Raw genomic sequence first — 54,501 nt, 5'->3', positions numbered from 1 at the left:
CTGTTCGAGCTCGGCCAGCGCGTCAGCCGTCCCCGAACACTGCGCGAGGCGGCCTTCCCCTGCCTGGAGGACCTGGCCGGCACCACTAAGGAGACCGTGCACTGCGCGATCCGCGACGGCCACGAGGTCGTCTACATCGAGAAGATCGGCGGCTACCGGCCCGCCTCGCGGCCGTCCAGAACCGGGGGGCGGCTGCCGCTGCACTGCACCGCGACCGGTAAGGTCCTGCTGGCCTTCGCCACCCAGGACGTCATCGACGAGGTTCTCAGCGCTCCCATGCACCGCTTCACCCCGCACACGATCACCTCACCGCGCCGGCTCCGCGCCGAGCTGGCCGAGATCCGCGCCTCCCACGTGGCGGTCGAGTCGCAGGAGTGCCGGATCGGTTACCTGTCGGTGGCCGCCCCGGTCTTCGGCGGCGACGGCCTGTTGGCCGGCGCGATCTCGGTGGCGGCGCCGACCTCCCGTGCCTCCCGGACGCGGCTGACGGCCGCCGTGCGCACCACGGCGGCCACCGTCACGCGCAGGCTGACCGAGATCCAGACCCAGGCCCGCATCGCCTGACAGGAGCGTGAATGATCGTCGTCACCGGCCCGACGGGAAACGTCGGGGCCGAGCTCGTCCGCCTGCTACGCGAGCAGGACGAGCTCGCCTACCGGATCGCCGCGCACCATCCGGCCCGCTTCCCGGACCTGCCGGCGGTCCGGTTCGACTACGACGACCCGGCGACGTTCGACGCCGTCCTCGACGGGGTGAGCACGCTGTTCCTGCTGTTCCCACTCCCCCACCCGCGCACGGTGCGGACGCGGATGATCCCGTTCGTGGACGCGGCGGTCCGGGCCGGCTGCCGGCACATCGTGTACGTGAGCGTGCCCGGCGCCGACCGCGTCAAGGTGGTGCCGCACCACGCCGTCGAACGCCACATCGAGTCCACCGGCGTAGACCACACGTTCCTGCGCTGTGGCTTCTTCATGCAGAACCTGTGCCGGAAGGTCTCCACACACGGCGTGGACATCATGGACCGCGACGAGCTGTTCATTCCGGCGGGCAGGGGCCGTACCACGTTCCTCGACTCCCGCGACGTGGCCGCGCTCGTGCTGGACATCCTGCGCGATCCCGGACCGCACCGCAACCGCGCCCACACGCTCACCGGGCCCGAGTCCCTCACCCTCGACGACGCGGCCCAGCTGCTCGGCCAGGCGCTGGAGCGGCCACTGGCCTACACCAGGCCGTCGCTGCCGCGCTTTTGGATCCGCCTGGCCAGGCGGGGCGTCACCTGGGACACACTGCTGTTCATGAGCATCGTCTACACGCTCACCCGGACCGGCAGGAACGAGCCGATGACCGGCGAGCTGCCCGCCCTGCTCGGCCGCCCCGCCACCCGGTTCGCGCAGTGGGCCAGCGACTACCGGCCGCGCTTCGAGCGGCGGGACTGGACCTGAGCCCGGCGTTTCACTGACCGGACCCGTTCCGTTGGCCCACCGCGCTGAGCTGCCAATCATCGAGGGTGTGAAGCAACACGACAACCCCGGCAGGCGTGACTGGAAGACCTGGCCGCACTACGACGCGGCCGCCTGCGGTTTCCGGGGCTACTGGTATCCGGTCACCTGGTCCAGCCACCTCACCGGCACACCCGCCGCGTTCCAGATCTGCGGCGAGAAGATCACGCTCATCCGTGATCGCGGCAGCGCCTACGCCCTGCATGACCGCTGCCCGCACCGCGGCATCCCGCTGTCGATGGGCAGCCGGCAGTTCCCCGGCACGCTGAGCTGCGCCTACCATGGCTGGACCTTCGACCTGGCCGACGGCGTCCTCAAGGCCGTCATCACCGACGGCCCGGACTCACGGATCTGCGGCAAGGTACGGGTGCGCACCTACCCAGTGGAGGAGCGCCTGGGCATGGTGTGGGTGTACATGCCGATCGGCGCCGAGCAGCCGCACCCGATCGATGAGCAGCTGCCCGAGGAACTGGTGGCCCACGCGTTCGTCATGGGCGGCCGAATCGATCCGCGCCCCGGCAACTGGCGCTTCGCCTGCGAGAACGGCTACGACGAGGGCCATGCCAAATACCTCCACCGCACCTCGATGTGGCGGCTGTTCAAGGCCATGCCGGTGTGGAACCTGACCCGCATCGAACGCCGGGACCGCTGGATCTACCGGGTACAGGAGGAGCAGTTCTGGTCGGCCGATTTCCCCGGGCTGGGCACGTGGAGCAACCGGCGCTGGTGGAAGCTCAGGCCGGCGAAGACCAAGGCATCCAACATCGGCAACACCGGCGCCACCAGCAAGGTCGACCCCGTCATCGCCGCGCAGGAGTTCCCCGGTTTCGCGTCGGTGTCGATGCCGGGCGTACTGCGCATCGTCTATCCGAAGTTCATCCATTACGAGTTCTACGTCCCGGTGGACGCCGGCAGCCACCGCTACGTGGGCGTCATGGTCAACTTCGCCGAGGGCCTGGCCGCGCTCCGCTTCTACGCCAAGTACCTGGGCCTCATCCGGTGGCTGTTCCACGGCCAGTTCTCCGCCCAGGACGCGCGCATGGTAGAGGCCACCGACGCCCCACCCGAACGGCTCTACCGGCCAGACGTCTCCCTCACCTCGTGGCGGGCCCTCGCCGAGGAGGAGTACACCCGCAAACTGGAAGCCGCCTCATGAGAACCCTGCTTGCCGCGATCGCCGCGGCTGTGCTCGCGCCCCTGGTCTGGCGGCGGCTGCGCCGCGTCAGCCATACCCAGGTACACCGGATCAACCCGCGATGAACATCTCCCTGCCCGACACCGCCGCGCTGCGCAAGCTGACCGCCGAACTGGTGGCCAAGCTGGTGGCCGTGCCCAGCCCCACCGGGGACGAGCGGCCGCTGGCCGAGCTCATCGCCTGCCGGATCGGCGGCACCGTCCAGCCGCTCGACGACCGTCAGGCCAACGCCGTCGCCCGACTGCGCGGCGACGGCACCGGCCCCGACCTCATGCTGTACGCGCCGCTCGACACGCTCACGGCCGGCGACGAGAGCGACCTGCCGTGGGCGGGCCCCCGGCTGGAGCCGCATCTGCTGGCCGAGCCCGTTGTCGACGGCGACCTCGTCACCGGGCTGGGCGCGGGCAACCCCAAGGGGCACGCCGCCTGTGTGATGGCGGCTTTCCTGGCGATCCGCGACGCGGGCGTGCCACTCAAGGGCGACCTCATCGCCGCCTTCGGCGCGGGGGGCATGCCCACCAACGCCCTGCCCGGGACGCGACGGCACACAGGCCAGGGCGTCGGTTGCTCGTTCCTCCTGGAACAGGGCGTCTTTCCCGACTACGCGGTCATCGCCAAACCCGGCTGGACGGTGTCCTACGAAGAGGTCGGCCTGGCCTGGTTCGAGGTCACCGCGCACGGCCACCACACCTACGCCGGCAGCCGCCACAAACTCCCCTACAGCAACCCCATCGCCACCGTCGCCGAGCTCGTCCTGGCCGTGGAGCAGTGGGCCGCCGACTATACCGCGCGACACGCCTCCGGCCTGGTCGAGCCGCAGGTGATCGTCGGCGCCATCGAGGGCGGCTGGATGCGCATGCCGTCGGTGACGCCCGCCACCTGCCGATTCCGCGTGGACGTGCGGCTGTCACCGCGCGACACACCCGCCGAGATCAAGCGCGAGTTCCTGGCCCTGATTCAAGGGCTGGGCGCGGACGCCGAGATGGTGCTGGCCATCCCCGGCACCACCACCGACCCCGCCTCGCCTGTGGTGCGCGCCGCGATCCAGGCCTTCGAGGAGGCCGGCGGCGTGCCCTACCGACCCGAAGGCGGCATGAGCGGGGCCACCGACGCCAACATCCTGCGCTCGCGCGGCGTTCCGACGGTCCGGGTCGGCATGCCCAAGGTCGCCGGGATCACCGACTTCGCCCTCGGCATGAACACCGTCGACGCCCGCCAGATGGCCCGCCTGTCCCGGCTGCTGGTCACGATCGCCCTGGAGTTGAACCGATGATCGTCCTTGGTGTGGGCGCCTCCCACAGCACGCTGATGAACACCCACTGGGAGCAGACCGCGGCCGTCGAGGAGGCCAAGCGATTCCGCGACGGCCTGGCCGAAGCGCGCCGACAGATCACCGCCGCCCGCCCGGACACGGTCGTCATCGTCGGCTCGAACCACTTCCGCGGCTTCTGGCTCGATCTGATCCCGGCCTTCACCATCGGGGTGGGCGAGTGCGTGGCCAGCGGCGAATCGGGCACCCCATCGGGGCCCCAGCAGGTGGATGTAGAGCTGGCCCGACAGCTGACGGACCGGCTGGTGGAGTGTGGGTTCGACCCGGCGTTCTCCGCCCGGCTGCAGATCGACCACGGCCAGTCGCACGCCATCCAGTACCTGCTCGACGGCCTCGACGTGCCCATCGTGCCGCTCGTGGTGAACGTCTTCGCCCCGCCGCTGCCCACATTGCGCCGCTGCGCCCAACTCGGCGACGCGCTACGCGAAGCCCTCACCGATCATCCCCGCAGGATCGCGGTGATCGCCTCGGGCGGGCTGTCGCACCGGCTGCCCTGGCCCGACTGGCGCGATCCGCGCGGGGACGACGAGGAGTTCATGGTTTCGGCGTGGCTGGACGGCCGCACCAACTGGCGCTCCTACGACGAGCGCCGCCGGGCGATCGTCAGAGCCGCCGAACCCGCCATCGCCCCAGACTTCGACCGAGAGTTCCTGGCTCTCCTGGAACAGGGCAGGGCGGCCGAACTTTGCACCCTGTCCAGCGACGAACTCCAGGCGCGGGCCGGTAACGGCGCCCATGAGATCCGCTGCTGGCTCATCATGGCCGCCGCGCTCGCGCACGCCCCGTCCCACACGATCAGCTACGACCCCGTCCCCGACTGGCTGACCGGCATGGCCGTCGCCGTCCTGTCCCCTTGAGGAGCGCGCTGTGACCATCTGGATGGACCTGGCCGAGATCGAGCACCAGGTCACGTTCGTGGACGCGGACGGCATCCCCACCCGCTCGCTCCAGGCGGGACCCGGCGACGGCATGCCGGTGATCTTCCTGCACGGCACCAGCGGCCACCTGGAGGCGTTCGTCCGCAACCTCCCGGCCCACGCCGCGGCCGGGTACCGCTGCCATGCCATCGACATGCTCGGCCACGGCTACACCGGTAAACCGGACGTCCCATACGAGATCCCCCGCTACGTCGGCCACCTGCGCGACTACCTGGACGCGTGCGGAATTCAGCGCGCACACCTGATCGGCGAGTCGCTGGGCGGCTGGGTAGCCTCCTGGCTCGCCTCCGAAGAGCCCGAGCGAGTGGCGAGCCTGCAACTGCTGGCCGCAGGCGGCACCAAGGCCAACCCGCAGGTCATGGAGCGCATCCGCACCTCCACCCTGAAAGCGGTGCGCACCGACGACCCCGCGCTCACCCGCGACCGGCTGCACCTGCTCATGCACGACCCGCAACGCGACGTCAGCGAGGAACTGGTCGCCATCAGGCACCGCATCTACCACCGGCCCGACTTCGTCGCCAACGTCCACAACCTGTTATGCCTGCAGGACATGCAGACGCGGCAGCGCAACCTGCTCACCACCGACCGGCTGGCCCAGCTGACCATGCCGACGCTGATCGTGTGGGGCCGCCAAAACCCGTTCGGCGACGTGCCGGAGGCGCGCGCCATGCACGAGGCGATCCCCGGCTCCCGGTTGGAACTGTTCGACGCGTGTGGGCACTGGCCGCAGCACGAGCGGCACGAGTTGTACAACCCGCTGTCGCTGGCCTTCCTGGAGAGCTGCAAATGATCCGGTTCGGGTACGCCGACACGCCCGGCGGCCAGATTCACTACGCCTCCTGCGGGTCGGGCGAACCGGTAGTGCTGCTGCACCAGACGCCCCGCTCCTGGGATGAGTACCGGGAGGTGCTCCCGCTGCTGGGCCGCACCCGCCGGGCGATCGCGATGGACACGCCCGGCTTCGGCAACTCCGCCCGTCCGGCCGTGCACTCCATCGAGGCGTACGCGGCCGGGGTGCTCGGCCTGATGGACGCCCTCGACCTGGCCGAGGCCGCCGTCGTGGGCCACCATACGGGCGGCGTGGTGGCGGCCGAGGTGGCGGCGAGCGCGCCGGGCCGAGTGAGCCGACTGGTGCTGTCGTCCACGCCGATGATCGACTACGAGGCCCGGCTGCGCCGCCTGGGCCGCCCGTCCGTCGATGCGGTACAGGAACGCTCCGACGGCTCCCACCTGACGGAGCTGTGGAACGGGCGGGCGCCGTTCTACCCGCCGCACCTGCTGACCCGCTTCGTGCGCGACGCGCTGGCCGTGCTGCCGCAGGTGGAGAGCGGGCACGAGGCGGTCACCGCCTACCGCATGGAGCAGCGGGTCGGCCTGATCCGCTGCCCGGTGCTGTGCGTGGGGGCGAGTGAGGACCCCTTCGCCTTCCCCGAACTGGAACGGCTGGCCGCGCGACTGCCGCGCAGCACCCAGCGGGTGATCAAGGGCGGCATGGTACCGCTGGAGCACAAGGCGGCCGATTTCGCCGCGATTGTGGAGGAGTTCCTGTGTTCGTGAAGGCCGGCGACGTCACCTTCCACCTCACCGAGCTGGGCGGCGGGGAGCCGGTGTTCTTTCTGCATGGCGGCGGGCCCGGGTGCAGCGCGTGGACTGACTTCGCTCCGGTGGCCCCGCTGTTCGCCGCCGGCTGGCGGTGCCTGCTGGTCGACCTGCTCCAATACGGCAAGAGCGACAAGTGCGTCATCACCGGCCCCATGTGGGATTTCCACGCGGCCCGGATCGTCGCCCTGATGGACGCCCTGGGCGTGCCGCGGGCTGACTTCGTCTGCAACTCGTGGGGCGGCACGATCGCGCTCAACCTGGCGGCACGCTATCCGGAACGGGTCCGTGCGCTGGTGGTCACCGGTTCGATGCCCGTCTTTCATGGCCCGCTCGCGCCGCTGCCGGAGGGGGCCCGGCGGGGCCGCAACGCGCGCGACGCCTACTACGGCGGTGACGGTCCATCGTGGCAGAAGATGCGCGATCTGATGGCCCGCCTGGAGTGGTACGACGGCCAGGCCATCCCGGACGAGACCGTGACCTTGCGCTACCGGCAGTCGCTCGACCCGGCGGAGATGGCGCTCGCCGCCCGCTCCGACGAGCCGCGCGGCCAGTGGCAGGAGCTGACGGCCGAGCTGGCCCGTATCCAGGCGCCCGTGCTGTTCGCCTGGGGCATGTACGACGCGTTCCTCACGCCCGACTACCCGCTGATGCTGGCCAGGATGGTGCCGCGCGGGCAGCTGTACGTGATGGACCGGGCCGGCCACCACCTGCAGGAGGAACGCCCGCACGACTTCCACGCCGTCGTGGCTGGCTTCCTTCGCCAGCACGCCTGAAAGGGGGGACGGCGCGGCCGTCCCCCCTGGCACGGTCAGGCGATCTCGAGGGTCAGCTTGAAGACGTTCGGGTAGACGATCTGCTGGATCGTCAGCGTGCCGTGCGGCAGGGTCAGGCAGAGGGTCTGCGGCTCGTAGCGCTCCAGGCCGCTCTCGTTGATCTCGCCGAGCGCGATCCTGGTGCCAGAGGGCGTGACGAGCTTGTCGTAGCAGGCTCCGTAGTAGTCGGCGCCCACCTTGCGGGTGGTGACGCACGTGGTGGTGATGGATCCGACGGCGGGACCGCCCTGGGTGGCGGCCAGGGTGCCCTTCGACGTCAGGACGCTGCCTGGCCCGCGCGGGTCGCATGTCGGGTTCTGCGGGCCGGGGGTGCAGGCCGGGATGAACGAGACGTCGCCTTCGGCGACTGTCTCGTAGTAGACCTCCGTCGATGACGCGGCGAACGCCGGGCCCGCCGGGGCCAGGCCGAACAGGGCCAGCGTGGCGGCCAGAGCGATCAGGAACCTGCGCATGCGCTACCTCCAGGGGGTGTGGCGGTGAAGACCGCCGCTCAGCGCATAACAGCAACGCGCGGTGATCGCGCCAAGCGTCCCGTTCCGCTGTGCGGACCGCGTCCTGCTGCCCGGAACGCCGGCGTCAGCGGCCGTTTCACTGGGCGGGACGCCGCGCTGGCCCGCCACCGCTGAGCAGGGCGAAGGTCAGGGTGTGACATACGAGGACATCGCCTGCGCGCTCGCGGCCGCCGAGCGCGACCGCGAGCCGATCCCGCCGCTCAGCGGGCTGGACCTGGACGGCGCCTACACCGTCCAGAAGCTCAACGTCGACCGGCGCACCGCCGCCGGCGCGCACGTGACCGGATACAAGGTCGGTCTGACCTCCCGGGCCATGCAGCAGATGCTGGGCGTCGACCAGCCCGACTTCGGCCACCTGCTCGACATCATGCGCGTCGAGGACAGCACCGACGCCGGCCGCTACATCGCGCCGCGGGCCGAGGTCGAGGTGGCGTTCGTGCTGGCGGCCGACCTGCGCGGGCCGGGCGTGCGGGCCGACGACGTGCTCGCGGCGACCGCGGCCGTACGGCCCGCCATCGAGATCATCGACAGCCGCATCACCGACTGGCGCATCACGCTGGCCGACACCGTCGCCGACAACGCCAGCAGCGCCGGTTACGTGCTGGGCGAGCCGCACCCCCCCGAAGTGGACCTGGCCGCCCTGCGGGCGCGCACCTGGCTGAACGGCGAGCTCGCCGAGAGCGGCGCCGGCGCGGACGTCCTCGGCCATCCGGCCGAGGCGGTGGCCTGGCTGGCCAACACACTGGGCGCCAGGGGCGTGACGCTGCGGGCGGGCCAGGTGATCCTGCCCGGCGCGTGCGCGCGGGCCGTCGCGGTGGCCAAGGGGGACCGCGTCGAAGCCGACTTCGACGTGATCGGCCGGGTGGCGGTGGAATTCACGTGAGAACGCCGGTCGCCATCGTCGGGTCGGGCAACATCGGCACCGACCTGATGTACAAGCTGCTGCGCTCGGACCGGCTCCAGCCGCGCTGGATGGCCGGGATCGACCCGGCAAGCGAGGGCCTGCGCCGCGCCACCGCCGCAGGCCTGTCCACCAGCGCCGACGGCGTGGACTGGGTGCTGAAGCAGGGCGCCGAGGTCGTATTCGAGGCAACCTCAGCGCAGGTGCACGTCCGCAACGCCCCGCGCTACGCCGAGGCCGGCATCCGCGTGGTCGACCTCACGCCGGCCGCGCGCGGCCCGTACGTGGTCCCGCCGGTGAACCTGGACGAGCACGCCGCCGCCCCGAACATCAACATGGTGACCTGCGGCGGCCAGGCGACGATCCCCATCGTGCACGCCGTCTGCCGAGTCACGCCCGTCGAGTACGCGGAGATCGTCGCCAGCATCGCCTCCGCCTCGGCCGGGCCGGGCACCCGACAGAACATCGACGAGTTCACCCGCACCACCGCCCGCGCCATCGAAAGCGTCGGCGGCGCCGCCCGCGGCAAGGCAATCATCGTCCTGAACCCGGCCGAGCCACCGGTCCTGATGCGCGACACCGTCTACTGCTCCCTGCCGCCCGACGCCTCCCGGGCCGAGATCAGCGCCTCGATCCACGCGATGGTCAAGCAGGTGCGGCAGTACGTGCCCGGCTACCGGCTGCTGGCCGACCCGCAGTTCGACGAGGAGAAGGTCACCGTGATGCTGGAGATCGAGGGCGCCGGCGACTTCCTGCCGCCCTACGCCGGCAACCTGGACATCATGACGGCCGCTGCCGTCCGCGCCGGGGAGCTGATCGCATGACGTTCAGCGACGACCTCGACATCCGCATCACCGACTCGACCCTGCGCGACGGCAGCCACGCCGTGGGCCACCGCTTCACCGAGGACCAGGTCCGCCGCGTCGTCCGAGAGCTTGACGCGGCCGGAGTGCCCGTCATCGAGGTCTCCCACGGCGACGGCCTCGGCGGCTCCTCCTACGTCTACGGCAGATCCGCCACCGACGAGCTGCGGCTGGTCGCCGCGGCGGTGGAGGAGGCCGGGCAGGCGAAGATCGCCGCGCTGATGTTGCCGGGCGTCGGCACCGTGGACGACATCCGCGCCGTCCACGACGCCGGCGCCGCCGTCATCCGCATCGCCACCCACTGCAGCGAGGCCGACATCTCCCAGCAGCACTTCGGCCTGGCCCGCGCGATGGGGATGGAGACCGTCGGGTTCCTCATGCTGGCCCACCGGCTCAGCCCCGAAGCACTCGCCCGCCAGGCCCGGATCATGGCGGACGCCGGCTGCCAGTGCGTGTACGTCACCGACTCCGCCGGCGCGCTCATCCTCGATGAGGTGTCCGACCGGGTGCAGGCGCTGCTGGCGGAGGTGGGCGGTGACGCGCAGGTCGGCTTCCACGGCCACCAAAACCTGTCCCTGGCCGTGGCCAACACCGCCTCCGCCTTCCGCGCGGGCGCTGTACAGGTCGACGGCTGCACGCGCGGGCTCGGCGCGGGCGCGGGCAACACCCCCACCGAGGCGCTTGTGGCCGTCTGCGACCGGCTCGGCCTGCGCACCGGCGTCGACGCCTTCTCCATGATGCGGGTGGCCGAGGAGGTCGTCCGGCCGATCATGGACGCCGAGTGCGTGACCGACCGGCTGTCGCTGGCCATGGGCTACGGCGGCGTCTACAGCTCCTTCATGCGGCACGCCGCCCAGGCCGCCACCCGCTACGGCGTGGACCCGGCCGAGATCCTCCTCGAATGCGGCCGGCGCAAACTCGTCGGCGGCCAGGAAGACCAGATCACCTCAATCGCGCTGGAGCTCGCCCATGACCGGTAAACCCTTCGCCTCCTCCGCCGACCTGGCCGACAAGCCCAAGACCCTGGAGGTAATCGCCGACGGCGTCTACGCGCTGAGCGCCGAGGGCGACCCGAACGTGGGAGCGGTCGAGGGCGAGGACTTCGTCGTCTGCCTGGAGGCTCTCGCCACCCCCGTCGCCGCGCGCGAGTGGCTGGACCTGCTGCGCGAGCACACCGACAAGCCGGTGCGCTACCTGGTGTTGTCGCACTACCACGCGGTACGGACGCTAGGCGCTTCCGCGTTCGGCGCCGACGTCATCCTCGCTCACATCAACACCCGCAACCTGATCGCCGAACGCGGCAAGCAAGACTGGCTGTCGGAGTACGGGCGCATGCCCCGCCTGTTCAAGGAGCCCGCCTCGATCCCAGGCCTGACCTGGCCGACCCTCACCTTCTCCGACCGGGCCGTCATCCACCTGGGCGGCGACCGGGGAGAACTCGTCCTGCGCCACGTCGGCCGCGGCCACACCGAGGGCGACGTGGTGGCCTGGCTTCCCCGGCAACGCGTGCTGTTCGCCGGCGACCTCGTCGAGGCGCAGGCGGCCCTCTACACCGGTGATGCCTTCCACCTCGAGTGGGCCTCGGCCACCCTCGACGAGGTCGCCGCACTCGGCGCCGAGACACTGGTCGGCGGCAGGGGCGCGGTCGCCCATGGCAGGCGCGCGGCGGACGCCGCCATCGCCCAGACCCGCGACTTCCTCACCACGATGATCGGCCACGTGAAGGCCGTGCGGAAGTCAGGCGGCTCGCTCAAGCAGGCGTTCGACGCCGTCCACGCGGACCTGGAGCCGCGCTACGGCCACTGGCCGATCTTCGAGCACTGCCTACCGTTCAACGTCTCGCGGCTGTGGGACGAGCTGTCGGGCGTCGAGCGGCCGGTCATCTGGACCTCGGAAAGGGACCGAGAGGTATGGAACCGACTCCAGTCGTGATCGTCGGCGCCGGTCCGGTCGGCTTGGCCACCGCGCTGCTGCTGGCCCGCCGGCGGGTGCCGTCCATCGTCTTGGACGCGCAGCCGCGCCGCGACCCGTCCGGCTCCAAGGCCATCTGCTTCCAGCGCGACGTCCTGGACATCCTCGACCGCATCGGTTGCGCCGAGCCGATGGTCGCCGAGGGCGTCACCTGGACGACCGGCCGCACCTTCTACCGCGAGCACGAGCTGTTCACCGTCACCTTCCCCGACCCAGGCCGCAGCGCATTTCCGCCATGGATCAACATCTCCCAGGCCCGAGTCGAGGAGCTGCTGGCGGCCCGCGCGGCCGCCGAACCGCTGATCGACATGCGCTTCGGCCACCCGGTCATCGGCTACCGCCAAGACGCCGGCGGCGTCGAGGTCGACGCCGCCACCTCCGATGGACGCGTGACCGTGCGCGGCAGCCACCTGGTGGGCGCCGACGGCTCGCGCAGCACCGTCCGTCAGCTCGCCGGCATCGACTTCCCTGGCCGCTCCTACGACGACCTGTTCCTCATCTGCGACATAAAGGCCGACCTGCCCTTCCCCAGCGAGCGCCGCTTCTTGTTCGACCCGCCGTGGAACCCCGGCCGGCAGGTCCTGGTCCACCAGTGCCCGGACTCCGTGTGGCGCATCGACTGGCAGGTCCCGCCGTCGTTCGACCCAGCCGTCGCCGACGTGGACGCCATGGTGCGCCGGATCACCGGCCACCAGCCGTACGAGATCGTGTGGCAGTCGCTCTACCGCTTCCACGAACGGGTCGCCTCCGCCTTCCGGCGCGGCCGGGTGTTCCTGGCCGGCGACGCCGCCCACCTGTACGCGCCGTTCGGCGCCCGCGGCCTCAACTCCGGCATCCAGGACGCCGAGAACCTGACCTGGAAGCTCGCCCTCGGCGGCGACCGCCTGCTGGACAGCTACGCCGTCGAACGCCGCGCCGCGGCGCTGGAAAACCTGCGGGTCACCGGCGCCACGATGGAGTTCCTGGTCCCGCAGACCGACGCCCAGCGGGAGCGGCGCCGTACGGTCCTGGAACGCGCGGTGACCGACCCCGCCGCCCGCCGACTCATCGACTCAGGCAAACTGGCCGAACCGTACCGTTACGCCGACTCACCCCTCACCACCCCCGGCGACGCCACGGCGGGTACCCTCTGCCCGGACGCCCCGGTCGTCGTCGACGGCCGCCGCACCCGCCTGCGCCGCCTCCTCGGCCACGACTTCATCGCGCTCACCGCCGGCCCCCTCGACCGTGCGAGCATCCCCTGCCAGGGTTACGACCTGCACGCCATCGACGCCGACGGCGTCATCACCCGGGCGCTGGCCGCCCCCCCGGGCAGCCTTGCCCTGATCCGCCCGGACGGCCACCTGGCCGCCCTCCTTCCAAAGCCCTCCCCCCTGGCCATACGCGCCGCGCTCGAACGAGCGACCGGCTGCGATCCTTTAGGATGACGATCGTGACCGATTCAGCGAAACCGGCCGTTACCAGGCGGCATCCGCCCAATCTCCTCATGCGTCTGGTCAACCCCGTCATGCGGGCTCAGCTCCGCCGCGGCAAGGGCGGCCCCAGCCAGCATTTGATGCTGCTGCACTTCACCGGTCGCAAATCGGGCAAGCAATTCGACCTCCCCGTCGCCCAGCAGCGCATCGGCGACCAACTGTGCGTCTTCACCAACAGCAGCTGGCGGATAAACTTCCGCGGCGGCACCCACATCGAGGTCACCCTCCAGGGCCGGCGTCTGCCCATGCACGCCACCCTCGACGAGGACGCCGACATGGTGGCGGCCGAGTACGCCAAAATGATCGCGTCCGTCGGCCACAAGAACGCCCGCCGCCTCGGCATCACCATCAACGTGGACCGCGCCCCGACCCACGCCGAGCTTGCGGATGCGGTTGCGCGCCACGGTTTGTCGATCATTCGCTTGACCTCCACGACGTAGCACGTTAGGTGTGCGGCGAGACGATCACTATCCTGTACCGCGTCAAAACTGGCGCGTATGGCCTGAGCTGCGGGTCCCCGGCCGCTATTCAGCCCGGTGATACTCGTTAATCGCTCCACCGAGAACCTTGCGGCGTTCGATCCGGCCTTCGATCGGCACCACCGCCTGTTCGTCTTGATCGGGTGGTCGTTGCCCGCGCGCCTGGTGAGGTCGGTGGCGGTTGTAGTGATCGATGTACTCGTCCAGGACCGTGCGCGAGTGGCGTTCACCGTAGATCAGCATGCGGTGGGAGACCTCGGCTCGGACCGTGCGGATCCACCGCTCGGCATAGCAGTTCGCCCTCGGGGTCCGCGGCGGCGTCTTCAACACCGTGATGCTCACCGCGGCGAAGATCTCGTCGAAGACGGCGGTGAACTTGGCGTCTCGATCGCGGATGAGGAAGCGGAACGACGCCGCTCGCTCGCCAAAGTCGATCAGGAGATTACGGGCCTGCTGAGCCGTTCACGCACTGGTCGGATGGGAGGTCACACCCAGGATGTGCACGCGCCGTGTACTGACCTCTATCACGAACAACACCCGTCGCAGCCCAGCACCTCGGGTCCGGCACTCGCATCGCACACGAGGCGAGCCACCCGTGCAGATCACAGCGGCGTCAAGACCATGAAAATCTCGTCTCGGTCGTCACCCGGCGCCAGACGGAGGGCGCCGGGGTGGCGGCCGATCTCTTTGAAGCCCAAACCACCATAGAAGTGCTCCAGCCCCATGCCGGATCGTGCGGCAAGGTGAAGGTGTTCCAGAGCCATATCCTCACGGGCGACCCGGCGGGCGTGGTTCATCAGGGCAGACCCGATGCCGCAGCCTCGGAAGGCGGGGTGCGACTGGACGTGGTGCAGGGTGCCCCAGTGCGCGACGAGCGGGTGGGGATCGCGACGGACGTTCAGCCAGCCCGCCAGGACGCCACCGACCGTGGCCAGGACCAAGCGGCTGCGGTCGGGACGCAGACCTGCGATGAGTTGCTCGGCGGCCAGGGCGACCTCCTCGACGGTCACGGGCGGGAACGGGAACCCCACGGCCCCACCGGCATTGCTGACCTCAACCCAGCAGTCGATCAGCTCGCGCGACAGGTCGGTGTCGATCTCGTCCTGGTGGCAGAGCTGACGCAACTCGGGGGCATTCCTGCTAGTCATGGCCCGGATTGTCGCAAATGGTCCCGACAAGACGTCCATGCAGTGATGCCCTCAGGCCAGCAGACCCAGGGTTTCGGGCGCTTCCCAGGCCGTCAGCTGCCGCTCGGGGTCGGTTTCCTGCTGCGCGAACTGATGACGATCCCGGTGAGCCCTTGGGCGTGGGTGCGTTCGAGCGTGGTCACGATAGGGCTCCTGGCCGGTCGTGGGGCGGGTGCGGTGTGTACGGAGACCATGGCCTGACATAGTCGCGTAGATCACCGTAGGTTTGGTGATCGTGGACAAGTTGGCGCTTTTCGACCTGGACAACACGCTCGTGGATCGGCTGGACGCGTTCCGCCGGTGGGTGGCGGAGTTTGCTGACCAGCGGCGGCTGGGCGAGCAAGATGCCGCCTGGATGGTCGAGCTGGATGCCGACGGGTCGCTGCCGATGGATGAGTTCTTCGCCGCGGTGCGGAAGCGGTTCGGGCTTCCCGCGCCGGCGGAGGTGCTGCTGACGGCGTTCCGAGCGCGGATGCCGGAACTGGTCGTCTGCCCGCCCGAGGTGCTGGCCGGGCTGGGACGGCTGCGGGAGGCCGGTTGGCGGATAGGGCTCGTGACCAACGGGCAGGTCGACAACCAGACCGGCAAGATCGCTCGCCGCCCAAGCCCGCACGGCCCGCGACGGAACCGAGGCCGACGCGTCCATGGACGTCTTCAACGCCATGGCCGAGATCCGCATGGCCGCCTCGCGGGCGCTGGCTCGCCGTCTGCGGGGCGGGCATGGGCGCCACGATGGTGCTCGGCCCCTCTCTCCGACAGGCCATCGTCCCGGCCCACCTGATGGGCCGCGTCGAGACCGCACTGCGCAGCGCGCGCCCGCAAGCCGACCCGGCCGACCAGGACCCCGCCAAAGAGATCGCTGTGCAAACCACATCCAGGTGACGGTCATCGCTTGCAGGTCACAACACCTCCACCCGCATCGGAACGGTGAAGGCCGTTGCCCCGCCGGGCAATGGCCTTCACGCACTCATCTCCCCTCCGCCGAGAGACAAGATCGAAAATCACGACGGAAAGCTTTCAAAGAATCACGCCGTCAAGAATCCAAGTCACACAACGACCCCTCCTGACACCACCACCCACAACCGAATGTGCCCTTCACAGTGCTCGCGGCGACATCTGTCACGCGGGTTCGGTGCGGCCCCGCCGCCCCGGTGGGCGGAGGGGCCGGGACCTGCTGGGAACCGATCTATCCGTGCACCGGGTAGTTGGCGCGGAACACGTTGTGCGGGTCACGGGCCCGCTTGATCTCCCGCAGTCGCGCGAGCGCGCTGCCGGAGAAGGACTTCGCCGCCGTGTCACCGGGGGACAGCACGGTGTACGGCTTGCGGCCGCTGATGTAGGCCTCCAGGTCAGCCACGACCTCGGCCTGCTTGGCGCGCGTCGCGTCGGCCGCGTGCGGCAGGCCGAGACCCAGCAGGCCGAGCAGGTACGGCTCAGCCACCGCGCCGCTCGCACCGGCCCCGCCGCCCGGCTCGGCGAGCGCCCCGCCCAGGTGCCTGATCTGCACGTTGATGAGCGGTTCGACCGGCTTGGCCAGCAGGAGCTCCACCGCGTCCGCGTCCAGGCCGGTGAGCAGCTCCGCACGAGCGATGGACGGGGCCGGATCGGTGGGCTCGGCGGCGATGGCGCCCAGGGCGGCAACCGGGACGACGCCGCGGCTGTCGGAGATCGCGCCCTCGATCTTGTCGAGGCGCGCCAGCAGGTCCTCCCCCTGAGCCGCCTCACCCAGGTAGGCCAGATCCAGCGTCACCATCGGCGCCGCGCCGGGTGGCTGGAGCCGGTTGATCCAGACGCTGAGTTCACGCGGCGCCTCAGCGGTGATCTCCAGGAACGCGTCGTACACCTCCCTGGTCCGGTGCTCCGGCCAGATCACCCGCCCGCCGTACAGGACTGGCGCGGGGTACAGCTCGAGTTCGAGGGCGGTCACCACCGCGAAGTCCCCGCCACCGCCACGCAGCGCCCAGAACAGCTCGGGATCGGACTCGGCGCTCACCCGGCCCGGCTCGCCATCGGCGTCCACGATGTCGATGGCCCGCACGCTGTCGGAGGCGAAGCCGTACTTGCGGCTGAACCAGCCGACCCCACCGCCCAGGGTGTAGCCGGTCACGCTGACCCCCGGCGCGCTGCCGGACAGGCCCGTCAGACCCAGCGGACCGGCCGCCGCCAGCACCTGCCCCCACTTCACGCCCGCGCCCACCCGGACCACGCGCTCCTCCGCGCGTACCCCTTGAGGACACCGCGCAAATCGTTGATCGTCATTGTCGTCTCCCTTTTTTCGAGTTCTCAGAAAATGCGAAGGAATACCGTGCACCCCTTGGGCGTGCAGACGTCAGGCGGGCTGCGCGGTGGGTGCTGGGGCGGTGGCCTTGCGGGCGTTGCTGGTCTCGCGGAGGATCAGCAACCCCGTGACCGCGATCAGCGCCGAGGTCAGGCCGTGGATGCCGAACGCGGCGGCCGTGGAGCCGTGGTGGGCCAGGACGTTGACCATGTCGCCGAACGGGGCGACGGCGACCATCAGCAGGACCCAGCCCAGGGCGCGGCGGTGGCCCGTCACCAGCAGGGCGCCCATGGCCAGGCCCATCGCGATTTCGCGGCTGCCCTTCACGAGAGGGAAGCCGCTGTCGCCAGAGGGCCAGTTCGGCAGGCCCGGGAAGGACGCCTCGAGGGGCAGGACGAAGGACAACCCGAGGTAGAGGGTGAACAGGACGACGGCGGTGGCCAGGACGGTGTTGAGCTTCTTCAGCGACATGGTTGTTCTCCTTTGTTGTTCAGACTGGGCAGGGTTCAGCCGCGGACACGGCGGATGTGGCGGGCGTAGCGGGGGCGGCCGATGACGTGCCAGATGACGCGGACTGGGGTGGCGAGGCCGCTGAGGACGATGGCGCGCTCGGCCGGGTTCGCGTCTTCCAGGACGGCGCCGAAGAGCGTGAGCAGGGTGAGCTTGGGAGTGCTGTTCACCAGGTGGTCGCCCAGGGAGGCCCACTCCCGTTGTGTGATGTGCTTGGCCGCGAGCGGGAGGAGGGTGGCCTCCTCGTCGTCGAGGTGTTCCAGCAGGACCGCGCGGTGCTCGGAGAGGGCGGCCACGAGGGTGTCGCGTTCGTCGGCGCCCGCGGTGGCCTCCCAGGCGGGGACCGTGGCGTCCAGCCTGGTCAGGGTGGCCGCGATGCGTTCGTGCTGGGCCTGCATGCGCAGGACGATGTCGGCCTCTAGGTCCACCCGGGAAAGCAGCGGCGGCCACAGCAGCTCGTCCTCGCCCTCGTGATGGTTGTGCAGGCCCAGCCGGTATACGCGGAAGTGGTCGGCGATCACCTTGGCGCGAGCGGTGTCACCCGGGATGACGGCCGCGACGAGCTCCATCAGCAGCCGTGACTCACGGCGGAGCACGCGGTGGACGATCTCCATGTCCTGGGTGTTGACGCTCATCTGTCCTGCCCTCGGTCGGTGCGATGTGTTCAGGCTGCTCCCGGGTATTTGGAGGGGGCTTGGAGCCGATTTGGAACGTCCACATACGATGTGCAGATCATGGTCTTCATCCGGGTGCTGGGCGCGTTCGCAGCGGAGGTAGACGGTGCGGCCGTTCACCTCGGAGGGCCGCGGCAGCGGGGCGTGCTGGCGTTACTGGTGGCGGCGCGTGGGCAGGTCGTGCCGGTCGACCGGATGATCGAGGATCTGTGGCGCCGGGAGCCGCCCGCGCGGGCGCTGATGTCCCTGCAGGCGTATGTGTCCAACCTGCGTCGGTTGCTGGAGCCCGGACGTCCGCCGCGCACGCCGGCCCGGCTGCTGGTGAGCGCGGCGCCGGGTTATGCGCTGCGGCTGCCACCGGAGGCGGTGGACGCGTGGCGGTTCGAGGGACTGCTGGGCCGAGCGCGTACGGACACCGACCTACGCGCCGCGCAGGCTCGGTTCGCCGAGGCGCTGGGGCTGTGGCAGGGACCGGCGTTCGCCGAGGTCGCTGACGAGCCGTGGGCCGCCGCCGAGACGGCCCGGCTGAACGAGCTACGCCTGGTCGCCACCGAGCTGCACGTCGCGGCTGGTCTGCGCATCGGCGACCCCGCCGCGGTGGTTCCCGAGGCCGAGCGGCTCACCCGCGACGAGCCCCTCCGCGAGGAAGGCTGGCGGCTGCACGCCCTGGCACTGTGGAGCAGCGGCCGCCAAGCCGACGCGCTGGCGACGCTCCGCCGCGCCCGCGGCATCCTCGCCGAGGAGCTCGGGCTCGACCCTGGCCCGGACCTGACGGCGTTGGAGGAGGCGATCCTCACCCAGCGCACAGACGTCCTACGCGCGACCGTGCCCCCGCCCCCGCTGACCGCCCCGCTGCCGCAGGTGGCCCCTCCCCCGGGGGCGGCTCCGATCGTCGAGGCGCCGTTCGTCGGACGCGAGGCACAGCTGTCGGCACTGGTCACGGCCGCCACCGGGGCCGCCACCGACGGAGCCCGTATCGCCCTTGTCACCGGCGAGGCCGGGCTCGGCAAGTCGGCGCTGCTGGAACACCTCGGCAGGCGGCTCGAACGTGACGGGTGGCTGGTCGCCGTCGGCCGCTGCCCCGAGGTCGACAGCGCGCCGCCCGCGTGGGCCTGGACTGAGGCGCTGAGAGCCGCCGCCGCGACCACGTCTCCGGGCGAGTTCGCGGACGACCTCGCGCCGCTGCTCACCGACACCGGACCGGCGGACGACGACGCCACCGCCGGACGGTTCCGGCTGCGCCAAGCCGTGTGGAAGTGGCTTGCGGCGGTCGCCACGGAACGGCCGGTCGCCGTCGTGCTGGACGACCTGCACTGGGCGGACGCCGCCACGCTGGAACTGCTCGGCGGCGGCCTCGGCATACGGGCCCCGATCCTGGTCGTCGCCGCGTACCGCGCAGACGAGAGCGGGCACCTCACCGAAACGCTGGCCTCCCTCGCGCGCGCCACGCCCCTCCGCCTAGCGCTGCCGGGGCTGAACGACGAGGCCGTCGCGGAGCTCGTACGGGCCGAATGCGAGGCCGACGAGGAGACCATCGCAGGGATCGCCGAGCGCACCGGCGGCAACCCGTTCTACGTGCGCGAAAGCGCCCGGCTGCTGAACGGCGAAGGCGCGCTGGTCGCCCTCTCCGAGGTCCCCGAAGGCGTACGGGACGTCCTGCGCCGACGGCTCGCGCGCCTGCCCGAGGGAGGCGTGTCCGTCCTCCGGCTGGCCGCGGTCGCAGGCCAGGAAAGCTCAGTGGACGTCCTCGTCAAGGCCGCCGACACCGACGAGGACGGGGTGATGGACGCCTTGGACGCGGGCGTCATCGCCGGGCTCCTCGACGAGCCCGGCCCAGGCCTCATCCGCTTCGTCCACGCCCTCGTCAGGGACACGCTCATCGCCGACGTCAGCAGATTGCGTGCTACCCGGATGCATGCCCGGATCGCCGCCGCTCTTGAAGGAACCGACGACATCGCGGCGCTGGCCCACCACTACGCGCGCGCCGGCTCACCGAAGGCCGTCGGCTACTGTGTCCAGGCCGCCGAGCGTGCCGAGGCCCGCTACGCCCACGACGTGGCGGCCGACCTCCTCACCGACGCCGTCACCAACTCGACCGGACCGGACGAACGCGTCGAACTGCTCGGCAGGCTGCTGCGCGCGCAGATCCGGGCGGGAGCCGTCGCAGCCGCCCGCGAGACACGCCGTGAAGCTGTGGAGTACGCAGAGTCCCTGGGCCGCGACGACCTGATGATCACCGCATTCACCGCGTGGACAGAGCCGACCGCCTGGCAGGCCCGTACGTACGGCACGGTGGACCGGCCCATCGTCGACCGCCTGAGCCGCCTGCTGAAGCGTGACCTGACCCCTTCGGTGCGGTCCCGGCTCCTGACGGCGTACGCGCACGAACTGGTCGGCGAGGACGACCCGACCGTTTTGGAGGCAGCGCAGGAGGCACTCGACCTCGCCACCGAACCCCGGTTGCGGGCCGCGGCACTCGAGATCCTGGCCGAAGTCCACGGCGACGCCGAGCTCTGCCGGGAGCTCGTGGAGATCGGCACCGAGCACGACCTGCCGGTCTACCGCGTCACCGGGCTGCTCAACCATGCCGGCGTCGCCGCCGCCGCCAACGACCCGGTGACCATGCACCAGGTGATCACGGAGGCCCTGGAACTCGCGCATACCTACCGAATGCGCGAGGCGATCGCCGTCACCGAGATCACGCTGGCGAGCCTGGCGCTCATCGAAGGCCGCTTTGCCGACGCCGAACTCCTCTACATCAAGGCCGACGAGGGCATGCGGCGCATCGGATCGGTGCATACGGGCTTTCTCCAACTCGCCCTGGCCACGATCTGGCTGAACGACGGCACGCTCGGTGCGCACCTGGACGACGTTCGCGCCCTCCACGCCGTGCTCGGCCCCATGGTCTCCGACCTGCTCGCGCTCGCCCTCCACGCCAACGGCCTGGACGCCGAAGCTCGCGAGGTCCGCGCGTCACCCAGCCCGATCCGCCCCGACTTCTTCTTCACCTTCCTCACCACGTTGCGCGCGATGGCCATCATCGCCTTGAACGACCGCGATGCCGCCGAGGAGATCTACGCGACGCTGCTTCCGCATCGCAACGGCCCCCCGGCGGGCGCCGCGAGCCTGTCGTTGGCGCTGCGCCCGGTCGCCCACATCCTCGGTGAACTGGCCGTCTTCCTCGGCCGCACCGACGAGGCCGCCGCCCACTTCACCCAGGCCGCCACCATCGCCGACCACTGGAACGCACCCCACTGGGCCGTCGAGGCCCGGTTGCGAACGACCACCTAGCCTCTGCCCACGGCGCCGCACATCTGTGACACAGGTCTTGGGGCCGTGTCCGCCCAGACCGCCGTGACCGGGCCTCAGTATCCGGTCGCCGCGCTGACGCCCGAGCAGTACGCCGCGGTGATGGAGCGCTGGACGACCGCGGCCGCCGCCACCTGGAACCGGCACCTGTCCGCCCTGGTCTTTTTCACCACCTGGGCCCAGCGCCAGGACCTGCTGGCCACCAACCCCGCCCGGCGGCTGGAGCGCCGCAAGAGCGCCCGCCGCGGCGACCGCGCCATCCCGGCCACCCGGCTGGACATGCTGTTCACCGACCCCGCGCACGCCCTGCGGGAACGCCTGCTGTGGCGGCTCCTGTACGACACGGCCGCCCGCGCCGAGGAGACCCTCACCCTTAACGTCGAGGACCTCGACCTGGAGTTCCGCCGCGCCCGTGTCGTCTCCAAGGGCGACGCCATCGCATACGTGCACTGGGCCACCCCCACCGCCCGGCTGCTGCCCCACCTGCTGGCCGACCGCACCACCGGGCCGCTGTTCCTGGCCGACCGGCGCGCTCCTTCCTCCGGCCCGCGCACGCCCGCGGCCGCCGACATCGACCCGACCACCGGACGGGGGCGGCTGTCCTACCCACGCGCCGAATACCTGTTCAAGACCGCCTCAACCCAACTCGACCCGCACCGGCAGGGCTGGACCCTGCACCAGCTTCGTCATTCGGCGCTGCAGCATCTGGCCCAAGCCGGACGCACCGCGCCCGAACTCCAGGCCAAGAGCCGCCACCAGCACCTGGCCAGCCTCGGCCGCTACGTACAACTCGGCGAAGAGACCTCCGCCCGCATCACCGCCGACGCCGACCCCATCCGGCGGCGCCGGGTGTGGCCGGCATGCTGAGCGGTCGGCCGCCCTGGTGCGGTGCGGTCAGCGTGCTCGACCTCCGTCCACGGCGGTGTGAGGTCGGTGGGCTCGAAGCGGGGCACCACGTGGAGGTGGAAGTGGAAGACGCTCTGCCAGGCCGTCTCGCCGCTGGCGTGCCAGAGATTCACGCCAGGTGTCGGCGTACAACTAACGTGCATAGGCAAGTACATGTAGACGTGCAAGGGTGGATACGTCATCTGAGCCCGTTGTGGCAGGCCTGGGCCATCCGCTCAGAGATGGCGCGAGGCAGGGCCGCCGTCAACGGCGCCTTCGCGGCAGGGTGCCGGAGGACGGCTGTCGCCCTTGGTGCAGACGATTCCGTTAGCCCCGGTCGGCGGTTACGCCGCCCAGTCGCCGTACGGGAGACAACCATGGGTCGGTGATCCGCAACCTTCGGCCGTACCAGCGGAGGGATGGCCGTACCTAACGTGCCAGACATGGGTTTGCTACGACACGTGTTCGCCAGAGGTACAGCTTGCCTGAGCGCCATGGCTTTGCTGCTCGTCCAGGGATGCGGCGCGGCGGAGGCCCGGAAGGGGCCGGCGACGGTCCCGGGTCCGGAGGTCGTGCTGGACAGCGGGGTGATCCGAGGGGTCGACGACGGAGATGTCCTGAGGTATCGGGGCATCCGCTATGCGCGCCCGCCGGTCGGCGAGTTGCGCTGGCGGCCGCCCCAGCCGGTGGCCAGGTGGCCGGGCGTCGTGCCCGCGACGGCGTCCGGCCCTGCCTGCCCGCAGGACAACGGCAATCCGAAGGAGCGCAGCGACGCCGAAGATTGTCTGACGCTCGACGTCACCGTCCCCAAGAAGGCCGGCCCCACGAAGGCGGGTGGGAAGCGCAGGCCCGTGCTGGTCTGGCTGCACGGCGGCGGGTTCGTCGCGGGCAGGGGCGCCGACTACGACCCGCGCCGCCTGGCTACGCAGGGGGACGTCGTGGTGGTCACGGTGGAGTTCCGGTTGGGCGTGCTCGGCTATCTGGCGCTGCCGGGGATGGCCGGCGGGGGCACGTTCGGGCTGCAGGATCAGCAGGCAGCGCTGCGCTGGGTGCAGCGCAACGCGGCGGCGTTCGGCGGCGACGCGGTCAACGTGACGCTGTTCGGCGAGTCGGGCGGCGGCGTCGCCACGTGCGGTCACCTCACCGCCCCCGGCAGCAGGGGCCTGTTCGCCAAGGCGATCATCCAGAGCGGCTCCTGCGGGACCGTCCTGCTGCCGATGCCGGGAGCGCCGCGGACCCCGTTCTGGCGCTCGATGAAGGACAGCCACGCCGCCACGCGGACAGCCGCGACGCGACTTGGCTGCCCGGCCGGGCGGGACGCCGGAAAGATCCTCACATGTCTGCGTGGCAAGCCGGTCAAGGATCTGCTACCGCAGACCGCGCTGTTCCAGGCGGCAGCGTACGGCGGCGCCACCCTGCCCACTTCTCCTGAGCGGGCGCTGCGTGCGGGCGACTTCGCCCGGGTGCCGGTGCTGTCCGGGCACACGAGCAAGGAGGCGTTGCTGTTTGCCGGGACCCTCGGCCTGGCCGGCACGCCGATCACCGATGAGAACCTGCCCGCCCTTCTGCGCGAGGGCTTCGGAAGCAGGGCGGACGACATCGCGCGCCGCTATCGGCGCGAGGACTTCGCGACCGCGAGCGAGGCCTGGGCGGCTCCTTACACCGATGCCGTCTTCGCCTGCCCCCATGCCGAGGACCGCGATGCCCTGGCCAAGCGGGCGAAGGTGTACGCCTACGTGTTCGGCGACGACACCGTCCCGCCGTTCATCCCGTCCCCGCCTGGGTTCCCCGCCGGCGCCGGGCACGCCTCCGAGCTGCTGTACCTGTTCGACGTGAAGGACAAGCCGATCAGCCTGGACGGCAAGCGGGTCCCGCTCACCGCCCTCCAGCAGTCCGTGGCCCGGGATATGGTGGCCGCCTGGACATCGTTCGCGCGGACCGGCACGCCGTCGGTGAGCGGGAAGTCGTGGCCGCGCTGGGCGCCGAAGGCGGCCAGCAGGCAGGTGGCTCACCTGATCACCGAGCGGCCGGGGAGCACCGCCACGACGCCGGTGCCCGCGTGCGAGCGCCTCAACGGACCGTGACCACCACCACACTGCAGCCGGGCGAGGCCAGGAGGACGGCCAGGAGGACTATGGTCTTCCTGGCCGTCGCCATGGCCGCGTTCGCGTTCCTCGACGTCGCCATCTACCTCAACGTGCAGCGCAGCAGCGGCCCGCTGGGGCCGGCCGCCGGGCTGGTGTTCAGCCTGGCGGTGGCCGCCTGCCTGCCGGCGCTCGCCCGCTTCCCCCGGGCGGTCGCGGGGGTCACGACCACCGCGACGGCCGTGGCGGCCCTTGGCGACACGCTGGTTGCGGGGATGTTCACCCCGGTGGATCCGGCGACGCCGGTCACCGCGCCGCTGTGCACGCCGGTGATCGTGTGGTTCCTGGCCCACACGCTGCCGCGCCGTGCAGTGCTGGCGTACGCGGCGTTCCTGGCGGTGGCCGCCACCCGGCCGTGGATGCCGTCCTGGGAGACCGTGTACGCCGGGATCACCACCGTCATCCTGCCCGCCGTGCTCGGCCTGTACGTCCGGGCGCGCCGCGAGCTGGTGCGATCGCTGCGCGAACGAGCCGAGAGCGCCGAACGCGAGCAGCACCTGCTGGCCGAGCGGGCCAGGGCGGCGGAACGGCAGCGGCTGGCCGGCGAGATGCACGACATCGTCACTCACCACGTCACCGAGATCGTGCTGGCCGCCGGCGCGCTGAAGGTGTCCACGACAGACCGCGCCGCCCAGGCCGCCGCCGAGCAGATTCGCCGCACCGGCTCACGTGCCTTGACCGAGCTGCGCGACCTGATCGGTATCCTGCGCAACGACCCCGACCCCCACCACGACTACACGCACGAGCACGAGCGGGGCGAGCCGCCGCATGTCATGCTCGCCCCTACCGACGTGAGCGCCCTGGTGGACGCGGCAATCTCGGCGGGCAACCCGACCACCCTGCACGTCACCGGCGAGCCGAGGGCGCTGCCCCCGGCCATCGCCCGGGGCGCGTACCGGGTGCTGCAAGAGGCGCTCACCAACGCCATGAAGCACGCGCAGGGAGCCCGCGTGGACATCGAGCTGACCTACGACCACGGCGCCCTGACGGTGACGGTGACCAACGCCGTTCCACCGTGCTCCGGCGACACCATCCTGGCCGCCAGCGGCTCAGGAACGGGCCTCGACGGTCTGCGGCGCCGTGTCGTGCTGCTCGGCGGCTCCTTCGAGGCGAGCCCGGCCCCGTGCGGCGGTTTCCGCGTGTCGGCTGTGCTGCCCGCCTCCATCCCCACCGGCGAGGACCCCCAGCACCACGAACGGCGGGAAATCGGATGATCAGAGTGCTCGTGGCCGACGACGACCCCATGGTCCGCCACCACCTCCGCACGATACTCTCCGCGGGCGAGGAGGTGGAGGTGGTCGCGGAGGCAGAGGACGGCGCCGACGCTGTCGAAGCCGTCCTGCGCACCTCTCCCGACGTGGTGCTGATGGACATCAGGATGCCGGGCGTGGACGGGATCACCGCCATAGCCGAGATCGCCAAGATGAGCACGCCGCCAGCGGTGGTCGCCCTGACCACCTTCGACTCCGACGCCCATGTGCTGCGGGCGCTGGCGGCCGGGGCAAGCGGCTTCCTGGTCAAGTCGACCCCGCCGGAGGATCTGCTCGACCTCGTCAAGGTGGCGGCCCAGGGGCACACCGTGCTGTCCCCGGCCGCCGCCCGCCACCTCATCTCACGCTCCGCCGGGACCGACGACCACACCAGAGCCGCGCAGGAGAAGGCCGAAGCGCTGAGCGACCGCGAGCGCGACGTGCTCGGCTGCCTCGGCGAGGGGCTGACCAACGGCGAGATCGCGGCGCGACTGTTCCTGTCGGAAACCACGATCAAGAGCTACGTCTCCCGGCTGCTCGACAAACTCGGCCTGGCCAACCGCACGCAGGCGGGCCTGCTCGCCCATCAGGCCCGCCTCGTCCCCGACGACGAGCAGGACGAAACGTCGTAAGGGCCAGGCGAGACTTCCTGGAGACAGCTCGGAAGGATGTCCTGACGGCCAGGAGCACCGCTGACCTTGGGCAACGGGAATCGTTGGTAGCCGATGCACGCGATATCACCCTGGACAGCGCCCCTGGCCCGTGCGTTGGTCAGCCGTCGGGTGAGCCCCCGGGCGAATAGCGTGACGCTTGTACTTCTGCTCGTACATGGCTCGATCGTCATCTAGGGTTGGAGGATCCTTCCAGCAGGTCAGAGGACGATGATCTCTTCTTTCACGTAGGCCAAGTTGACCGGACGCAGCCCGGACCCAAGAAGAACCGAGCGTGCGGAGAGCGCCTCGAGGTCGTGAAGGGCGCGTCGCAGTACTTCGACCTCTGGCGTTTAAGTGATCTTGCTGGTGGGGGGCCACGGTGGCGCGATTGTGGTTAACCCTTGATTGGTGCGGCCGCCCTGGCGGCCAGTTCGATCTTCGCGCAGTAGGCTGCACGGGCTTCCTCGTCGATAGGCTTCTCGTGTTCGGCGCGCAACCCGGTCCGGCCGTCGAGGCCCTCGCGCAGGATATCGGCGTGCCCGGCATGCCGGATGGACTCGCCGAGGACATGGACCATGATGCCGAACAGGTTCGTGTCGGCATAAGGCTCCGGCCACCACGGCACGTGGCCGGGGGCGTCGAGGGGAAGCTCGTTGATCGTCGCGTCGGAGTGTTCCCACGTGCGCCGATAGAACCCGATGATCTGATCGCGGGTCTCGTCCGCGGTCGCCCACAGATCGCTGCCGTTGGAGTCCTGCCACCGGGGCAGCGGTTCCGGGGAAGGGCGGTCGAAGACCTCGCCGAAGTACCTGGCCTCGACGCTGGCCACGTGTTTGACCAGGCCGAGGAGGTTGGTCCCGGTCGCTGTCAAAGGTCGGCGGGCGTCGTATTCGGACAAGCCGTCGAGTTTCCAGAGCAGCGCCTTGCGGTCCCGCCGCAGTCTCCCGTGCAGGTTGTCTTTCGCGAAATCGTCGATCATGGGTCACGATTCTGTCAGGCTGCGCCGGTGGGCTCAGGTTGCGAGCTGCCTGGCGTCGGCTCCGCCGACTATCGCTCACTGGACGGACCTACTGCGTACCGCGATCTCGATCCGGGAGAACCGGCTGTCCTCAGTGACCCTGCTGCGCCGCCTGGGCAACCACTCTCGCAAGAACCGGCTCTACCGAGCCTTTCGCGAGCTCGGCCGCGCGGTCAGGACGATCACGCTCTTGCGGTATTTGTCGGATCCAGACCTTCGCAAGCAGATCACCCAGGTCACCAACCGAAACGAGTCCTTCCGCAACTTCGCCCCGCTTGGCCTCCTGACTGTTCCGCCCGGACGCCCCTCCGCGTCCGCGCTCAGCCACAGGCCGGTGAACACGGCGCAGGCCAGCGTCACGGCACCCGCCGCGAGGAAGGCGCTGTTGAGGCCGGATTCGAAGGAGGCTCCGCCGGACTCCCGCGTGTGGACGATCGCGCCGAGCACCGCCACGCCGAGCACCGCACCGATCTGCCGGGTGGTGCTGCTGACGCCCGAGGCGAGGCCGCCCTCCTGCGGGCTGACCGCCTGGATGGCGGCCCCGGTCAGCGGCGACATGGTGAGAGCGAACCCGACGCCGGCGACCGCCAGCCGCCACCACACGTTCCCGTAGCCGGTATCGGCGTGGACGAAGCCCAGCGCCAGCAGCCCCAGCCCGGCCAGCGCCAGGCCGATGCTGACGACGACACGGAAGCCGTACCTGGCCGCGAACCGGCCCGCGTACGGGCTGACGATCACCATGGCCAGCGAGACGGGCAGGGTCCGCAGCCCGGCGACCAGGATCGAAGTGCCCTGGACGTAGACGAAGAACTGGGAGAAGAAGAACGACGACCCCATCAGCGCGAACCCGACCACGACCATCGCCGTGTTGGACACCGTGAACAGCCGCTGACGAAACAGCCGCAGCGGCAGCATCGGCGTCGACACACGACCCTCGACCACGACGAACGCGGCCAGGAGCACCAGCCCGGCGGCGAAGCTGCCCAGGATCACCGGCGAGGTCCAGCCTCGGGAACCGCCCTCGATCAGGCCGTAGGTCACAGCGCCCACGCCGGCGACGGACAGGACCGTGCCGGGGACGTCGATCGGCGGCGCGCTCGGGTTGCGGGACTCCCCCAGCACACGCAGCCCGGCCAGCAGCAGGACCGCCCCGATGGGCACGTTGACCAGGAAGATGGCGGGCCAGCCGAAGGACTCCACCAGGATCCCGCCCGCCAGCGGTCCGGCGGCCAGGCCGATGCCGCTGAACCCGGCCCACAACCCGATCGCTCTGACGCGCTCTCTCGGGGCGGGATACGCGGCGGCGAGCAGCGCCAGTGAGGCGGGGCTCAGCGCCGCGGCCCCGACGCCCTGCAGCACCCGCCCGGCGATCAGCCAGCCGATCGAGGGCGCGAGCGAACACACCACCGACGCGGCCGTGAACACCACCACCCCGGCCAGGAACACCCGCCTGCGGCCGAAGCGGTCGGCGAAGACGCCGCCCGACAGCAGCAGCATGGCCACCAGCAGCACGTAGGCGTCGACGATCCACTGCAGGCCGGTCAGCCCGGTGTGGAGCCGCTGCTGCATGTCGGGCAGGGCGGCGCCGACGATCGTGTTGTCGAGCAGCACCATGAACTGACCTGCGCAGGTCAGGGTGAGCAACGCTTTCACGTACATCTCTCCTAAAAGCAGTTAATGACTGCGTTAACATAGACCCTCATAAGCTCTAACGCAAGTCTCGACTGCGTTAAGGTGGGGGTATGGATGAGCAGGGGCGGGCCAGGCGGCCCGGCGGGCGCAGCGCCCGGGTCCGCGCGGCAGTGCACCAGGCCGTTACCGAGCTGGTCAGGGAGCGCGGCTACGGAAACTTCACCGTCGGCGACATCGCGGCCCGCGCGGGCGTGGCCGACACCAGCCTCTACCGCCGGTGGGGCAACCTCCAAGCCCTGCTCAGCGATGTGCTGCTGACCCGGCTCAACGCGCAGTCGCCGATGCCTGACACCGGCAGCCTGGCCGGCGACCTGCGGACCCACGCCGCCAACGTGGCCCGCGAGGTCACCGGACCCGACGGCCTGGCGCTGGTGCGGCTGACCATCGCGCTGTCAGGCGAGGGTCAGCAGGGCCTTCAGGCGCGCGACGAACTCCTGGCCGAACGCACCAGGCAGTTGCAGGCCATGCTCGACCGCGCCCGCGACCGCGGCGAGGGCCCGCCTGACGTACTGGAGGTGCTGGACCACCTCCTGGCGCCGATCTACATGCGCGTCCTGTTCGGCGCGGGCCCGCTCACCCCTGACTACCTCGACGGGTTGGTCGACCGGTTGCTCGCCTGATCCAGTCCGTCGCGCTGTGGAACAGCCGCTACCTGTCGACCGCCGTCGGCGAGCGCGCTTCGTATCCCGGTTATCTGACAACTCGGCGGATGGGGTCCCGGTAGCAATCGCGGATAATCCAACGAACCCATCTCTGACCTGTGCTGATGATGCAAGAGGGTGCGATGGCCCTGAGCGGTTTGTCGGTCAGTGGATCGCTTGATCGCGGCGTCGGCGACCTTGTCGTCCAGCAGCGCGTACAGCTGGGTGGTCTCGGCGGAGGCGTGGCCGAGGCGGCGGCGGACGGCCTCGATGGAGCCCCCAGCGTTGATGAGTTCGGTGGCGTGGGCGTGGCGCAGCTGGTGGATGTCGATCTCGACACGTGCGGCGGCTTACGCGGCCGCCAGGCGCAGATCACGGCCAGGACCTTGGTGACGTCGGCCGCCGCGGCGGGGCGGGGCAGCGTCTTGGGCACCTTGACGGTGTCGATCCGGCGGCGGTCAGCGCGCCGATCTCCTCACCGTGGTGGGCGGCGAAGGCGATCAGGTCGCCTCGGTAGGCGCGCCGGGTGTGCGGGGAGGCGCCTGCGTTGGCCAGGTCAGTGAGGAAGTCGTTCAGGTGCGCCACGAGCGGGTGGGCGCGGCCGAGCTGCTTGACGATGACCGAATCCATCCTGCCGCCCTTCCGCGATCCCGCGAGTTCGGGCTCGGTGAGTGGCACACGTTTGACGAAGACCGCGGTGCCGCCGATCTCGAGCCGGGCGGACGCTCCGCCGATGCCGATGCCGCTTTCCTGGACAGCCGTAAAGGGCGGCGACATCGCCACCAACCGGCGCGAGGAGCTGGAGATGAGCGTCTTGTGCCTGCGCATCCTGCAGGCCGCGCTCGTGTACATCAACACGCTGATGCTGCAGGACGTCCTCGCCGATCGCGAGTGGGCCAAGCTACTCAAACCCGCCGACCGCCGCGGACTGACCCCCTGTTCTGGCAGCACGTCCCCCTACGGCGAGGAACGGCTGGACGTCGCCAAGCGTCTGCCGTTGGGCGGAGGCCCGGGCGCTGTGCAGCCGGGGGGACCGGAGTAGTTCACGATCGCCGTTGCCCCATGCGCGCGGACACCGCCGTGATCACGCCGAGATGAACGGCTCCGTCAGATGCGGCGTCGCCAGATGCAGCGTGGTGGCGGTTTCGCGGTCGAGCATGCGCTTCCTTGAGTGCCTGGCCGCCTCAGGGTCGATCTCGTGCGAGTAGGCGAGCTCGGGGTGGAGCAGTTGGAGCGCGTGCACCAGGAGGTCGCCGGTGACGAGCGCCAGCTCGCGCCCGTCGCCGACCAGCACGCTCTGGTGCCCGGGCGTGTGACCGGGCGTGGCGACCGTGCGCCCGGCGCGTAGCTGCGTGTCCCCGTCGAGGAGCCGGAGCCGACCGGCCGCCACGAGAGGATCGGTGAGGGTCTCGCGTAGCTGCGGGTTGAGCGCGTCGAGGGCGTCGAACTCGGCCCGCTGGAGCAGGTATTCGGCGTTCGGGAAGTAAGGGCGACGACCGCTGGTCGCGCTGCCGGGCGCAGGGGCGCCGCCCACCGCGCCGCCCGCTGATGGGACGGCCGCCTCGGTCACGACCGCCCATCCGACGTGGTCGGTGTGCAGATGCGTGAGCACCACGGTGTCGACCTCGGCCGGGTCGATGCCCGCGGCGGCGAGCGATTCGGGGAGCGTACCGGGCACGGGCGCCCACGAGCGGGCCGGGCTGTCCGCCGGGCCGATCCCGGCGTCCACGATGGTGAGGCCCTTGTCGCTGCGGATCGCGTACGCGCGGAACTGGAGCCGCCAGCGGCCCTCGGCGTCGACCGCGCCCGGGTCGTAGCGGTCGGCCTCTGCCCACTGAGCGGCCGTGGCCTCGGGGAAGGCCTCGGCGCGCGGGGAGAAGAACGGGCCCTCGCCGTCGGCGAGGGCAATGATCTCGGTCGAGCCGATCCGGAGGCGGGGAACGCTGAGGGACATGGCCGTGATCCTTCCATGCCTTGCACACGGGGTGGTGACTCGCCCCCACCGCCGGCTCTTGAACGTGCTGCGCTCGCGGGGTCCGGTCTGTGCGAGTAGGTGATCGGGGGCAGCACTGTGCCTCCTACGCCGGGACCGGCTTGTCGGGATCGAGGCGGCGGTAGATGGTCGCGCGGCTGACGCCGAGCCGGTCGGCGATCTGAGGTAGTGAAACATAGTTTCAAAACGCGGATTTTGAGACATGATCGCGAGAGTGAACGTCGAGAACAGTGCAGCAATCGGGGGTTGAGGAACATCGGAACGAAAACCGGCGCTAAGCCTTGATCGGTCCTGGAAGCGGCCCCGTTATCTGTGGGTAAGGGGGGAGCGTGCCGACCGTCGTTCAGTTGCCCGCGGGGAAGGCGCTCACCGTCCGCGGCGCCGCCGACTCCTTCCTCGACGCGCTCGCCAACCCGAACACCGTCCGCAACTACGCGATCGGGGTCGGCAAGATCGCCGACCGCCTCGGCGAGGCCCGCCCGCTGGCGGTGGTGGCCGACGACGAGATCGGCGAGGCCCTGGAAGTGCTGTGGGGCAGCTCGGCGGTGAACACCTGGAACGCCCGCCGGGCGTCCGTGCTGTCCTGGCTCGAGTGGTGCACCGAGCGCGGCTACGAGGCGCCGGCGGTCCCCTGGGCCAAGCGGCTCACCCCGCCGGATTCGTAGACCCCGGCCCGCTCGAAGATGGCGATCGACCGGCTGATCGCCCGACGCGAGGTGCACCTGCGGGAGAAGTGCTTCTACCGGATGCTGTACGAGACCGTCGCGGGGGCGGAGGAGATCCTGCCGCTGAACATCGAGGACCCGACTTCGCCGGCCGTCGCGCGCTGGTGAAAGCCAAGGGCGCGCAGGCCAAGACCCGCCGACGCGGCGTGGCACGTGAGGACTTCGTGCTGGAGCCGGTGTACTGGGACGCCGGCACCGCCCGGCTGCTGCCACGGTTGCTCAGAGGCCGTACCCGCGGGCCCGTCTTCGTCACCCACCGCCGCCCCGGTCCCGGCAAGGTGCTCAGCAGCCGGACGTGTGCCCGGACACCGGGCCGGCCCGGCTGTCGTACGGTCAGGCCCGCGCTGCTGGACGAGCACACCGCCGTCCACGGCCCGGGTACAGGCTGGGACCTGCACGAGTTCCGGCACTCGGGACTCACCCACCTCGGCGAGCACGGCGTCAGCCTTCCGATGCTGATGGCGAAGTCGAGGCACAATAAGGCGGAAAACGCCCGGCGGTACTTCAAGCCGTCCGCCGAGGTGACGAGTCTGCTCGCGCCCGGAGACAGCCGCCGCTGAACCAGGTCTGGGCGATCGCTTGGTGGCTCGCGGCCCCGAGGCAGGCTGAGCTACAGCGGCCGGCCCGGCCGGGTGAGCGCGGCCCGGATTGCCAGCCACTCCGGACGGATGCCTGGATGGCTGCGGAGCGTTTCGCGCGCCGCAGCGCCGGCCTCGCCGCCTTCGGCAACGGTCATCTCCAGACAGCGCCGGTGGAGCTTGCCCTAGAGCGGTCATCTACGAACGGAGGGAAGATCACACGCCACGCCGTCAGACGCCTGACCAGTTTACGGCAGATCAGTCCGTCGCTTCGCGGACGTCCTTTCCCTGCTCGGCGAACGCCTTGAAGTCCTGCATGTGCTGTTGCGACTGCTTGCGGAAGGCGCCGGGCATCAGAAGTCCCACCAGCTTCATCAGAAAGCCGCTGAACCGGTATTCGTTCTCGCTCTCCCAGAGCGTCGTTTCCGGGCCGGCTTCGGTCAGCCGGTCGCGCACGGCGCTCCACATGCCCTCGCCGACGATCTCGCGGTCGAAGTGAAAGACGCTCGTTTTCGGGATCTCGCGCAAATCTGCCGGTTCCCGGCGTGTAATGGTCTCGGTGCCCTCGATCTTCCGCTGGCCCATCTGCATCACGACCCGCGACTTGGTGCCGAGCTGCCCGTGCTCCCCGCTCAGCGGCTCGTGCAGCACCATGCCTCGCAGCCATTTCGGCAGGTGTGCCGGGTCGGCGAGCAGCTGGCCCACCTTCTCCCGCGGCAGGGCGATCTCGATGGAGACGGTGTATTTCATGGGGCGCATCATTCTTTTCCTTCTAGGTGTGGGACAACGTGCTTTTGTACTGCTCGTCGTACTCCTCGGCTGAGGGCACTGCATTCTGTGTCCGTAAAGTAAGGGGCGGACGTGTGGTCTGCGGTTGGGTGCCAGAGGATGCGTTCACTGTGCGATCTCGGTACGCATTGATGAGCTTACGCAGTGTGGGGGCGGCTCTCCGCCTGGCGATTCGTAATTCTCATCGTGGGTGCGAGCGCCGAGGGCGCCGGTCAGCCCACCGCAGTAGGAATGTCAGGCCGGGTCGGGTGCGTAGAACTTGGTGGTGGCCTCGACTGCGGCCGCGACGTGCTCCGGTTCGCCACCGGCGGCCAATTGAGCCTTGCCCCAGGCTGCGGCGTCTTAATATTGCTCAAGGCCCGGGAAGTCGCCGAGGTCTCCGTCAGGGTCTTCGATCTTGGCCTGGCGGTAGTGGCTGAGCACGGTCTTGGAGGTGCGGATGGTCACCTCGAGGCCGTCGGCGACTTCGCGCACGTCCTCCCGGGTGAGGGCGACGAGCTCGCTGCGCCGGCCCATCAGGGCCAGGCCGAGCACGAGCAGCAGCCGGTCGCGGCGCCTGATCGCCGTGTTCAGGTCGCGGGCGCTGACCATGGCGCGCCGAGCCAGGCGGGCGGACTCGGTTTCGGGCGTCCCGTGTGCCCGGCCAGGCGGTGCATGGTGCGCACGGCGGCGGCCTGCTCGATGCTGCTCGATGCTGGCCGGCCTCGCACAGCTTCGAGGTGCATTCAGCCAGGGTGTGCGTGGTGGCGGGCGGCGCGATGCGGCCGTGCTCGAGACACCAGGTGCTGAAGGCAGCCCATTGTCGGGCGTAAATTCCTGGAAGCGCGAAAATCGGCGGACGCTCCCCCGCTACCGGTTCTGGCCGCGTCTCCCGCCCGCTCCATACCCGTACGGCGCCGTGATCCTGACCCGCGATAAGCGGGGCGTGTCGGATCACGGGCCGGACGAGAAGGGGCCGTCGTATGGCTTGACCTGCGCGAGAATGCGGTAGAAGGTGCGGGTCTCCATCCACCATTCCCGGTCGATGAAACGGCCTGTGATGCGGCCCATCAGGCAGAAATAGCTGTGCAGATCCTCGTCGTACGTGTCGTGTCCGCCGAGTTCCAGTCCTTCCGTCAGAGGCTGGTATTCGGGTAGGTCAACGGGTTCACCCGGCTCCTGCGGCGGAGTGACGTCGCCGAGCACCTCACCGTCGTAATGAAGGTACAGCGGCTCGAGCCCCGGGCCCACTTCCCCTGTGTAGTTGATTTCGAATACCCGCCGCTTTCCGAGATTGGGGATCGAGGGAAGGTGCGCGAACAGGTCGAAAACGAAGAGGTGGGTCCAGCCGGGGGCGTGTGGGCCGATCCAGATCCCCATCTGCGGGTGGCCGCTGTATACCTTCTCCAGGGTGTCCAGGCCGCACTCCACGTGTGACTCCGGATCGACCCCGAACAGCAGAGCCAGTTCCTCCGGATCGGCACCCTCGACCCAGAGGGCGTGAAATGCGTTCTCCAACCCTGTCCGTACTCGGCCAACAGGGCCCACTGGTTCTCCGCCGGGAGGTCCTCCTGAAATCAGGTGCCACCGTATGTCCTCCTCTCGTGACGACGGGGTTGCACGGCACCGGGCCGTGCAACCCCGTCCTCATCTGCTAATCGTCAGTCGACAGTCTTAACCCAGAATGGACTGTCGCTGGTCTTGGTGAGAGTGTTGACCGGATCGTAGTTGAGCAGCCGGTAGTAACCGTAGAACATCTGCAACGCGGTGCCGTGCAGTCTGTTGTGGCTGTAGCGAACTGCCTGGACCGAGTAGTTGAGCATGTCCTTGGCCGCCCCGTCCTGGGTGGAGGCGAAAGGATACTCGTCGCACTGCGTCTCACGCGCACCCCAGCCGTGCTCCTCGTACACGCCATCGGTGTAGTACTTGCAGGAGTTGGCCTTTGTCTGCAACGAATAATTGCTGTCCGCCTCTACCTTGAACGGGAATCCCGAGAACCGCCCGATTCTTTCGGTCGCCGCCCTTCGGTCCCCTCCACAGCGTCGAGCCCTGGATGGTGATGGGCGCCGCCGCGTAGTTGCCCGAGATGGTCTTGGACAGTTCGTTGCCCAGTAGCCACCTGATCGGCGGGCGGGCCTTCACCCGGTTGTCTGCCGTTCGTAGACGAGCGGGGGTAGCCCGTCGGCGGCGCTGTGCCGGCGGCGGATGTTGTCGAAGTCGGCAATCCAGGTGGCGATCTTCAGGCGGGCTTCGGCCCGCGTTGCGAAGCGGTGCCGGTGGACGTATTCGACCTTGAGGGTGGAGTTGAACGATTCGGCGGCGTGTCATGCCACAGGCTCACCGACGTAGGCCTGCGGTATGACCCTGGCTGCGGGTTGCGTGCGCGACCTGGTCGACGGCTATGTCGCCGGCTACAACCGCTACCTGCGCGACACCGGGGTGACGGAGTTGCCCGATCCCACCTGCCGCGGCAAGGACTGGGTCGGCCCCATGGCCCGGCACTCGGGTCCGTGTCACCAGGGGCAAAGTAGAGCGTTACCGCAGGCCACGATGGGTGACGCGCGCGTCCGGAACGCTTCAACCTGCTCATCCAGCGTCTTGACCAGCTGGCTGTGGCGGCTCGCTCGAAGCTCTCCCGACAGGGCGGGTCGCTCCGACAGCACTGAGCCGGGCCGGCTCGGGGTTACGAACGACGGCGTGCCCGGGTTCTCCCTTTCAGGCGCCCGCGCCGCCATCCACCGGCACGATCGCGCCGGTTACCATCGATGCCCGGTCGCTGAGCAGCCACGCTGCCACCTCGGCGACCTCGTGGGGCTCGGCCATCCGGCCGAGCGGGATCGATGCGTTGATGTGCTCGACGATGCCGGGGGTCGCCGCCTCCCACGCGTCAATCATCTCCGTGGCGGTGCCGCCGGGAGTGATGCCGTTAACCCGGATGCCGTCACGGGCCCAGCTCACCGCGGCGGTCTCGGTGATGCTGTTGAGCGCACGCTTCATAGCGCCGTATGCGGGGAGGGCGGGGTTCGCGCGGCGGCTGCCGATGCTCGAGGTGTTGACGATCGCCCCGCCGCCGTTACGTCGCATGAGTGCGGCCTCGGCGGTCATGGCGGTCCAGTGGGCGCGGAAGTTCACGGCGAACTGCTCGTCGATGTCCTCGTCGCTCGTGGTGTGGAGCGGGCCGGGCTGCTGGATCACCGCGCCGTTGTTGAACGCGCCGTCGAGCCGTCCGTGCAGCTCCTCGACGTGGTCGAGGGCCGCGCGGATGCTCGCCCGGTCGGCGAGGTCCAGGGGGACGGCGTCGGCGACGCCGCCGTCGGCGCGGATCTCGGTGGCGATCCGCTGCAGGGCGTCGGTGCTGCGGGCGGCGAGCACGACGGCGGCACCCTCGCGGGCGAAGAGCCGGGCCGCGGCCGCCCCGATGCCCCGGCTGGCGCCGGTGATGAACACCACCTTGCCGGTGAGCAGGCCGATGGGTGCGATGTCGAAGTTGTTCGTCATGACGCCAGTGTCAGGCCGGTCACCAGGCCGGATGCAGGCACAGACGGTACCAGGCTCCATCGACGCACAACGTGCACACTGGGGGTATGGACCAACAGGAACTCGGGGCGTTCCTCCGCAGCCGTCGTGAGCGATTCCGGCCACAGGACGTCGGCCTGCCCCCCGGCCCGCGACGCCGGACACCGGGTCTTCGCCGCGAGGAGGTCGCGGTCCTCGCGCACATCTCCACGGAGTACTACGTCCGGCTCGAGCAGGGCAGGGCGCCGCGCCCGTCGGCCGAGGTCCTCGCCGGGATCGCCGGCGCGCTGCGGCTCACCGACGCCGAGTCCGACCACCTCCACGTCCTGGCGGGCACGGCGCCGAGCCGTACCGGACTGCATCGGCGCGACGTCCGCCCGAGCATCCTCGCGCTCATCGAGCGGTTGCCGCAGACGGCCGCTTTCGTGACATCGGCCGCGTTCGAGGTGCTCGCGTGGAACGGCCTCGCGGCCGCGCTCATGGAGGACTTCGCCGAGCTCGCCCCCAAGGACCGCAATCTCGCGCGCCGGGCATTCCTCGCATCGCCGGGTGCCGATGCGACGCTGTACGGCGTCTCCGACGCCGCGGAGTTCCGGCACCACGTCGTCATGGGGCTCCGGTCCACCCTCGCTCGGTACCCGTATGACCCCGCTGTGACCGAACTCGTCGACGAGCTCCGCGACGCCAGCCCCGACTTCGCCCGGCTCTGGGAGCGGCACGACGTGCACGCTGCGCCGACGCTCACGAAGACGTTCCGTCACCCGGTCGTCAGGGAGATCACCGTCGACTGCGACTCGCTCACGCTCACCGACCGCGACCAGCACCTCGTTCTCTACAGCGCACCGCCAGGATCCCCTGGCGCCGAAGCCCTGGCTCTTCTGAACGTCCTTGGAACCGAGTACGTCAAGGCGAGCAGGTCACTCTGACGGAGCCGGACACGACGGATGCCCCTCTTCACCTACTCGGCGAGATCTACTGCGTGACCTTGCTACGCGGGCTCGACCCGGCCGAGGTGCTGCGCCGGTTCGGCGCCCGCACGAGCACGGAGATGAGCTTCGCCGACCTCGAGCTGGCGGTCTCCGACTTCACGATGGCGACCGAGGGCGGTGACGGGGGTGGCTATGTCGGAGTGGTCGCCACCGGCGACGGGTGCGCGGCGGTGGAACCGTCCGGCTGGTCGGCGACGGACGACCCGACACTGGCGCGGCTGTCGGCCGACACCGACGTGGTGTCTGTCTTACGACATGACTACGCTTGCAACTACTTCCACCACGCCGCCGACGGCATCGTGATCACGGCTTGACGAAGCTGGTGCAGGGTCCAGCCCGGCCGGTGCGGGTCGAGTTGGGTTGAGGCGGTCTTGAACAGGTATTCGGCGCGTGGGTAGGACAGCCGCCCCCGTCCGGTGGTCGGGTCGATGTCGGCGGCCGCGGGCGTGCGCGGGCCGGAGGAAGGAGCGCGCCGGTCGGCCAGGAACAGCGGCCCGGTGGTGCGGTCGGCCAGCAGGCGGGGCAGCAGCCGGGCGGTGGGGGTGGCCCAGTGCACGTATGCGATGGCGTCGCCCTTGGAGACGACACGGGCGCGGCGGAACTCCAGGTCGAGGTCCTCGACGTTGAGGGTGAGGGTGCCGCGGTGCGGTTCGATCAGCGGCCAGGTCGTTCGCCGCAGCTTGGTGTCACGCAGGGCGGGAAACCAAGCTGGGTCCACTCGGCCAATTCCGCCGCGCTGAGGGGATCATCGCTGGGCGTGATGCCCTCAGCGATCGCCGGAGCCAGGTACCTGGCCACGGTGTTACGTGCCACGTCCAGGCGGTTGGCGATCTCTCTGACGGAACGGCCGGCGTGCCAATGCATCAGGATCTCTGCGATGTCGACCACGTGGAATGCCTTCCGCGCCATGATCGCCCCCTTCGGCGAGCCCTTGATGGACTACCAAAAGGATCATGGACTGGACGGACCAAGTCCAGACGACACACACGCGTCGTGACCTGGCTCACGTAGGCGATTGAGGTTCCCCGATCCGGCTCAAGTCGGCAAAGTCGATCATGCTCTTCGGCTCAATAAGGTGATCGCCGACACCCAAGGCCTCGGAAGGGCCATGGCATCAGCGGAAGGCCGCGGCGTTGCGCTTGGCCCAGTCGGCGAAGGTGGCGGGAGCACGGCCGAGGATCTTTTCGACGTCGGGGCTGACGGTCTGTTCGCGGACGGTGGGGGTGCCGAGAATGTCGAGGGTGGTGTCGGCCACCGGGGCGGGCATGAACGTGAGCATCTGGGCGCGGGCCTCTTCCCGGGTCTGGTCGAGGAAGGTGACCGGCTCACCGATGGCGTCCCCAATGGCGGCCGCGCGCTGGCGTGGGGTGGCCGACATGGGGCCGGTCAGCTCGTAAATCGCCTTCGTGTGGCCCGGCTGCGTCAGGGTTGCGGCGGCCACGGCGGCGATGTCGTCGGGGTCGATGACGGGGAGGCCGATCTGGCCGAAGGGCGCGGCGATCGTGCGGGTCGCCTTGATGGAGGAGGTCCAGGCGTAGGCGTTGGAGGCGAAGCCGCCGGGGCGCAGGATGGTCCAGTCGGTGCCGGATGCCATGACGGCCTGCTCGAAGGCGGCGAAGGCCTGTCCGTGGGACAAGGAGTCCGGGCGGGTGGCCACTCCCTGAGAAGAGAGTAGGACGATCTTCCCGTAGTCCGCGAACGGAGCGACGACCTGAGCGGGGTCGCCGGCCATCATCAGGTCCCCGCCGACGAGCAGAAAGACCGCATCCGCCGCAGCGGGCAGGCCGGTGGAGGGCTGGGAGAGGTCGGCGGCGACCGCGCGGATGCCGAGCGGCACGTCGCGTTCGGTGATGCGGCGGGAGGCTGCGGTCACCTCGTGGCCCTGCTCGGCGAGGGTGCGGACGAGCGTGCGGCCGACATTGCCGGTGGCTCCGGTGACAACGATCACGACAATTTCCTTTGTTAGTTAGTTATCTAACTGACTTACTTGCTTGAAATGAACCTAGCACAGATGGAAGTGCGCTCGTTAGTCAGGCGACTGACTCGAACGCCCGAGCCCGGGCGGCCCACACTGGACGCCTGCGTCTACGCGCCACCCGCCCACCAGGAGGATTGCCACCGGTGATGGGCCGGTGATCCCGACGACCAGAACAACAACCCGCACAGTGACGGCATGAACCCCTCCGTCGCTCGACCCGCGCCTTGGAGGGTTACGGTTCGAACAGGGCGGGATAAGTCCGGCGCGATAACGCTCTAGAGGTCGTTCCGCCAGGTCGCGGTGCTCGATAGGGACCTTATGTCAACCCGCCCAGGAGCTCCCGGTTACTCACAGCTACTTTGCGTCTGGTGGCACGGACCCGAGCGCCAGGCCACTACGGCCGTCGGCGTGGTGTCATCGCGGAGTTGGGCGCCCTGTTGGACGATCGTCCGCTGCGGTCCCGGGACGGGGTAGGCGGTTACCGTGCGCCGCACCATGCCAGCGTCGATGTGCTGCTGCGGCTGTGCCGAGAGGCCGACCAGCATCGCCTGCACTACCGGCCGAAGCAGGCCAGTACGTCGTGCTGATCCTCGATCACGGCGTGTACGGCAAGCTCGCCTACGCGCTGGCCGTGCTGGAGGAGCATCCCCCGCTCGGTATCGCGGTCGACCGGCTGTGGGAGGTGCTGCTGGCCGTGGTGCGGCCGTGGTTCCTGCATCCGCATCAGGCGTTCCTTCTGGATGTGCCGTGGCCACTGGCCCGCGAGCGTGCCGTCGGCCGCGGCTACGGCGGCGGGGATGCCGCGTCGGTGGAGCGGCTGATGTTCCTGCCGGGGTTCGATGCCGCCTATCGGCGTCTGGCGGCCGCCCTGAACTGCTCGGCAGCGCCAGCCCCGGAAGGAGCCGGAGCGGCCGGAGCTGCCCCGGTCGGGGGCATCACCACGGTGGCGGCGGGGCTGCGCCCCTTGGACGACGTAGCCGCGGAGATCGAGCGCCATCTGCTGACCAGCCTGTCCGCCCTGCCCACCCTGTCCACCGAGGAAGGAGCTTTCGCACGATGACGGACATCCTGCTGCTGTCGGCCGGTCTGGACAGCTTCCCCGCCTGGTACTACCTGAACCGGCCGCACGCACTGTATTGCGATCTTGGGCACCGCTACCGCGATCAGGAGCGGCAGGCTCTGGCCGAGCTCGCCGAGCGGTGCGGCATCGACGTCGAGATCAGCAAGGAGCTTACGCTGGGCGCGCGGGAAGGCGAGGATGCGATCATTCCGTTCCGGAACGCGCATCTGGCCATGCTGGCCGCCCAGCGCGGCGACACCGTCTGGTGCGTCGGCGTACGCGGCGACCACACGCTGGACAAAAGCCCGCAGGCGTTCGCGGACATGTCGGCCTTCCTGTCGCGCATGGCCGGCCGCGCCATCACCGTGGACAGCCCGTTCTGGGAGATGACCAAGACCGACATCGTCGCCTGGTACCTGGGCCAGGGGCTGCCCGCCGATGATCTGCTGCTCACCTTCTCCTGCAGCCGCTTCGACGGGGTGCGCCGCCATTGCGGGCAGTGCTCCAGCTGTCTGCGCCGGTGGATCAGCCTGGTCAACAACGACATCCACGCGCCGTTCGACAACCCGCCGTGGCGGTGGGAGCGCGTGCACTCCTACTATCTGGCGACCATGACCGATGGCACCTACCCCGACCGCCGCGCCTAAGAGTTCTGGGCCGAGCTCGCCCGCGTCGGCATCCAGCCGCCCGACAATCCCCGCCCACCCGATCACCGTGCGCAGACCCCTCCTGCGCCTTCTGGTTCTGGGAGACGGGCGTGAAGGCTTAGCTTGTTCTTTATCCTCCGGATTGTTGTAGGGCAGCCAGGGTCCGGCCGCGTTTGACGGTTTTGCCGACGTCGTAGCGGGGTGCGGGCCGGCGGTTGGGGATGCCGGGTGGGCGTCCGGGGCCGGGCCTGGAGGGTTTGGGTGCACGGGCCGGTTGGGCGAGTGCGGGACGCAGGTTCCGAAACCGGCCGCGCCGGTACTCCGGCGACAAGGTCAAATCCACCGGCGAGTGCACCGGCCCCGGCTCGCACAACAGCGCGTCGGCCAGCTCGAACAACGCATCAGCCCGCGACTTCAGACAGGCGTAGACGTCGTTCCGGAAGCGGGACAACACTCTCGAGGACTCGACATAGGCGGCATCGTTCAGCAGACTCACCCTCACGGCCTTGTTGTGATCAGTAGCGACTCGACACCGCACATGATCACCAAGGCCGTCTTGCTGTCCGCGAAACGATCAACTACCGCTCAACACAACGATCCGGACGATAAAGAACAAGCTAAGAGGGTGTCTCTGATCCCTCTGGCTTTGATCCTTTCGTGCATGGGCCGGAGCTGGGATACCAAGATCCAGTCCTTGATCTTGCCGGGATAGCCTGGCTTCCAGCGTCGGCCCGCCCCCCGGGGGCGGTCAAACCTCGCCGGCGACCATCCAGCTGGCCGGTCGTCGGACAACGTGTCGGCTATGTCAATCGGTCGTGCTGGCGTGCACGGCGATGATTCGCCAGCCGTGCGTCTCGCCGTATAGCCAAGTACGGGTGTAGCGCATCCTGGCCGCGAACGGCGCACCGGAGACGGTCCCTTCGACGGTGCCGAGAAACCACGTCACCCCGGTGCGCCCATCGGCGAGCACGGTCAACTCCTCCTCGGCCACTCTCGTCACCACCTGCGCCCGAGTGCGGTGCAGCTCCAGGTCGTCCGCCTTGGTCGCAACGTTCGCACCGAAGGTAAAGATCAGCCGATCATCCAGCAGCCGATCCAGCGCCTCGACATCTCCAGCAAGCTGCGCGGCCTGGAGTCGGCGCTCGGCGTCCCGCAAGTCCTCCATCATGAGGTCCACCCTCCCAGCCAGCGCCGTATCCGCGCCAGGATGTTCACGCTCGGCTGATCTTCGCAGTCCGATCCAGGGACTCCGATCGTCGGTGAGTGGGTGTCGGGTTTAGAAGGCTTCCCGACAGGCCGTTGAAGTGGTGCGCGGCGGCCCGGAAAATCAGACCGTCGCGAGTTCGCGTCTTCTGTGATTCGCGACGGTCGAGGATCAGAGACACCCTCTTAGCTTGTTCTTTATCGTCCGGATCGTTGTGTTGAGCGGTAGTTGATCGTTTCGCGGACAGCAAGACGGCCTTGGTGATCATGTGCGGTGTCGAGTCGCTACTGATCACAACAAGGCCGTGAGGGTGAGTCTGCTGAACGATGCCGCCTATGTCGAGTCCTCGAGAGTGTTGTCCCGCTTCCGGAACGACGTCTACGCCTGTCTGAAGTCGCGGGCTGATGCGTTGTTCGAGCTGGCCGACGCGCTGTTGTGCGAGCCGGGGCCGGGCTCGCGCTGCTGGCCCTGTCGGCGGTGTACGTGCTGTGGCAGGACACCGGTGTGGTGACCGCTCTGTTCGCCGGGATCGCCCCGGCGGTGCTGGCCATCGTGGCCCAGGCCGTCATCCGGGTCGCCAAGCGATCGCTGACGACCCACCCACTGTTCGTCGCCGTGGCGGTGGCCGCCTTCGCCGCGCTGGCCCTGTTCGGGGTGCCGTTCCCCATCGTGATCGCCGTCGGCGCCGTCATCGGCTGGGCGGTGCACCAGCTGGCCCCGCAGGTGTTGACGAAGGGTAACGGGCACGGCGGCGACGGCGGCCCGGCCCCGCTGATCCCTGATGACGCCCTGCACCACGCCCAGCCGAGCTGGCGCTCGGCGGGCAAGATGCTCGCCGTGGGGCTGGTCGCCTGGTGGCTGCCGGTGGCCGCGGTGGCGCTCTTCCTCGGCACCGACAGCGTGTTCACCACCCAGGGGTTGTTCTTCTCCGGCACCGCGTTGGTCACCTTCGGCGGCGCCTACGCGGTGCTGGCGTTCGTCGCCCAGCGGGCCGTGGAGGTCTACGGCTGGCTCAGCCCGGGCGAGATGGTGCGCGGTCTGGCCCTGGCCGAGACCACCCCCGGCCCGCTCATCATGGTGGTGCAGTTCGTCGCCTTCCTCGGCGCCTACCGCGACCCCGGGGTCCTGGCCCCGTGGGCCGGCGCGCTGCTGGGGGCGTTGCTGACTACCTGGGTGACGTTCGTGCCGTGCTTCCTGTTCATCTTCCTCGGCGCCCCCTACGTCGAGCGGCTGCGGCACAACGCGGCCATCAGCGCCGCCCTGACCGGCATCACCGCCTCCGTGGTCGGCGTCATCGCCAACCTGGCGCTCTACTTCGCCGAGCACACCCTGTTCGGGCGCACCTTCATCTGGGCGTGGGGCCCGTTCAACATCCCGCTCCCCGACCTGGGCACGCTCAGCCCCGTCGCCCTCGGCATCACGGTGGCCGCGCTCGTGATGACGTTCGTGCTGAAGTGGCCGATGCTGCGCATCCTCGGCATCTGCGCCTTGCTCGGCATCGGCACGATCCTGCTGCCGTAAGGTCGGCCCCGCCGCTGGGAACCGTCGCGGGAGTGCGAGATGGTAGAGATCGGCCGCGCCCACCCAAGGGCCACGGGACAGGGCATAGAGGGTGGCAGGGCATGAGCACCGATGAAGCCGCCAGGGCCCATCCGTACGGTGGGCCTTCGGAGGATCGGATCGGCTTTTGGCGCTACCGGGAGCTCAGGCGGCGGCCAGAACGGCGGTGATCGGGGCTCTTGCGAGCCTGATGCCAGCCCCAAGTAGCTTCACGTGACGGTCGCTACTGAACGTCACCCAGCTCGCCGGGCTCGGCCAAGGCTTGCTGCCAGAGGCGGATCACTGCGTGCACGTGGCCGGTGGCGTCGCGGCCGGCCGGGGGGTCGAGCAGGGCGCCGTGGAGTTGTGCCTCGATGCCTTGGACGGCCAGCAGCGCGCTCAGCTCCGGATCAGGGCCGCCGGCTCCCAGACGGCACAGTTCACCAGCCAGCGCTTGGGCGATCTGCTGTTCGGCTTGGCGGAAGCGGGTGACCAGGCCGGGCATGCGGGGGGCTTGGTCGAACAGCAGCCGGTGCAGGCCGGGCCGGTCGGTGTGCAGGGCGGCCACGCATCCCAGTCTTTCTGGCCTCGACGGTCACCGATGTCGGCTGGCCACTGCTGGCCTTCACCCTGTACGAGGGGCTGATCTGCGCCTTCCTTCGAATGCGCAGCGGCGTCATCGCCGCCGCCTTCGCGCACGGAACCGCGATCTTCCTGCTGGCCGCCGCACTGGCCTGAGCCACTGAAGACGCCGGCCAGGCCAAGCATGCGCCGCGAACCGGCTGTGAGGCGCAAACGGCCGCTTCGGCGCTGGCCTCGTCGAGCCCTCCGGCCCGCTGCGGCCGGGCGGCCGCTATCCCGAGATCGCGAACGGCTCCAGCTTCATCATGGCCGTCGAGCTGACCGCGCAGGGGCCCCGCGCCTGTACGATCCTCACCTACTCGCAGTCGGCCAACCCAGCTTCACCCCATCACGTCGACCAGACCGAGCTCTACTCCCACAAGAAGTGGGTCAACGCGAGGTTCACCGAAGATGAGATCAACTCCAACCCGAAGCTGCGCACCACCACGGCGCGCGGCTGACCGAAGGTGCGCGTGGGACGGCGTCGGGCCGCGGATGCCCCGGACGCAAGAGCACCACCGGACCGGCGCAGGCTCCTACCCGCTCTCACCCGGCGAGACCAGCCCCGTCTCGTAGGCGAGCACGACCGCCTGCGCCCGGTCTCGCAGCCCGAGCTTGGTGAAGATGCGGCCGATATGCGTCTTGACGGTCGACTCGCTGAGGATCAGGGCTTCGGCCAGTTCGGTGTTGGACAGCCCCCGTCCCAGGAGTCTCAGCACCTCCAGCTCTCGAGGCGTCAGCCCGACCAGTTCGCGGTGCGCGGCGGCCGGGGCGGCTGGGGTGGGGGCGGGCCGCACGTCGGCGTAGCGCTCGACCAGGCGGCGGGTAATGGAGGGAGCCAGCAGCGCGTCGCCAGTGCTGACCAGGCGCACGGCGGCGGCCAGGTGCTCGGGGGTCACGTCCTTCAGCAGGAAGCCGCTGGCCCCCAGCGACAGCGCGGCGTAGACGTAACGGTCGAGGTCGAACGTGGTCAGCATGATCACCCGGCAGTCCGGCTGCTCCAGCAGGATCCGCCGGGCAGCTTCCAGGCCGTCCATGTTGGGCATGCGGATGTCCATCAGCACCACGTCGGGGCGCAGTTTGCGCGCCGCCGCGACGGCCTCCGCCCCGTCGGAGGCCTCGCCCACCACGGGGATGCCGCGGGTGGTCAGGATCAGCCGGAAGCCGCCTCGCACCAGTGCCTGGTCATCGGCGATGAGCACCCGCGGCGCCGCCTCCGCCGCGCTCACGGCCGGTCCAGCGGGATGCGCGCCCGTACGCGGTAGCCGCCGCCCAGCCGGCGCCGGGCGTCGAGGTCGCCGCCGTAGACGGCCACCCGCTCGCCCAGGCCCACCAGCCCGCGGCCCGCGCCGTCCCGCCGGTCGCCGGGGGCCGACGCGCCGCCGGTCAGGACGCTCGGCCCGTTGTTGAGCACCTCCACCCGCAGGTAGTGCTCGGCGTAGCGGACCGTCACCTGCGCCGTCATGCCGCTGCCGTGCTTGAGCGCGTTGGTGAGCGCCTCCTGGATGATCCGGTACGCGGTGACGTCGATCCCGGCGGGCAGCGGCCGCGGCGTCCCCGAGATGCGCACGTCGACGGGCAGACCAGCGAAGGCGAACCGGTCGACCAGCGCGCTCAGCCTGCCCAGGCCCGGCTGCGGCGCCAGGTCGCCCCCGTACGGCTCGTCGTCGCCGCTCTGTGACGGCGCGAGCAGCCCCAGCAGGTGACGCAGCTCGGTCATCGCGCCCCGGCCCGCGTCCTCGACCGCCCTGAGCGCTTGCTCCGCCTCCTGGGGCATCGTCGACAGCACCTCCCGGGCCGCCCCGGCCTGCACCACCATCAAGCTCACGTTGTGGCTGACGATGTCGTGCAGCTCACGGGCGATGCGCGAACGCTCGCCCTCCACCGCGGCGCGGGCCGCGCTCTCCCGCTCGCGCTCCAGCAGCCAGCCGCGCTCCTCCAGCGCCCGCCGGTGGCGGCGGCGCGCACGCACCAGCGCCATACCCAGCCACCCCGCCACGGCGCAGGCCGCCACCAACGCCACCAGCATCCAGCCGGCCCCCGAATCCCACACGGCCTTCAATCTCCCAGATGCCGACCGGCGGCGCATCAGACCGGGGTCCTACAGCCGTACACCTGTAGTACGACAGCGCCGTCAGGTTGGTCCCGAGGGCCGATGCCGTCACCCGCGCGCCTGTCCTACGGTTCTCCGGGTGAACAGTGATGACCGAACCGCCCAGCCCGTCGTACGACTGGACGGCGTGCGCAAGGAGTACGGCGCGACCACAGCACTGAACGGCCTGGACCTGCGGATCCACGCCGGGGAAGCCGTCGCCGTGATGGGGCCGTCCGGCTGCGGCAAGTCGACCCTGCTCAACATGATCGCCGGCCTGGACCGCCCGACGGCGGGCACGATCCAGGTCGACGGCCAGGACCTGGACGGGCTCGACGAGACCGGGCTGGCGCTGTTCCGGCGCCGCCACATCGGCATGATCTTCCAGTTCTTCAACCTCATCGACGACCTGCCGGCGCTGGACAACGTCGCGCTGCCCGCGCAGCTCGTCGGCGCCTCCGCCCGCCAGGCCCGCAGACGCGCCCTCGAACTGCTCGACGAGCTCGGCATCGCCGCCCGCAAGGACGCCTACCCGGCCACGCTCAGCGGCGGCGAACGGCAGCGCGTGGCCGTGGCCCGCGCCCTGATGAACCGCCCGGCCCTGCTCCTGGCCGACGAGCCGACCGGCGCGCTGGACAGCCGCTCCGGCGAGCAGGTGATGGACCTGCTCATCGACCTCAACCAGATCGGCCAGACCCTGCTGATCGTCACCCACGACCCGCACCTCGCCACCCGCTGCGCCAGCCGCCTGGTCGAACTCGCCGACGGCCGCATCGCCCGGCAGAGCACGCTGGAGGGAGCCGGATGAGCGCCGTATGGCGCGCCGCCCGCGCGGCCGTACGCCGCCGGCGACTGCAGACCGTCATCACCGCCCTGGTCGTGCTGTCCGGCACCATCACCACCATGCTGGCCCTGGGACTGCTCGACGCCGCCACCGCCCCGTTCGACCGGGCCTTCGACCAGCAGAACGGCGCCCACGCGGTGGCGGTCTTCGACACCGCGAAGGTGTCGAGGCAGCAACTGGCCGCAACCCGCGACCGGCCCGGCGTCGAGGCCGCGTCCGGCCCCTTCGACCAGGCCCTGATCACCTTTCCCCGAACCACAGACATCCCCGAGGCCGAAGGCCCCCTCAAGATCGCGGGCCGGGCCGAGCTCACGGACCCCGTCGACCGCATCCGGCCCCTGCAAGGACGCTGGGCCACCGCCCCCGGCGAGATCGTCCTCAACCTGCGCGACGCCGGCGCCCCGCCCCGGCCCGGCGCGCTCGGCTCCCGACTGCAGGCCCCCGGCCTGCCGCCGCTCACCGTCGTCGGCTTCGCCTCAAGCATGAGCCAGTCCGCCGACGCCTGGGTCACCCCCCAGCAGGCCGCCGCCCTGCGCCCCGGCAGCATGCAGATGCTCTACCGGTTCACCGGCCACGACACCGAGCAGGAGGTGCGCGCCGCCCTGGAAGCGGCCACCGCCGGGCTGCCCGCCGGAGCGCTGACCGTCGCCCAGTCCCATCTCGCGCTGCGCCACGCCTACGCCAGCTCGGCCGACGCGTACCTGCTCTTCATGACGCTCTTCAGCGCTCTGAGCCTGCTCGTCGCCGTCCTGATCGTGGCCAACGTCGTCAGCGGCGCGGTCGTGTCCGGCTCCCGACACATCGGCGTGCTCAAGGCCGTGGGCTTCACCCCCAACCAGGTCGTCGTCGTCTACCTCACGATGGTGTCCGTGCCCGCCGTCGCCGGCAGCGTCCTGGGCGCGCTCCTGGGCAGCGTGCTGGCCGGGCCCGTGCTGCGCGCCGCATTCCAGGGCGTCGAGAACGGCGCCGCCGACGTCGGGATAAGCCCCTGGGTGCCGGTCGCCGCGCCGGCCGGCATACTCGTGCTCGTCCTTTTGGCAGCGCTGGTGCCCGCGCTGCGCGCCCATCGGCTGCCGGCCGCCCGGGCGATCAGCGCCGGCAGCGCATCTGCCCGGGGCCGCGCCCTGGCCGCCCAGCGGTGGCTCGGCGGCTCCTGGCTTCCCCGCCCGGTCAGCCTCGGGCTGGGCCAGCCGCTGGCCCGACCCGGCCGTACCATGATGACCTTGGCGGCGATCGTCCTCGGAGTCACGACCGTCACCCTCACCACCGGCCTGACCAGCACCATGCTCGCCTTCGCCGAGGCCGAGCAGAGCTCGGCCTCCCGGGTGGTCGTGCGCGCCGGCCAGCCCGCCTTCCAGCAGACCGCCCCCACGCTCAGTGACGAGCGCATCGAAGCGCTGCTCCGCTCACTGCCGGGAGCCGGCACGGTGACCGCCCAAGTGTTCGTCGAAGTGCACCTGGCGGGCCACGCCCAGCGCAGCGACATCAACTTCCAGCGGGGCGGCCCCTCCACGTTGGCGCCCCAGGTCGTCCAAGGCCGCTGGGTGGAAGGGCCGGGCGAGATCGTCGCCCCGCCGCCGTTCCTGACCCAGCGCGGCCTGACGGTCGGCGACCAGGTGACCCTGCAGCTGAACGGCCAGCAGGCCCGCGCCACCATCGTGGGCCAGCTCATGAACGGCGACGTCCGCTTCCTGTGGTCCTCCTGGCAGACCCTCGCCATGCTGGCCCCGCAGACCAGTGCCGACCACTACGAGGTGCAGCTCACCCCGGACGCCGACCCAGAGGCCTACGCCAGGGCCGTCAAAGCGGCCGACCCCGGTCTCTACCCCTTCGTCGCGGTCCCCGACTCCCTCACCACCACCACCGTCGTGGGGCTCGCCTCGGTCTTCACCACGCTCATCATCGTGGTGGCGGCGCTGGGCGTCTTCAACACCGTCCTGCTCAACACCCGCGAACGCCGCCGCGACCTCGGCATGCTCAAATCCATCGGCATGACCCCCCGCCAGGTCACCACCATGACCGTGACGTCGATGGCGGCGCTCGGTCTGGCCGGCGCCTTCATCGGCATTCCCTGCGGGATCGCCGCGCACCGCCTGCTCGTGGACAACGTCGGCATCGTGGTGTTCCCCGAATTTATGAAGGACGTCTGGCAGCCGCCGCAACTCGCCCTCCTGGCTGCGGCGGGCGTGGCCATCGCCGTCCTCGGCGCGCTCATCCCGGCCCGAGCCGCCGCCCGCCTCACCATTGCCACCGTCCTCCACAACGAGTAGCACCGGCACCGCTGTGCGGGCCGCCGGGCTGTACCTGACAACAACCTGAAGCTCAAACCGAGTACGGCAGTACGTTCCAGTACTAGAGCCTGTACGGACTTCGGATCTTCAGGCGGGCCGGAGGCTTCGGACCCACAAGACGGCTCCACGTGCGGGAGGCGGCACCGGGTCTCGATGTGGCGAAGGTTGCGGTGGGCGACTGGTGCCGGTTTGGGACGATCTGTGGCATGGCGCGTGGTGATGGTGGCGACAGGGACGGCCGGGGCGAGCCCGAGTGGCGGCCGGTGAGCGACGTGGACATGATGACCGCGTTCGTGCTGGAGCAATTGGGCGCCAACCTCGAGCAGTTGCGGACTTTGGAGCCGACACAGCGCGCTCCGCATCGGCTGGACGACCACACCGTGGAGCGGATCAGGTAGGTGTTGCCCCACCGCGACATCCCGAGAGATGGGATCGACCGGCCCGCAGCCTCTTCGACAAGCCCAAGGCGACCGGCCGGCAGCGGCCTGGGCCTGCCAATCGCCCGCCAGATTGCGAGGTCCATGACGGCACCCTGCACACCGCCCACGGCGCCTCCGGAACCCGCATGATCCGGCGCCTGCCACTGTGCAGACCCTAAAGCCGTACGAATCGGTTCCGTTGCAGGTCCACACCCGATCTTGCCAGCAGAGCTGCGGGTCTTGGTTGATGTGCGGGCGAAGCCCGCGTCTTTCTTGTTGGATCAGTGGAATTTTCACTACCCACGCCCTTTACAATGTAGATTTATAATGAACCCTCGGCTCGATCACCATCGATGCGGTCCAACACCGCAGCCCGCGAGGAGAATCGCCCCGCGCGACACCCCCGTCGATTGACCGGACGCCGGACTCGCGGCCCAGATCAATTAACGACGCCCTGGCCAAATGCAGGTGGCTGGTGTAGCCCCTCCCCCGCCAGCGCCTTGGCGCCATCATGGAAGCCGCAGGAGCCGGGCTTCGGCTCTGCGCCGCTATCGTCGACCGGCTCACCTACGGCGGCAACATCATCGAGACCGGCACCAGCTCCTCTCGGCTGGCCAAGACGCAAGCCCAAGCGGCAACCGCCCAGAAGGCCGCAGCAGGCTGACCCACTTTTCCTTTCAGCCTCCTCGGACAAGCGTTCACCAGCCGATCCGAAGGAGCAGATCAAGATGGAGCGCCCGCAGGCGAAGCGGGGGTGGACCTGCAACGGAACCGTTTCGTACGGTAAGCGCCTTCCCGCAGGCCAGGGCAGGGGCCGAACGGGGCCCGTGCGGGGTCGTTAGCGTCCGTTCCCGTTCCGGCGCAGCTCACCTGTGACCATGGTTTCGGGGTGGATCTGCTGGTGGGTGACGCCTGGTGATGGTGATCTTCGTGTCCGGAAGTCCTCGGTAACGGACAAGATCAACCTTGGGGTCATAAAACGAGTGCATGAACCCTACGTAACGGTATGGTCGCTTACCGTACGGCTCGTGGAACTTGGGTTTTATGGTGCGGGTCATGCCGGTCGAGTTCCTCAGTGATCAGGAAGCGGCTGCCTACGGCAGCTACAGCGCCTCGGTGTCGCAGGCAGATCTTGAGGCGTTCTTCTACCTCGACGACGCCGACCGCCGGCTGATGGCGAAGGCGAAGCTGAGGGGTGATCACAACCGCCTCGGGTTCAGCATCCAACTCACCACCGTGCGTCATCTCGGCCGGTTCCTGAGCGATCCGCTGCAGGGGGTGCCGACCGAGGTCATCGACTTTCTGGCCGGGCAGCTTGGGGTGGCCGACCCTTCGTGCGTCAAGCGGTATGCCCGGCGCGAGCCCACCCATCGTGAGCATGCCGGGACGATCCAGGAAGCGCTGGGCTTGAGGGACTTCACCGAGGCGGAGGCCGAGCTGGCAGAGTACGTGGCCCGGCGGGCGTGGATCACCGGGGACGGGCCCAAAGCGATCTTCTTCGATGCGCTGCGGTGGCTGCGCGAGCAGCAGGTGCTGCTGCCGGGACTGTCGCGGCTGGCCCGGCTGGTGGCGCGAGAGCGGGAGGCGGCGACCCGGCGGCTGTGGGAGACGTTGTGTGCGGCGCTGAGCGAGCAGCAGCGCCGCGAGCTGGACGCGCTGCTGGTGGTGCCGGCGGGGAAGCGGATCTCCCAATTGGAGGAATGGCGCACCGGTCCGGCGCGGGCCTCAGGCCCGCAGATGATCAAAGCGCTCAGCCGGGTCGCTGAGATCATCGCCTCGGGCCTGTCACGGGTGAAGCTGGATGTCACGGTGACGCCGCGGCGGCTGGCCGAGCTCGCTCGGTACGGGATGGGCGCCGATGTGGCCCAGCTCAAGCGGCACCGCGACAGCCGGAGGCTGGCCACGCTGGTGGCGACGGTGACGCAGCTGGAGGCCACCGCCACCGACGACGCCCTGGAGTTGCTGGAGCTGCTGTGGGCGACCGAGCTGGCCGGCAAGGCCCGGACCGAGGCCGACAAGGGGGTCGTCAAGAAGCACCCGCGGCTGGCCAAGGCCTCGGCGGTGCTGGCGGTGGTGGCCCAGGTGCTGCTGGAGGCCCGGACGTGGGGTGAGGAGGACCAGGTCCGGGTCGCGGAGGTGTGGGAGGCGATCGAGGCGCGGATCGCCCGCGAGCAGGTCCGGGCCGCGGTGGCCACCGTGACCGGGATGCTGCCGCCGCCCGAGGCGGTACCTGAGGGCGACTGGCGGGCCGAACTGGCCAAGAGGGCCTCCACCGTGGTGGGGCTGTGCCGAATGCTCACGACCACGATCACCTTCGGCGCGAACGCCCGGGGTGCCCCGGTGCTGGCGGCGATGATGGCGCTGGGCGAGCAGTTGGGCACCGAGGCGCGCTGGAGCGTCAAGAACCCGCGTATCCACCCGCAGGTGGTGACCGGCCCGTGGAAGCACCTGGTGTTCGGCCATCCGGCTGGCACCGACGGGTCGGTGGAGCGCGGCGCCTACATTTTCTGCCTGCTAGAGCTGTTCTGCCGTCATCTGAAACACCGCGACATCTACGCCGAAGCCTCCACCCGCTACCGCGACCCGCAGGCCCGGCTGCTGGACGGCGCGGTGTGGGAGGCGGTCAAGACCGATGTGCTGACCACTTTGGACCTGCCCGAGGATCCCGACGCGCTGCTGGCCGCCCACGTCACTGCCCTGGATGGGGCCCTGCGCTACGTCGGCGGACGCCTGGTGGCCAACAGCGACGTGCGGGTGGACGGGCAGGGGAAGATCCACCTCGCCAGCAACAAGGCGATCAAGGAGCCGCCGTCGCTGATCGATCTGCGCAAGCGGGTGGCGGCCATGCTGCCCCGCATCGACATCGGGGACCAGGTCCTGGAGGTGATGGGCTGGGTATCGCAGTTCCTTCCCTCGCTGACCGCCCTGTCCGGCGGGACGAGCCGGATGGCGGACCTGAACGTCACCGTGGCGGCCTGCCTGACCAGCCAAGCCCTCAACATCGGATACGGGCCGGTCTCCAGCCCCGGCGTACCCGCGCTGGACCGGCGCCGGATCGGGCACGCCGGCCGCACCTACCTGCGCGCCGCCGGCTACACCGCGGCCAACCCGCACCTGATCGAGGCCCAGGCCGCCATCGGCTTCGCCCAGGCGCTGGGCGGCGGGATGGTCGCCGCGATCGACGGCATGCGCTTCGTCGTGCCCGTCCCCTCCCTGATGGCCAAACCCAACCGCAAATTCTTTGGCCCGAAACGCGGTATGACGTTCCTGAACATGATCAATGATCGAGCGTTCGGCATCGCGCATAAAATCGTCGCAGGAACCGACCGAGACTGCCTGCACGCCATCGACTTGTTCTTCGGCTTCGGCGCAGCGAAACTGCCGGAAGTCCTCGTCAC

The 54,501-nt window shown here is 69.9% G+C and carries 60 protein-coding genes and 3 pseudogenes (1 of these 63 only partly in view); 37 read left to right on the top strand and 26 right to left on the bottom strand.

Annotation, left to right across the window (positions count from 1 at the left end; translation table 11 throughout):
* From V5E28_RS34180 to V5E28_RS34145, 8 genes are all read left to right on the top strand, one after another.
* On the top strand, positions 1-564 hold the 3' portion of the coding sequence (locus tag V5E28_RS34180) for an IclR family transcriptional regulator (protein WP_336213181.1). 198 nt of this gene lie to the left of the window's left edge; only the last 564 of its 762 coding nucleotides appear in the window; the start codon falls outside the window, past its left edge; its stop codon occupies positions 562-564.
* An 11-nt stretch (positions 565-575) separates the two neighbouring features.
* Positions 576-1,442, top strand: a complete 867-nt coding sequence (locus tag V5E28_RS34175) for an NmrA family NAD(P)-binding protein (RefSeq protein ID WP_336213179.1) — start codon at positions 576-578, stop codon at positions 1,440-1,442.
* Between the two features lie 67 nt (positions 1,443-1,509).
* Complete coding sequence (locus tag V5E28_RS34170; RefSeq protein WP_336213177.1) at positions 1,510-2,655, top strand: Rieske 2Fe-2S domain-containing protein; 1,146 nt, start codon at positions 1,510-1,512, stop codon at positions 2,653-2,655.
* Positions 2,656-2,755: 100 nt separating this feature from the next.
* On the top strand, positions 2,756-3,967 hold the full coding sequence (locus V5E28_RS34165) for a M20 family metallopeptidase (RefSeq protein WP_336213175.1): 1,212 nt from the start codon (positions 2,756-2,758) through the stop codon (positions 3,965-3,967).
* Positions 3,964-4,881: a hypothetical protein gene (locus V5E28_RS34160; protein ID WP_336213174.1), complete on the top strand. Its 918-nt coding sequence runs from the start codon at positions 3,964-3,966 to the stop codon at positions 4,879-4,881. The genes V5E28_RS34165 and V5E28_RS34160 overlap by 4 nt, the downstream gene beginning before the upstream one ends.
* Before the next feature lie 10 nt (positions 4,882-4,891).
* The gene (locus V5E28_RS34155; protein ID WP_336213172.1) at positions 4,892-5,752 is read left to right on the top strand and encodes an alpha/beta fold hydrolase; all 861 of its coding nucleotides are present in this window, start codon (positions 4,892-4,894) and stop codon (positions 5,750-5,752) included.
* Positions 5,749-6,519, top strand: coding sequence for an alpha/beta fold hydrolase (locus V5E28_RS34150; protein WP_336213171.1), 771 nt, complete (start codon positions 5,749-5,751; stop codon positions 6,517-6,519). Before V5E28_RS34155 ends, V5E28_RS34150 begins: the two co-directional genes overlap by 4 nt.
* Entirely contained in the window at positions 6,510-7,337 is an 828-nt protein-coding gene (locus V5E28_RS34145; RefSeq protein WP_336213170.1) for an alpha/beta fold hydrolase, read from the top strand. Before V5E28_RS34150 ends, V5E28_RS34145 begins: the two co-directional genes overlap by 10 nt.
* A gap of 35 nt (positions 7,338-7,372) precedes the next feature.
* Here the strand turns inward: V5E28_RS34145 and V5E28_RS34140 are convergent, their stop codons facing one another.
* Positions 7,373-7,849 (bottom strand): hypothetical protein, encoded by a 477-nt coding sequence (locus V5E28_RS34140; RefSeq protein WP_336213168.1) that lies wholly within the window; start codon positions 7,847-7,849, stop codon positions 7,373-7,375.
* Between the two features lie 193 nt (positions 7,850-8,042).
* Between V5E28_RS34140 and V5E28_RS34135 the strand changes: the two genes are divergently transcribed.
* From V5E28_RS34135 to V5E28_RS34110, 6 genes are read left to right on the top strand one after another with little or no spacing between them, the layout of a single operon-like run.
* Entirely contained in the window at positions 8,043-8,792 is a 750-nt protein-coding gene (locus tag V5E28_RS34135; protein WP_336213167.1) for a 2-keto-4-pentenoate hydratase, read from the top strand.
* Positions 8,789-9,634 (top strand): acetaldehyde dehydrogenase (acetylating), encoded by an 846-nt coding sequence (locus tag V5E28_RS34130; protein WP_336213166.1) that lies wholly within the window; start codon positions 8,789-8,791, stop codon positions 9,632-9,634. The genes V5E28_RS34135 and V5E28_RS34130 overlap by 4 nt, the downstream gene beginning before the upstream one ends.
* Positions 9,631-10,653 (top strand): 4-hydroxy-2-oxovalerate aldolase, encoded by a 1,023-nt coding sequence (gene dmpG / locus V5E28_RS34125; RefSeq protein WP_336213164.1) that lies wholly within the window; start codon positions 9,631-9,633, stop codon positions 10,651-10,653. Before V5E28_RS34130 ends, dmpG begins: the two co-directional genes overlap by 4 nt.
* Entirely contained in the window at positions 10,643-11,605 is a 963-nt protein-coding gene (locus V5E28_RS34120; RefSeq protein ID WP_336213162.1) for an MBL fold metallo-hydrolase, read from the top strand. Before dmpG ends, V5E28_RS34120 begins: the two co-directional genes overlap by 11 nt.
* Positions 11,584-13,071 (top strand): FAD-dependent monooxygenase, encoded by a 1,488-nt coding sequence (locus V5E28_RS34115; protein WP_336213161.1) that lies wholly within the window; start codon positions 11,584-11,586, stop codon positions 13,069-13,071. The genes V5E28_RS34120 and V5E28_RS34115 overlap by 22 nt, the downstream gene beginning before the upstream one ends.
* The gene (locus V5E28_RS34110; RefSeq protein WP_336213160.1) at positions 13,068-13,559 is read left to right on the top strand and encodes a nitroreductase/quinone reductase family protein; all 492 of its coding nucleotides are present in this window, start codon (positions 13,068-13,070) and stop codon (positions 13,557-13,559) included. The genes V5E28_RS34115 and V5E28_RS34110 overlap by 4 nt, the downstream gene beginning before the upstream one ends.
* A gap of 84 nt (positions 13,560-13,643) precedes the next feature.
* On the opposite strand, the gene V5E28_RS34105 is transcribed toward V5E28_RS34110, so the two are convergent.
* Both V5E28_RS34105 and V5E28_RS34100 read right to left on the bottom strand, forming a co-directional pair.
* Complete coding sequence (locus tag V5E28_RS34105) at positions 13,644-13,940, bottom strand: integrase core domain-containing protein (RefSeq protein WP_336213159.1); 297 nt, start codon at positions 13,938-13,940, stop codon at positions 13,644-13,646.
* 260 nt (positions 13,941-14,200) lie between these two features.
* Positions 14,201-14,746: a GNAT family N-acetyltransferase gene (locus tag V5E28_RS34100; protein ID WP_336213158.1), complete on the bottom strand. Its 546-nt coding sequence runs from the start codon at positions 14,744-14,746 to the stop codon at positions 14,201-14,203.
* A 268-nt stretch (positions 14,747-15,014) separates the two neighbouring features.
* Here V5E28_RS34100 and V5E28_RS34095 point away from each other — a divergent pair, with 268 nt between their 5' ends.
* Entirely contained in the window at positions 15,015-15,566 is a 552-nt protein-coding gene (locus V5E28_RS34095) for an HAD family hydrolase (RefSeq protein ID WP_336213157.1), read from the top strand.
* 405 nt (positions 15,567-15,971) lie between these two features.
* Here V5E28_RS34095 and V5E28_RS34090 read toward each other — a convergent pair whose 3' ends face one another.
* From V5E28_RS34090 to V5E28_RS34080, 3 genes are read right to left on the bottom strand one after another with little or no spacing between them, the layout of a single operon-like run.
* Positions 15,972-17,096, bottom strand: a complete 1,125-nt coding sequence (locus V5E28_RS34090) for an FAD-binding oxidoreductase (RefSeq protein WP_336213155.1) — start codon at positions 17,094-17,096, stop codon at positions 15,972-15,974.
* An 18-nt stretch (positions 17,097-17,114) separates the two neighbouring features.
* The gene (locus V5E28_RS34085) at positions 17,115-17,534 is read right to left on the bottom strand and encodes a DUF4267 domain-containing protein (protein WP_336213153.1); all 420 of its coding nucleotides are present in this window, start codon (positions 17,532-17,534) and stop codon (positions 17,115-17,117) included.
* Between the two features lie 35 nt (positions 17,535-17,569).
* A complete protein-coding gene (locus tag V5E28_RS34080; RefSeq protein ID WP_336213152.1) occupies positions 17,570-18,208 on the bottom strand; it encodes a hemerythrin domain-containing protein in 639 nt (212 codons plus the stop codon).
* 99 nt (positions 18,209-18,307) lie between these two features.
* Here V5E28_RS34080 and V5E28_RS34075 point away from each other — a divergent pair, with 99 nt between their 5' ends.
* From V5E28_RS34075 to V5E28_RS34055, 5 genes are all read left to right on the top strand, one after another.
* Complete coding sequence (locus V5E28_RS34075) at positions 18,308-21,538, top strand: BTAD domain-containing putative transcriptional regulator (RefSeq protein WP_336213150.1); 3,231 nt, start codon at positions 18,308-18,310, stop codon at positions 21,536-21,538.
* A gap of 45 nt (positions 21,539-21,583) precedes the next feature.
* On the top strand, positions 21,584-22,423 hold the full coding sequence (locus V5E28_RS34070) for a tyrosine-type recombinase/integrase (RefSeq protein WP_336213149.1): 840 nt from the start codon (positions 21,584-21,586) through the stop codon (positions 22,421-22,423).
* A 512-nt stretch (positions 22,424-22,935) separates the two neighbouring features.
* Positions 22,936-24,525 (top strand): carboxylesterase/lipase family protein, encoded by a 1,590-nt coding sequence (locus tag V5E28_RS34065; protein ID WP_336213147.1) that lies wholly within the window; start codon positions 22,936-22,938, stop codon positions 24,523-24,525.
* On the top strand, positions 24,522-25,799 hold the full coding sequence (locus V5E28_RS34060; protein WP_336213145.1) for a sensor histidine kinase: 1,278 nt from the start codon (positions 24,522-24,524) through the stop codon (positions 25,797-25,799). The genes V5E28_RS34065 and V5E28_RS34060 overlap by 4 nt, the downstream gene beginning before the upstream one ends.
* Positions 25,796-26,467: a response regulator transcription factor gene (locus V5E28_RS34055; RefSeq protein ID WP_336213143.1), complete on the top strand. Its 672-nt coding sequence runs from the start codon at positions 25,796-25,798 to the stop codon at positions 26,465-26,467. Before V5E28_RS34060 ends, V5E28_RS34055 begins: the two co-directional genes overlap by 4 nt.
* A gap of 415 nt (positions 26,468-26,882) precedes the next feature.
* Here the strand turns inward: V5E28_RS34055 and V5E28_RS34050 are convergent, their stop codons facing one another.
* On the bottom strand, positions 26,883-27,467 hold the full coding sequence (locus V5E28_RS34050) for a DinB family protein (RefSeq protein WP_336213141.1): 585 nt from the start codon (positions 27,465-27,467) through the stop codon (positions 26,883-26,885).
* Between V5E28_RS34050 and V5E28_RS49725 the strand changes: the two are divergent.
* A pseudogene (locus V5E28_RS49725) lies at positions 27,466-27,717 on the top strand (Tn3 family transposase); the annotation flags it as partial. The gene V5E28_RS34050 and the pseudogene V5E28_RS49725 sit on opposite strands and share 2 nt — an antisense overlap.
* On the opposite strand, the gene V5E28_RS34045 reads toward V5E28_RS49725, so the two are convergent.
* Entirely contained in the window at positions 27,648-29,165 is a 1,518-nt protein-coding gene (locus V5E28_RS34045; RefSeq protein WP_442945911.1) for an MFS transporter, read from the bottom strand. The pseudogene V5E28_RS49725 and the gene V5E28_RS34045 overlap by 70 nt on opposite strands.
* Positions 29,166-29,248: 83 nt before the next feature.
* Here V5E28_RS34045 and V5E28_RS34040 point away from each other — a divergent pair, with 83 nt between their 5' ends.
* The gene (locus V5E28_RS34040; RefSeq protein WP_336213139.1) at positions 29,249-29,818 is read left to right on the top strand and encodes a TetR/AcrR family transcriptional regulator; all 570 of its coding nucleotides are present in this window, start codon (positions 29,249-29,251) and stop codon (positions 29,816-29,818) included.
* Here the strand turns inward: V5E28_RS34040 and V5E28_RS49720 are convergent.
* Both V5E28_RS49720 and V5E28_RS34035 read right to left on the bottom strand, forming a co-directional pair.
* Positions 29,782-30,129 carry a hypothetical protein gene (locus tag V5E28_RS49720; protein WP_442945915.1) on the bottom strand — a complete coding sequence of 116 codons (348 nt, stop codon included), beginning with the start codon at positions 30,127-30,129 and terminating at the stop codon, positions 29,782-29,784. The genes V5E28_RS34040 and V5E28_RS49720 overlap by 37 nt on opposite strands.
* A gap of 82 nt (positions 30,130-30,211) precedes the next feature.
* Positions 30,212-30,469 carry a site-specific integrase gene (locus V5E28_RS34035; protein ID WP_336213137.1) on the bottom strand — a complete coding sequence of 86 codons (258 nt, stop codon included), beginning with the start codon at positions 30,467-30,469 and terminating at the stop codon, positions 30,212-30,214.
* Between V5E28_RS34035 and V5E28_RS34030 the strand changes: the two genes are divergently transcribed.
* The gene (locus V5E28_RS34030; protein WP_336213136.1) at positions 30,456-30,881 is read left to right on the top strand and encodes a Tn3 family transposase; all 426 of its coding nucleotides are present in this window, start codon (positions 30,456-30,458) and stop codon (positions 30,879-30,881) included. The two genes, V5E28_RS34035 and V5E28_RS34030, sit on opposite strands and share 14 nt — an antisense overlap.
* A 42-nt stretch (positions 30,882-30,923) precedes the next feature.
* On the opposite strand, the gene V5E28_RS34025 is transcribed toward V5E28_RS34030, so the two are convergent.
* The gene (locus V5E28_RS34025) at positions 30,924-31,793 is read right to left on the bottom strand and encodes an MBL fold metallo-hydrolase (RefSeq protein ID WP_336213135.1); all 870 of its coding nucleotides are present in this window, start codon (positions 31,791-31,793) and stop codon (positions 30,924-30,926) included.
* A 124-nt stretch (positions 31,794-31,917) separates the two neighbouring features.
* Positions 31,918-32,004 (bottom strand): annotated as a pseudogene (locus V5E28_RS49715) (helix-turn-helix domain-containing protein); the annotation flags it as partial.
* 157 nt (positions 32,005-32,161) lie between these two features.
* On the opposite strand from V5E28_RS49715, the gene V5E28_RS34020 reads away from it, so the two are divergent.
* From V5E28_RS34020 to V5E28_RS34010, 3 genes are read left to right on the top strand one after another with little or no spacing between them, the layout of a single operon-like run.
* The gene (locus V5E28_RS34020) at positions 32,162-32,497 is read left to right on the top strand and encodes a hypothetical protein (RefSeq protein ID WP_336213133.1); all 336 of its coding nucleotides are present in this window, start codon (positions 32,162-32,164) and stop codon (positions 32,495-32,497) included.
* An 18-nt stretch (positions 32,498-32,515) separates the two neighbouring features.
* Complete coding sequence (locus V5E28_RS34015; RefSeq protein ID WP_336213130.1) at positions 32,516-32,665, top strand: hypothetical protein; 150 nt, start codon at positions 32,516-32,518, stop codon at positions 32,663-32,665.
* A complete protein-coding gene (locus V5E28_RS34010) occupies positions 32,662-33,117 on the top strand; it encodes a hypothetical protein (RefSeq protein ID WP_336213129.1) in 456 nt (151 codons plus the stop codon). The genes V5E28_RS34015 and V5E28_RS34010 overlap by 4 nt, the downstream gene beginning before the upstream one ends.
* A gap of 276 nt (positions 33,118-33,393) precedes the next feature.
* On the opposite strand, the gene V5E28_RS34005 is transcribed toward V5E28_RS34010, so the two are convergent.
* The 6 genes and pseudogenes from V5E28_RS34005 to V5E28_RS33985 all read right to left on the bottom strand — a co-directional run bounded on the left by V5E28_RS34005 (position 33,394) and on the right by V5E28_RS33985 (position 37,401).
* Complete coding sequence (locus tag V5E28_RS34005; protein ID WP_336213128.1) at positions 33,394-33,885, bottom strand: SRPBCC family protein; 492 nt, start codon at positions 33,883-33,885, stop codon at positions 33,394-33,396.
* A 381-nt stretch (positions 33,886-34,266) separates the two neighbouring features.
* Positions 34,267-34,515 (bottom strand): hypothetical protein, encoded by a 249-nt coding sequence (locus V5E28_RS34000; RefSeq protein WP_336213126.1) that lies wholly within the window; start codon positions 34,513-34,515, stop codon positions 34,267-34,269.
* A gap of 342 nt (positions 34,516-34,857) precedes the next feature.
* Positions 34,858-35,421, bottom strand: coding sequence for a hypothetical protein (locus V5E28_RS33995; protein ID WP_336213125.1), 564 nt, complete (start codon positions 35,419-35,421; stop codon positions 34,858-34,860).
* A 143-nt stretch (positions 35,422-35,564) separates the two neighbouring features.
* Positions 35,565-35,855, bottom strand: coding sequence for a NucA/NucB deoxyribonuclease domain-containing protein (locus tag V5E28_RS33990; protein WP_442945910.1), 291 nt, complete (start codon positions 35,853-35,855; stop codon positions 35,565-35,567).
* A gap of 186 nt (positions 35,856-36,041) precedes the next feature.
* Positions 36,042-36,212 (bottom strand): annotated as a pseudogene (locus V5E28_RS49710) (integrase core domain-containing protein); the annotation flags it as partial.
* 406 nt (positions 36,213-36,618) lie between these two features.
* Positions 36,619-37,401, bottom strand: coding sequence for an SDR family NAD(P)-dependent oxidoreductase (locus tag V5E28_RS33985; RefSeq protein ID WP_336213121.1), 783 nt, complete (start codon positions 37,399-37,401; stop codon positions 36,619-36,621).
* A gap of 86 nt (positions 37,402-37,487) precedes the next feature.
* Between V5E28_RS33985 and V5E28_RS33980 the strand changes: the two genes are divergently transcribed.
* Positions 37,488-38,345, top strand: a complete 858-nt coding sequence (locus V5E28_RS33980) for a helix-turn-helix transcriptional regulator (protein ID WP_336213119.1) — start codon at positions 37,488-37,490, stop codon at positions 38,343-38,345.
* Positions 38,346-38,398: 53 nt separating this feature from the next.
* Positions 38,399-38,722, top strand: coding sequence for a DUF6461 domain-containing protein (locus V5E28_RS33975; RefSeq protein ID WP_336213118.1), 324 nt, complete (start codon positions 38,399-38,401; stop codon positions 38,720-38,722).
* Here the strand turns inward: V5E28_RS33975 and V5E28_RS33970 are convergent.
* The 3 genes from V5E28_RS33970 to V5E28_RS33960 form a co-directional block, all read right to left on the bottom strand.
* Complete coding sequence (locus tag V5E28_RS33970) at positions 38,680-39,126, bottom strand: hypothetical protein (RefSeq protein WP_336213116.1); 447 nt, start codon at positions 39,124-39,126, stop codon at positions 38,680-38,682. The genes V5E28_RS33975 and V5E28_RS33970 overlap by 43 nt on opposite strands.
* Positions 39,063-39,317 carry a hypothetical protein gene (locus V5E28_RS33965; RefSeq protein WP_336213114.1) on the bottom strand — a complete coding sequence of 85 codons (255 nt, stop codon included), beginning with the start codon at positions 39,315-39,317 and terminating at the stop codon, positions 39,063-39,065. Before V5E28_RS33965 ends, V5E28_RS33970 begins: the two co-directional genes overlap by 64 nt.
* A gap of 205 nt (positions 39,318-39,522) precedes the next feature.
* Positions 39,523-40,356, bottom strand: a complete 834-nt coding sequence (locus V5E28_RS33960; RefSeq protein ID WP_336213113.1) for an SDR family oxidoreductase — start codon at positions 40,354-40,356, stop codon at positions 39,523-39,525.
* A 610-nt stretch (positions 40,357-40,966) separates the two neighbouring features.
* On the opposite strand from V5E28_RS33960, the gene V5E28_RS33955 reads away from it, so the two are divergent.
* A complete protein-coding gene (locus V5E28_RS33955) occupies positions 40,967-41,446 on the top strand; it encodes a hypothetical protein (protein WP_336213111.1) in 480 nt (159 codons plus the stop codon).
* Complete coding sequence (locus tag V5E28_RS33950; RefSeq protein ID WP_336213108.1) at positions 41,443-42,093, top strand: 7-cyano-7-deazaguanine synthase; 651 nt, start codon at positions 41,443-41,445, stop codon at positions 42,091-42,093. The genes V5E28_RS33955 and V5E28_RS33950 overlap by 4 nt, the downstream gene beginning before the upstream one ends.
* A gap of 130 nt (positions 42,094-42,223) precedes the next feature.
* Here V5E28_RS33950 and V5E28_RS33945 read toward each other — a convergent pair whose 3' ends face one another.
* Together V5E28_RS33945 and V5E28_RS33940 are read right to left on the bottom strand one after the other, a co-directional pair.
* Entirely contained in the window at positions 42,224-42,589 is a 366-nt protein-coding gene (locus V5E28_RS33945; RefSeq protein WP_336213106.1) for a hypothetical protein, read from the bottom strand.
* A 309-nt stretch (positions 42,590-42,898) separates the two neighbouring features.
* Positions 42,899-43,261 carry a nuclear transport factor 2 family protein gene (locus V5E28_RS33940; RefSeq protein WP_189143089.1) on the bottom strand — a complete coding sequence of 121 codons (363 nt, stop codon included), beginning with the start codon at positions 43,259-43,261 and terminating at the stop codon, positions 42,899-42,901.
* 471 nt (positions 43,262-43,732) lie between these two features.
* On the opposite strand from V5E28_RS33940, the gene V5E28_RS33935 reads away from it, so the two are divergent.
* Positions 43,733-44,818 carry a chromate transporter gene (locus V5E28_RS33935; RefSeq protein ID WP_336213102.1) on the top strand — a complete coding sequence of 362 codons (1,086 nt, stop codon included), beginning with the start codon at positions 43,733-43,735 and terminating at the stop codon, positions 44,816-44,818.
* Between the two features lie 262 nt (positions 44,819-45,080).
* Here the strand turns inward: V5E28_RS33935 and V5E28_RS33930 are convergent, their stop codons facing one another.
* The gene (locus V5E28_RS33930; protein WP_336213100.1) at positions 45,081-45,404 is read right to left on the bottom strand and encodes a hypothetical protein; all 324 of its coding nucleotides are present in this window, start codon (positions 45,402-45,404) and stop codon (positions 45,081-45,083) included.
* A 268-nt stretch (positions 45,405-45,672) separates the two neighbouring features.
* Here V5E28_RS33930 and V5E28_RS33925 point away from each other — a divergent pair, with 268 nt between their 5' ends.
* Positions 45,673-45,918, top strand: coding sequence for a penicillin acylase family protein (locus V5E28_RS33925; RefSeq protein ID WP_336213297.1), 246 nt, complete (start codon positions 45,673-45,675; stop codon positions 45,916-45,918).
* A 75-nt stretch (positions 45,919-45,993) separates the two neighbouring features.
* Here the strand turns inward: V5E28_RS33925 and V5E28_RS33920 are convergent, their stop codons facing one another.
* Together V5E28_RS33920 and V5E28_RS33915 are read right to left on the bottom strand one after the other, a co-directional pair.
* Positions 45,994-46,686 (bottom strand): response regulator transcription factor, encoded by a 693-nt coding sequence (locus tag V5E28_RS33920; protein ID WP_336213098.1) that lies wholly within the window; start codon positions 46,684-46,686, stop codon positions 45,994-45,996.
* On the bottom strand, positions 46,683-47,510 hold the full coding sequence (locus V5E28_RS33915; RefSeq protein ID WP_336213096.1) for a sensor histidine kinase: 828 nt from the start codon (positions 47,508-47,510) through the stop codon (positions 46,683-46,685). The genes V5E28_RS33920 and V5E28_RS33915 overlap by 4 nt, the downstream gene beginning before the upstream one ends.
* A gap of 139 nt (positions 47,511-47,649) precedes the next feature.
* On the opposite strand from V5E28_RS33915, the gene V5E28_RS33910 reads away from it, so the two are divergent.
* The 5 genes from V5E28_RS33910 to V5E28_RS33890 all read left to right on the top strand — a co-directional run.
* Positions 47,650-48,357: an ABC transporter ATP-binding protein gene (locus V5E28_RS33910; protein ID WP_336213094.1), complete on the top strand. Its 708-nt coding sequence runs from the start codon at positions 47,650-47,652 to the stop codon at positions 48,355-48,357.
* A complete protein-coding gene (locus V5E28_RS33905) occupies positions 48,354-50,663 on the top strand; it encodes an ABC transporter permease (RefSeq protein ID WP_336213093.1) in 2,310 nt (769 codons plus the stop codon). The genes V5E28_RS33910 and V5E28_RS33905 overlap by 4 nt, the downstream gene beginning before the upstream one ends.
* A 227-nt stretch (positions 50,664-50,890) precedes the next feature.
* Positions 50,891-51,082: a hypothetical protein gene (locus tag V5E28_RS33900; RefSeq protein ID WP_336213091.1), complete on the top strand. Its 192-nt coding sequence runs from the start codon at positions 50,891-50,893 to the stop codon at positions 51,080-51,082.
* 532 nt (positions 51,083-51,614) lie between these two features.
* Complete coding sequence (locus V5E28_RS33895) at positions 51,615-51,767, top strand: hypothetical protein (RefSeq protein ID WP_336213090.1); 153 nt, start codon at positions 51,615-51,617, stop codon at positions 51,765-51,767.
* A 392-nt stretch (positions 51,768-52,159) separates the two neighbouring features.
* A partial coding sequence (locus tag V5E28_RS33890) for a DUF4158 domain-containing protein (protein ID WP_336213089.1) occupies positions 52,160-54,501 on the top strand: 2,342 nt, incomplete at its 3' end.

Source organism: Nonomuraea sp. LPB2021202275-12-8, from assembly GCF_037044575.1.
In the GTDB taxonomy this organism is placed as follows: domain Bacteria; phylum Actinomycetota; class Actinomycetes; order Streptosporangiales; family Streptosporangiaceae; genus Nonomuraea.
This window is presented reverse-complemented; position numbering and strand designations above follow the sequence as displayed.

What these genes read in the sequence shown, in the direction of transcription:
- V5E28_RS34175 (WP_336213179.1), top strand. Translation starts at nt 576, where the DNA reads ATGATCGTCGTCACCGGCCCGACGGGAAACGTCGGGGCCGAGCTCGTC.
- V5E28_RS34165 (WP_336213175.1), top strand. Translation starts at nt 2,756, where the DNA reads ATGAACATCTCCCTGCCCGACACCGCCGCGCTGCGCAAGCTGACCGCC.
- V5E28_RS34160 (WP_336213174.1), top strand. Translation starts at nt 3,964, where the DNA reads ATGATCGTCCTTGGTGTGGGCGCCTCCCACAGCACGCTGATGAACACC.
- V5E28_RS34150 (WP_336213171.1), top strand. Translation starts at nt 5,749, where the DNA reads ATGATCCGGTTCGGGTACGCCGACACGCCCGGCGGCCAGATTCACTAC.
- V5E28_RS34140 (WP_336213168.1), bottom strand. Translation starts at nt 7,849, where the DNA reads ATGCGCAGGTTCCTGATCGCTCTGGCCGCCACGCTGGCCCTGTTCGGC.
- dmpG (WP_336213164.1), top strand. Translation starts at nt 9,631, where the DNA reads ATGACGTTCAGCGACGACCTCGACATCCGCATCACCGACTCGACCCTG.
- V5E28_RS34120 (WP_336213162.1), top strand. Translation starts at nt 10,643, where the DNA reads ATGACCGGTAAACCCTTCGCCTCCTCCGCCGACCTGGCCGACAAGCCC.
- V5E28_RS34115 (WP_336213161.1), top strand. Translation starts at nt 11,584, where the DNA reads ATGGAACCGACTCCAGTCGTGATCGTCGGCGCCGGTCCGGTCGGCTTG.
- V5E28_RS34110 (WP_336213160.1), top strand. Translation starts at nt 13,068, where the DNA reads ATGACGATCGTGACCGATTCAGCGAAACCGGCCGTTACCAGGCGGCAT.
- V5E28_RS34100 (WP_336213158.1), bottom strand. Translation starts at nt 14,746, where the DNA reads ATGACTAGCAGGAATGCCCCCGAGTTGCGTCAGCTCTGCCACCAGGAC.
- V5E28_RS34085 (WP_336213153.1), bottom strand. Translation starts at nt 17,534, where the DNA reads ATGTCGCTGAAGAAGCTCAACACCGTCCTGGCCACCGCCGTCGTCCTG.
- V5E28_RS34080 (WP_336213152.1), bottom strand. Translation starts at nt 18,208, where the DNA reads ATGAGCGTCAACACCCAGGACATGGAGATCGTCCACCGCGTGCTCCGC.
- V5E28_RS34075 (WP_336213150.1), top strand. Translation starts at nt 18,308, where the DNA reads ATGGTCTTCATCCGGGTGCTGGGCGCGTTCGCAGCGGAGGTAGACGGT.
- V5E28_RS34065 (WP_336213147.1), top strand. Translation starts at nt 22,936, where the DNA reads ATGGCTTTGCTGCTCGTCCAGGGATGCGGCGCGGCGGAGGCCCGGAAG.
- V5E28_RS34055 (WP_336213143.1), top strand. Translation starts at nt 25,796, where the DNA reads ATGATCAGAGTGCTCGTGGCCGACGACGACCCCATGGTCCGCCACCAC.
- V5E28_RS34050 (WP_336213141.1), bottom strand. Translation starts at nt 27,467, where the DNA reads ATGATCGACGATTTCGCGAAAGACAACCTGCACGGGAGACTGCGGCGG.
- V5E28_RS34045 (WP_442945911.1), bottom strand. Translation starts at nt 29,165, where the DNA reads ATGTACGTGAAAGCGTTGCTCACCCTGACCTGCGCAGGTCAGTTCATG.
- V5E28_RS34040 (WP_336213139.1), top strand. Translation starts at nt 29,249, where the DNA reads ATGGATGAGCAGGGGCGGGCCAGGCGGCCCGGCGGGCGCAGCGCCCGG.
- V5E28_RS34030 (WP_336213136.1), top strand. Translation starts at nt 30,456, where the DNA reads ATGACCGAATCCATCCTGCCGCCCTTCCGCGATCCCGCGAGTTCGGGC.
- V5E28_RS34035 (WP_336213137.1), bottom strand. Translation starts at nt 30,469, where the DNA reads ATGGATTCGGTCATCGTCAAGCAGCTCGGCCGCGCCCACCCGCTCGTG.
- V5E28_RS34025 (WP_336213135.1), bottom strand. Translation starts at nt 31,793, where the DNA reads ATGTCCCTCAGCGTTCCCCGCCTCCGGATCGGCTCGACCGAGATCATT.
- V5E28_RS34015 (WP_336213130.1), top strand. Translation starts at nt 32,516, where the DNA reads ATGGCGATCGACCGGCTGATCGCCCGACGCGAGGTGCACCTGCGGGAG.
- V5E28_RS34005 (WP_336213128.1), bottom strand. Translation starts at nt 33,885, where the DNA reads ATGAAATACACCGTCTCCATCGAGATCGCCCTGCCGCGGGAGAAGGTG.
- V5E28_RS34000 (WP_336213126.1), bottom strand. Translation starts at nt 34,515, where the DNA reads ATGGTCAGCGCCCGCGACCTGAACACGGCGATCAGGCGCCGCGACCGG.
- V5E28_RS33985 (WP_336213121.1), bottom strand. Translation starts at nt 37,401, where the DNA reads ATGACGAACAACTTCGACATCGCACCCATCGGCCTGCTCACCGGCAAG.
- V5E28_RS33980 (WP_336213119.1), top strand. Translation starts at nt 37,488, where the DNA reads ATGGACCAACAGGAACTCGGGGCGTTCCTCCGCAGCCGTCGTGAGCGA.
- V5E28_RS33965 (WP_336213114.1), bottom strand. Translation starts at nt 39,317, where the DNA reads ATGGCGCGGAAGGCATTCCACGTGGTCGACATCGCAGAGATCCTGATG.
- V5E28_RS33950 (WP_336213108.1), top strand. Translation starts at nt 41,443, where the DNA reads ATGACGGACATCCTGCTGCTGTCGGCCGGTCTGGACAGCTTCCCCGCC.
- V5E28_RS33940 (WP_189143089.1), bottom strand. Translation starts at nt 43,261, where the DNA reads ATGATGGAGGACTTGCGGGACGCCGAGCGCCGACTCCAGGCCGCGCAG.
- V5E28_RS33905 (WP_336213093.1), top strand. Translation starts at nt 48,354, where the DNA reads ATGAGCGCCGTATGGCGCGCCGCCCGCGCGGCCGTACGCCGCCGGCGA.
- V5E28_RS33900 (WP_336213091.1), top strand. Translation starts at nt 50,891, where the DNA reads ATGGCGCGTGGTGATGGTGGCGACAGGGACGGCCGGGGCGAGCCCGAG.
- V5E28_RS33895 (WP_336213090.1), top strand. Translation starts at nt 51,615, where the DNA reads ATGGAAGCCGCAGGAGCCGGGCTTCGGCTCTGCGCCGCTATCGTCGAC.